The following is a 57,671-nucleotide window of genomic DNA, read 5'->3' on the forward strand; positions in this document are numbered from 1 at the left end:
TCTCGGCAATGATGCCACTCTTGTCTGGCCGCAACAGGTAGCGTTCCAGCGATAGGCAAGGCGTCTCGAAGTATAAACTCTTCTCCAGTAGCTTCACCGGGTATAGCGCCTTGCGGTCTGCAACTTCTTTGTATTTATGGGCGATGATTAGATTGAGTATATTCATGGTTATCGAAATTGAAGTTGTTTAAATAATCAGGCTGTCACCAGCTTTGTATCTTGTATCAGTTTGTTAAACAAGGTATAAGCCTTACCGGATTCTAGTGTTTCTTTAGCTATAGCAACGGCTTCAGGTATAGCCGTTTCGGGGCGGGCGCAGTGGATGGCCATACCAGCGTTGGCGGCGACTACATCATTTTGGGCTGGCGTGCCATCCCCTTTGAGCACCTTCAGGAAAATGTCGGCAGATTCCGCTACACCTCCTCCGCTTTTTATCTGACTGTGCTCCAGACGACCAAGGCCCAGATCATTGGCATCGAGCAATTGCTCTTTATTGTCTGCAATCACTTTAAAAGGACTGGTCAGAGAGATTTCGTCGTAACCGTCCAGGGTATGGAGGATGCTATATCGGATGTCAGGCTGCTGTTGGTAGAGGTAGCCAAACATGCGGGCCAGTTCAAGGCTGAACACACCCACCAACTGTTTCTTCGGGAAAGCCGGGTTCACCATCGGGCCAAGCATATTGAAAAAGGTTTTCACGGCAAGGTCTTTCCGAATGGAGCCGACACTTTTCATGGCCGGATGGAAAAGAGGGGCATGCAGAAAACAGATGTTATACTCGGCGATGCTGCGTTCCAGTTTGTCGGTATCGGTAGTAAACTTTATACCTAGCGCTTCCAGCACGTTCGACGATCCGCAGGAAGAAGACACCCCGTAGTTGCCATGCTTGGCCACCGCAATGCCATTTGTCGCTACCACAAAGGAAGAGAGTGTGGAGATATTAAAGGTATCCTTGCCATCACCGCCTGTACCACAAAGGTCGATCGGGTCATAAGCATCCAGGTCTACCCGATGGCAAAGCTCCAGTAAGGCATTGCGAAAGCCCTCCAGTTCCTCCACCGTGATGCTACGCATCATGTATACAGTCAGGAAGCTAGAAACCTGGTTTTGGTTATACCTGCCAGTAGCAATGTTTTTCAGTACTTCCCGCGCCTGTTCACGGCTCAGAGTTTTATGTTCAAATAAGTGATTCAGTATTTCTTTCATGTTGCTCTTGACAAATGATTATTTGATTAAAGACAAAGGACCTCTTGTTAATCGCTGTTTAGTCCTTTGTCACTTATTCCTATGTCTAATTTTCCAGCCAGTTCTTAATCATCTCCCGCCCATGCTCTGTCAGCACGGACTCTGGGTGGAATTGCACACCACGCACATCATAGTTTTGGTGGCGCAGCGCCATGATATTGCCGGAATTATCAACTGCGGTTGGCACCAGGCAGTCAGGCAGGTTTTGCTCCACCAGCCAGGAGTGGTAGCGGCCGGTGTTGAAGTGCTTCGGCAGGCTTTGGAAAAGCGGTTCTTTCTCACAAATCACTTCAACAGGAGTAGCTATACCGTGCCATACCTTGTTGCTGTTTAATAACTTACCGCCGTATACCTCACCTATTGCCTGATATCCGAGACATACTCCGAAAAGACTTTTGCTCGACCCAAACTCCCGGATGATTTCCTTAAGCATCCCGGCCTCATCAGGTATACCGGGTCCCGGCGAAAGCATTATTTTATCAAATTGCGCCACTTCCTCCAGGCTTGTCTTGTCGTTGCGCCGCACGGTTACTTCAGCTCCCAGTTCCTGTAACAGGTGCACAAGGTTGTAAGTGAACGAATCGTAATTGTCGATTACCAGAACTTTCATATTAGTTGATCTCCTGTGCTAAGGTGAGGGCTTTGCGCAAAGCCATTAGTTTGTTGTCGACTTCCTGCAATTCGCTGTTTTCGTCAGAGGCGGCGACTATACCTGCACCGGCCTGGTAGAAAAGTTTATAGTCTTTGCTCAGAAAAGAGCGGATCATGATGGCGCTGTTGAAATTACCGTTGAAATCCATGAAGCCGATGCAGCCTCCGTAAAAAGAGCGGTTGGTGGTTTCGTACTGATCGATCAGTTGCATGGCCTTGTACTTGGGAGCGCCAGAGAGTGTACCGGCCGGAAAAGTACTGGCCACCATTTGCAGTGAGTCTTCCTGGTTGTGTAGCTGCCCCGATACTTTAGACACCAAGTGAATGACATGCGAGTAAAACTGAATCTCCTGGAACGTCTCCACTTCCACACTGTGCCCGTTGCGACTCAGGTCGTTGCGGGCCAGGTCTACCAGCATCACGTGCTCGGCATTCTCTTTCGGGTCAGCCAGGAGTTTTTCGGCCAGTGCAGCGTCGGCGGCATCATCACCGGTTCTTCGGAAAGTACCTGCTATCGGAAAAATGCTGGCTTTGCCGTCTTTGATCACTAGCTGCGCCTCCGGCGAAGAGCCAAAAATCTTAAAGCTGCCGTAGTCGAAGTAGAACAGGTATGGCGAGGGGTTAACAGAGCGGAGGGCCCGGTACACATTAAAGTCATCTCCCTGAAATGCTTGCTCAAAGCGACGCGATAATACCAGCTGAAACACATCGCCCCGAAAGCAGTGCTCTTTCGCCCGCCTGATATTCTGCAGAAATGCCTCTCTGCTAATGTTGCAAGTTTCCTCGCCTATCGATTTGAAGGTATAGCTCGGAATGTTGCGGCTGTTGAGGAGGGCCTCCAGCTGTGCTATACCTGTCTCCTTTTCCTCTCCATAAGAATGCGAGAAAATAAAAGCCTCATTAGTAAAGTGGTTGATGGCAATGATGTAGCGGTAAACGGCATAGTATAGATCCGGCATCTGCTGGCGATCCGGGCGAAGATTCAACTCCACATCCTCAAAATAACGCACTGCATCGTAGTTCATGTAGCCAAACAAACCATTGCTGATAAAGTTGAAGTTGTTTTGCTCAGGCTCAAATCTGCCGGCAAAAGCAGACAGTCTCGCTGGCACATTCAGCTCTTTTGAGATGGGTGTTTCTACAGAGTTACCATCCGGAAACACTTCGGTCAATACTTCGTTTTCGGCTTTAATGCTTGCCAACGGACTGCAGCAGATATAAGAGAAGCTGTTCTCTGCGCCGTGGTAATCCGAGCTCTCCAGCAGGATGCTGTTTGGGAACCGGTCGCGCAGTTTCAGGTATACACTCACCGGTGTAAGTGTGTCGGCCAAAAGCCGCTTATAAGTTGTTGTGATCTTATACTTTGTCATCTTTCAAATAGAATTAAAAACAAAAAAGCCTGCTGTTCAGGCGAACAGCAGGCTTTTATACCTTTGGCTATAGACTATACTATCTCTTCATAATATACATAGCAGGGCTGTTCACGAGACTTTGCGTAACGTGCCACCACCATGCTGTATGAAGAAAATTTTGGATCATGTGCTTTTTTGAAAACAGAGAATATGGGGTCCCTGTGTTGCAAAGGTAAAGGCTAAACCGGGGAATACAAATTCTCTGGAAAATATTTTTGACCAGATGCCTCCAGATCCCTCCTCAACTTTCAGAAAAAAGCTGTACGCTGCCTGTATAATCGCCTGCACCTTGATTTGGGACAGCAAATTCCTTATTTGGGAATTTTTTGTAAAAGCAACCGCCATGCCCCTTACGGTTAAACTTTATTTGCCAGCAATTTGGAGCATCCTGGCTGGCGGACGCTGTTTGGGTCTGATTTTTGAGTAGAACCAATTCCACTTGTATGTATTTACCCTGGCCAATGGTTTAGAACATAACCCGGGCCGGCAAACTGGGGTAAAGCCGGATATATTGGAGAGGGTGCTATGAAATTGGTTAGAAACGAAATCTTACACAGACAAAGTAATATACTTATTGAATTTAACCACACGGAGGGCTGGCTATATGTAAATTGGCGCGGCTACCAGAACTACGACACCGTGGTAGCTGGCTGCGAGAAAATTCTGGAGCTGCTGCTGGAATCGAACTGCACCAAGGTGCTGAACGACAATACGAACGTGGAAGGGATCTGGTCAGGGGCCTCCAAATGGGTGGGCCAGGACTGGCTCCCGAGGATGCAGGCTGCCGGGCTGGAATGTTTTGCCTGGGTATACTCTCCCAGCACTTTTAGTCGCCTTTCCGCTGACAAGACGCTCAACTGCACAGAAGACCAAAGCTTTATTCAAACTTTTGATGATATAGAAGCAGCCAGCGACTGGTTGCGCGCCTGCTGAAATCCAACCAACCGCTTACAACCAGATAAAAGGCTGACTGTTAACTTACAGTCAGCCTTTTTATTTCCAGTCACTTTACAAAGTCCCTTTCGTGCTAGGTATAGAGTTGTCTTCCGGATTGCGTTTTACCGCCACCTGAATCGCTTTGGCAAATGCCTTGAAGATCGCCTCGATCTTGTGGTGTTCGTTTTGCCCTTCGGCTTTCACATTGAGGTTGCACTTGGCCGCGTCGCTGAACGACTTAAAGAAATGGAAGAACATTTCAGTCGGCATGTCCCCCACTTTCTCGCGCTTGAACTCAGCCTCCCATACGGTCCAGGGTCTTCCGCTAAAGTCAATGGCTACCTGCGCCAGCACGTCATCCATCGGCAATAAAAACCCATAGCGGCTAATACCTTTCTTGTCTCCTAATGCAGCCAGGAAGGCTTCTCCCAGGGCCAGTCCGGTGTCTTCGATGGTATGGTGCTCGTCGATGTGCAGGTCACCTTTTACCTGTATGCTCAGGTCCAGCTTGCCGTGCTTGGCGAGCTGCTCCAGCATATGGTCAAAAAAGCCAAGGCCGGTATGGATGTCCATCTTACCGGTACCATCCAGGTTCAGATCAATGGCAATATCCGTCTCATTCGTTTGGCGCCTGATCGTGGCACGACGGGCCGGCAGCTTCAGGAAGGTATAGATCTCGTCCCAGTCGTTGGTGCTTAATGCAGCTTCTTCTACCGATTTTTCACCGATAAATATCGCCTTGGCACCCAGGTTTTTGGCTAGTTGTACGTCCGTTAGCCTGTCTCCTATCACATATGAGTTCTCCAAGTCATACTCACCGGACAGATACTTTTTCATCATACCTATACCTGGTTTTCTGGTCTCCAGCCCTTCATGTTCAAAGCTTCTGTCGATCAGGATATCAGCGAACGCTATACCTTCGCCTGTTAGGATATCGAGCATTTTATTCTGGTAAGGCCAGAAGGTATGCTCCGGGTAAGAGTCTGTTCCGAGTCCGTCTTGGTTGGTAACCATGACCAATTCATAATCCAGCTCTGTGTAGATCTTGTACAGGTTACGAATCACTTTTGGCAGAAACTCGAATTTCTCGAAAGAGTCCACCTGGAAATCCGTTTTCGGCTCGACTAGTATGGTGCCGTCACGGTCTATAAATAATGCTTTTTTCATTAATGTTAGTCTATCTGGTAGCATGTAGCATGCTGACGGCTACAGTTATTTAAATTTAGCAATGGCCTGAAAGAGTTGCTGGTTTTCGTCTACGTTGCCGATGGATATGCGCAGACAGCCTTCGCAGCCGGGCAGGCTGGAACGATTGCGTACGACAATGCCTTGCTCCAGTAAATAGGTATAGAGACGATTAGCCTCTTTCACCTTCACCAACAGGAAGTTGGCATCCGAGGGGTATACCTTTTCCACGGCATCCAAGGTCGGAAGCGCCTGCACGAGCATTTCCCTTTCCTGCACGATCTCTTCCACCATGTAGGCCAGTTGCTCTGTCTGCTCCAGTGCTTTCAGCGCCAGCTCCTGGGTGGCTTCATTTATATTATAAGGCGGCTTGATCTTGTCGAGTAACGCGATGATCTCTTCCGAGGCAAAGGCCATACCTAACCGCAAACCCGCCATACCCCATGCTTTGGAGAATGTCTGCAAAACGACCAGGTTCGGGTACTCGGCCAAGCGGGTGGTCCAGCTAGGCGCATCGGCAAAGTCAATGTAGGCTTCATCGACCACCACCAGTCCGTCAAAATTATCCAGCAGGGTTTCGATGCTTTCTGCCTCGATCAGGTTGCCGGTCGGGTTGTTGGGTGAGCAGACAAAGATCAGTTTGGTCGTATCCTTTACCTGCCGCAGCACTTCCAGCACGGGGATCTGAAACTCCGGCGTCAGCTGCACAGCGTCCAGTTGCACCTCGTTCAGGTTAGCCGATACCTCGTACATACCGTATGTTGGCGGCAGATGCAGCATGCTGTCCTGTCCCGGCCGGCACACCATCCGGAACAGCAAATCAATGGCCTCGTCAGAGCCGTTGCCCAGGAAAATCTGGGATGCCTTCACGCCTTTTATACCTGCTATCCTCTCTTTCAGCTTTTTCTGATGCGGGTCCGGGTAACGGTTGTATCCTGCTCCAGCCAGGCTACCCAGGTTGTTTTCGTTGGCATCCACAAAGACACTGGCTGCTCCCTTAAACTCGTCACGTGCGGAAGAATAAGCTTTCATTTTCAGCACGTTCGGCCGTACAATTCTCTCCAGGTTAAACATTTTGCACCTCCTTTAATCTGATACTTACTGCATTTTTGTGAGCTTCCAAACCTTCGGCAGCTGCCATTACTTCGATCGTTTTCCCGATGTTCTGCAAGCCTGCCGGCGTGATGTGCTGAAAGGTGATCTTCTTTGTAAAGCTGTCGAGCGACACGCCGCTGTAGGCACGGGCATAGCCATTCGTAGGCAAGGTATGGTTCGTGCCGGAGGCGTAGTCGCCCGCCGATTCCGGACTGTAGTTGCCTAGAAAGACCGAACCGGCGTTTGTGATATCGTCCAGTACCTCTTCAAAATTGTTGATAGACAGGATCAGGTGTTCCGGTGCATATAGGTTTGAAAAACGCAGCATTTCATCTACGCTTCCAAACAGTATACCTAAGCTGTTTTGTAAAGCTTTGGCGGCAAACTCTTTGCGGGGCAAAATTTCCAGTTGTGCCTGTAGCTCTTGCGCTACGCTGCTTAGCAGTTGGGCAGAAGTAGTTAAGAGCACCACTTGCGAGTCAGCACCATGCTCCGCCTGCGAAAGCAGATCAGCCGCCACAAAAGCAGGGTTGGCAGAGTCGTCTGCGATTACCAGCACTTCGGATGGTCCGGCTGGCAAATCGATGGCTACACCGGTTTTGCTGAGCATCTGCTTTGCTACGGTCACGTACTGGTTACCCGGTCCGAAAATCTTGTTCACCGCAGGTATAGACTCCGTACCGAAGGCCATGGCTGCAATAGCCTGTGCGCCACCCACCTTGGCAATTTTATCTATACCTAGCAGAGAGGCTGTGTAGCGTATGGCCGGATGTATGGTTCCGTCTTTGGATGGTGGTGTGCACAAGAGCACCTCCGGACAACCGGCAAGCTTGGCTGGTACCCCCAGCATCAGCAAAGTTGAGAACAAAGGTGCGGTGCCTCCCGGAATGTATAAGCCCACCCGATCGATTGGCACGCTCTTGCGCCAGCAAGTCACGCCCGGCATGGTTTCCACCTGCTTAGGCTGCTCGGCCTGCTGCGCGTGAAAAAGCTGTATGTTGCTATAGGCCTGCAGAATAGCTTCTTTCAGTTCGGCGGACAATTCAGATTCTGCCGTTGCAAACTCCTCCTGCGTAGCAAAGAAGCTTGTCAGTTTTACGCCGTCATACCTTTGCGTCAGCTCCAGCAAAGCGGCATCGCCCTGCTCCCGCACCAGTTGGAAGGTCTGGGCTATACCTGCCTCCAGGTCTTCATAGTTTTGGGTGGGTCGCTTTGCCAGTTCCTGCCAGTCTGCTCGGGCCGGAAATTCTATTTTACGCATCATATGATCATCTTTTCAATGGGTACTACTAATATGCCCTGTGCACCAGCCTCTTTCAGCTTCTCAATGATCTCCCAGAAATCATCCTCATTTACAACGGAGTGCAAAGAGCTCCAGCCCTCTTCAGCCAGTGGCAAGATGGAAGGTGATTTTGCTCCTGGCAGCAGCTCGCTGATTACAGCAATCTTCTCGTTCGGGGCGTTCAGCAGAATATACTTCGCTTTCTGGGCGCGCTGTACGGCGTGGATGCGGAACAACAGTTTATTCAGGATCTCCTGCTTTTCAGCATTCAGGCCGCCGTTCGCAATCAGGACCGCCTGCGACTTGAACACACGTTCTACCTCCCGCAGCCCATTGCTGATCAGGGTACTGCCCGAACTCACGATATCGCAGATGGCTTCTGCCAGCCCGATGCTGGGGGCGATTTCTACAGAACCGCTGATGGTATGGATGTTGGCCTGTACGCCTTTTTCATCCAGGTAGGCCTGCAGCAGTTTAGGATAGGATGTGGCGATGTTTTTCCCCTGCAGGTCGCTGATGTCTTCGTAGGGGTCGCCCTTCGGCACCGCCAGCGACAGGCGGCACTTTGAGAAGCCAAGTTGTTCTACCGCCAGGTGCTGCATGCCTTCCTCGACCAGCACATTCTCTCCCACTATACCTATGTCGGCCACACCATCGGCCACGTAGCCCGGTATATCGTCATCGCGCAGGTATAGTATTTCGAGCGGAAAGTTGGTTGATTCGGTTTTGAGTTTAAGCGAGCTGGTGATAAAAGAGATACCGCACTCACGGATCAGTTTCAGCGAGTCTTCACTCAGTCTGCCGGATTTCTGGATTGCTAAACGTAGCATATATGTTGAATGGATTAAATAGGTACAAATAAGTATAACCTTGCTGCTGGCAAAGTATAATAAGGGTGCAATGACCCTACAGGGGGCTATATGATTGTTTTATTCCTCTTACGAGGAATGATGGAAATGATGGTGATGCGCAGCAGAACCACAGGCAACAGGCGCTGCCGTAGAAGTGAAAGAAATGATATGTAGCGTGGTTTTGCTCATCTGCTGCTGCAAAGGTACAGTTGATTTTGGTTTATACAAACAAGCGTCGATATTGTTTTGCGTGTGACATAATTTAGCCCTTAACTAAAAAGGCACCTGCCCGTTACGACAAGTGCCTTTTTAGTTAAGGGTCAAAAGACCCAGTAAGCGTTAGCTTACTTTTTGAGAATCATTTTAATGGTCTGTGCTTTAGAGCCAGTGATCAGACGGGCAAAGTATACGCCTTCAGCCAGGTGACGGGCATTCAGTTCGTACTCGTATACCTGTCCGGCATCAGCCTTGCCAGTCGCCACTTTCCTGATCATCGAGCCTCTCACATCGTACACTTCCAACGCAAAGTTCTGCTCTGTATCGAAAGCGAAGCGAATCGTCGTTCTGTCAGAGAAAGCGTTTGGATAGTTGTCGAATCGGGCAGAAGACAAGCCTTCGAGTTGGTCAACTGTTCCAAGCTTTTTGCCATTGCTGGCCGTAAGCTCTTTTGCTTCGTGGATCACGATAGAGCCGCCGCCCGTTCCGTTGTTACCTAAGATGGTGGCATCATTGGAGTTTTCATCTTTGCCGATCTGGTTATCATATACTATTTGACCTCTTCCATCGACAATTTTAATTCTGAATTTGTCTGGCCCTGTTGCACCTTTCCAGTCACCATCGATAGCGGTTATAGTAAACTTGTAACCTGATGCACCGTTCACAGTTCCGGTACCCCGGTAGGTAGCTTTGCCAGCGGCTATCACCAGCGAGCCAGACTCGTGTATGGTACTCTTGAAGTTGATGCTGCCCGCACTAAACTGGAACTCGGTGTTACCGTCCACCTGGCTGCTGCCTTTCTTGTACTTTGATACAAATCCAAAGTTCGCTTTACCAATTGCTTCAGGATTTGCAGGCATCGCGCTAGCAGGAGAGTCAATCCAACCGCCGCCAGTTACGAAGCTGCCGCTCGCATCGAATACAGGTATATAAGCTGTTGATGAAGAGCAGCCAGAGCCAGCCACAGCTTCTACCTTGTATACACCCAGCGGTAAAGCTGAACTTGGAATTACTGCACTCGCTACTCCTGATCCATCTGATGTAGCTTCGATACTGAAAACAGGTTTACCAATTTCATCAGTAACAGTGAAAGTCACTGGAACTGCACCAATACCTACAGTACCAGCTGTCACAGTTGCAGACAGACTCGCTGATGAGCCCAATGCTACAGGTTTGCTGCTGGCGCTTGCATCAACAGTTATACCTAGAATATCAAGATTTGCGGGTACATAAGTGACAGTGTAATTACTATTTGCAACTGTACCCTGACCAAGGGCATACGCTCCTACAGTCTCACCTGGCTCTCTGGTTATAGAACCAGAGAAGTTGATTTGTTCACCATTTGCCAACGTAGAACCTACTTCAGGGCTTGACACAAAGTCTAACGCGGGGTCTGCTTGACCGCAATATTTCTGTTTAGCGTTTGCTGTTACAGTAACTTCCAACGGAGTGATATTCAGATCAGCACCATTATAGGTCAGTGAGTAGTTGCTACTCAGGGCAACACTGCCTTGCTCGATCGCAAAAGTACCAACGTTCTCACCGTTTTGTCTGGAAAGCGAACCTGTAAAGGCGTCAGTACCTACGAGAGAGCCTGTCGTGATAACATAGGTCAGCGCTGGGTCTAGATCTCCGTAGGTCTTACTTTTCGCATTAGCCGTGATAGTAATCGCTTTCGGTGTGATAGTAAGATTTGCAGCCTCGTACGTGATCGTGTAGTTAGCACCCGCAGTCAGTGTGTTCTGATTGATGGCATATGAGCCAACGTCCTCACCAACTTCCCTTTTTAGTTCGCCACTAAAGTCTTCGCCATCTACCAGATTGCCTACCTTCAGCACGTAAGTTAATGCTGGATCGCTGTCACCGTATACCTTGCTATTTGCAATTGCAGCAACCGTAACAGCTCTTTGAGAAATAGTGGCGGTAGCCGGTGTTACAGATACTAGCGTGTAGTTTGCCTTATCGTCTCCTGCGAGCGATACTGTAGCTGTAATGGTCCTATCTCCTGCATTTGCATCACTATAAACCGCACCCGTTACTGTAGCTGTAACATCATCAGGCGAGATCACCCCATCCAAGGTGGCCGTAGTACCACCAGCGGTTGTCGTTCCATCATAGACTTTGCCTGCATTTGCCAAGGCTGCAGTCACTTCTTTCGGAGCAATCACCAGCGTGCCTTCACCATCTGTAGCGCTATAATTGCTGTTGTTCAGCACTGCTACTACTGCATAGGAACCTGCTGCTGTTGGCACATCTGATTTTCCATTATACGTTACAGTAACCGCTAAACCTTCAGGAGAAGTCGTCACAGTGGCTGCCTGCTCAGCACGGTTGTAAGTCTTAGACAAACCAGTCACGGCAATGGAAGCTGGTGCCTGATTGATAGTAAGCGTACCAGACGTGTTGCTTACAGTATAGTTGCGTAACTTATTATTTGAATCTACAAGTGAAGCTGTGATAGGGTAAGTTCCTACATTCGAAGCTTCATCAGCCGCTGTGTTGTAGATGGCTGTAATGGCATCGCCGTTCTTAATGCCGGTTAATGTACCGTCCAACACAGGATTTGCCACTCCAAAGATTCTATCCTTATCATGTGCAACTACTGATAGACCAGCTTTTAACACCGTCAAAGTACCATTAGTTGATGTCACAGTGTAGTTCGTAAGTGCATCGCCACTTAGCAAAGGACTGATGTCATACTCCCCTATTTCGCTTGTCTCAGTAGCTACTGTAGTGTATGAGGCTGAAATGTCGTCGTTGTTCCTGATACCTGTAATCATGCCTGTAAAGTTCGGGTTAGCATCACCATACACTTTTTCAGCAGCGTCAGCCGTCACAACCAAATCTGCTTCCGTGATGGTGAATTCGGCCGTGTTGTAGGTGATCTCGTAATTACTCAGAACATTGGCTGGGCTCAGTGTGGCACTAATGGCGTAAGGACCGCCGACAACAGTCTCACCCGCCAGACGGCTGTAAGAAGCAGTCACTTTGTCCGAAGCCAGGAAGCCCTCTAACGCACCGTCCAAGGCAGGGTCTGAAGCACCGTACGTTTTGCTGTTGGCAATAGGCGTTACTAAAGCAGTCTTCCGGGTAATGTTTGCCAGGGCTGTGCTTACAGCAGTTAACGAATAATTGTCCTTATCATCACCTGAGAGCACTGCACCTGAAATAGTAACCACTTTACCATTTCCTGCATTTGCATCAGCAAAAGCGGCCGTGCCGCCAGTTAGTTGAACATCATCTTGTCCGATCACATCTTGCAGATTTCTGCTTGATACGGTTGCAGCATCAGTGCCATCGTATACCTTGTTATTCGCCGCAAATGAACCAGTGATTGGCTGGGCAGTAATGCTTGCAGTTGTTGAAGCTGTATTGTTACTCAAGGTATAGTTGGTGCTCATGATAGACACACCGGCTGTTACAGTCTTGCCGCTACCCACATGTTTATCAGCAAAGCTAGCATTGTTAACGTTCACCTCTACCTGATCGCCTTCTACAAGTCCTTCCACAGTGCCAGCAGCAGTAGCAGTGGCAGTGCCGTCGTATACCTTATCCCTTGCAATAATAGACGCTACCAGCGCTTTCGGAGTGATCTGGAAGGTAATAGTTTCAACCACATCTAAGGTATAGTTATTACTTAGTGAAAGGGTACCAGTAGTAATTGCATAAGGTCCTACATTTTCGCCGCTGTTTCTAGACAAAGCCCCTGTGAAAGCATCCTCACCTACTAGGGCAGTGTTTGTGGTATAACTGAATACGGGATCGTTGCTACCATATACTTTATTCTGACCCTCAGTAGGCGTTACAGTGACAGCCTTTGGCGTAATCATGAACAATGTACCTTCAGTGAGACTCAGGCTATAGTTATCTCCGAGGCTAAGCGTACCTAGCGTAACAGGATAAGTGGTAGCATTTTCACCGGTGACTCTCTGTAATGCACCAGTAAAATTGTCTCCAGCTACTATTGAGCCTGAAGTTGTTGTATATGTCAATTCCGGATCCGCATCGCCGTATACCTTGCTCAAGACATCAGCAGTGACAGTTACAGGTCGTGCATTTACAGTTAAGGTGCCGTTAACAGTAGTGACCTTGTAGTTATCGATGGTTACACCTGTCACAGTTGGTTCAATACTGTAATTACCTACAGGCGAGAGAGCAGTTGCTGAGGAAGAAGCCGTCAGATCAAAAGTCTCTCCCTGCACTGCGCCACTTACGATCGAGGCAGAAAGCGGTGGGTTTGCATCACCATAAGCTCTGGCAGCGTTCTCTGCCTTGATGGTTAATGCAGCTTGATCGATAATCAAGGTGCCAGATACATCTTCCGCCTCATAGTTTGCATTTTGAAGGCTTGCAGTTATAGGATAGCTGTCTGCTTTAATGTGACTATTGTTTGTTACTTGAACACCAGTCAAGCCTTCTGGTGACGTGGTTACACTCACTGACTTTGCAGTGCCGTCATAAGTAAATCTGGAAGCATTTAAGATAAGTTCTGCTTTCGCTTTGCTGATCACCAGCGTGCCGCTTGCAGTTGCTGCATCGTAGTTATTGTCACCGGCAAATGAAGCAAGCACCTCATATACACCCGCATTCACTGGCGTAGTAACACTCACATCTCCCTTCTTATAAGTAACAGTTGCAGCACCCAATTCAGCACCACCCAAACCTGATACAGTTGCACCGCTTACAGATTTGGCAGAGCCGTCATAGGTATAAGGTCCACCCACTGTCAGCAAAACAGTCGGCGTTGCTTTCGCCACATCGATAAGGATGGTAGCTGTAGCAGCCTTGTAGTTGTTTGTCTCGGCTGCTGTCACAGAAAGTATCTGCTCGTTACCAGCACCTAGGATAGCACCCGCTGCAGGCGTATAGGTCAAAGAAGCGTTCTCGAGCACCGAGGCGTTCAGTTGCGTTGCTGAAAGTGCAGTGCCATACGTAATGGAAGCCGGATTATTCCAAGTGATTGTTTGTTCGGCTTTGTTTACAGATAGGTTGGCAGAGTTGCTACTTTCACTGTAAGTAGCATCACCTTCAAACATTGCGGCAACAGCATTAGTGTGTTCTCCTGCGTTGATACCAATTAGGCTAACATTAGTTAAGACAGCAACTCCATTAGCATCTGTTGTAGCAACACCAACCGATGTACCGTTCAAACTAAAGCTAATATCTTTTCCACTAAGGTTAGTGGTTTCTGATTTGAGAGTGGCAGAGAGTAAAGTCGTTCCACCGAAAGTACCTGTAGCCGTACCTACTGAAAGAGCTGTGGGTTTTATAGTATTGATTTCAACTTCAACTGTACCCTCAACACTAGTACAACCATTCACAATCGCAGTTACCGAGTAAGTTCCGTTGGCAGCTGAAGTGACATTTGATATAGTTGGATTTTGTGATGTAGAGATAAACCCGTTAGGTCCTGTCCAATTATATGTTGCATTAGAAATCGTAGAGGCTGATAAATTTAAATTTGCTCCTGTTGTAACAGGGCTATTACTTGAGGCACTAGGAGCGTTTGGTTTTACATTAATAGTAATATCGTTGCTTGCACCTGTACCTATTGTAGCAGGGTTACTTATTATATCAGGGTCGTTACTAGACCTTACCCTAAGTTTATAACCAGTTCCTGCTTCAGTGCTGATAGGTATAACAGCATTGACAGTATAAGTACCTTGCTTATTAGCAACTTGTCCTATTACTGTTGCAGGAGATAAAAATATACCATTCTTATTACTTAATTCAATGGTAAAAATGTTGTCATTTTTAAAAGCACCCTGTCCTGCAGCTACTGCGGTAAAAGTTACAGGTACTGTACTCCCTGCACAAAACGAAGAACCTGGAACTGTTACAGATGAATAACCAGCATCAGTAAAAACAGTAGTTGCTACTTTACCCGTCTGTTTACCTTTGACTTCTACTGTGAAAGTTACTCCCAAATGTCTGTCTTCAATTGGGTACTCAATTCTCCAATAACCCGTTGAGTCTACAGGTGTATCATGGTAGCCATGGTGATGTTCATGTACAGGATCCTCATTTAAATGAATATCTACAAATTGGTCCTGTGTCCATCCGTAACCTTCAATAATAGCTGTTTGACCTGGAGAGTAATCATCTTTATCAGACATTACTGTAGGATTGTAATCATTCAAGGCATTAACGCCTGCAAAAGAAAGCGAAGCCATTAACGTGACTACATACAGTAGTCGCCACTTCACCATGTGTTTTAGTAAAAATTTACCATTCATAAAGTAGTAATAGAGGGTTTAGGGTTAAAAGCTTTTCAATTCATCTCACCTTGATGATTTAAGGTGCAACTGGTAGTAGCATGTGGGTGAAAATTGTGGTGTAGGCATAGAAAAAGAACATGACTCTCCTGACTGATGCATTGCAACACTATAGAAGACATGTTCTGTTAGAACTACACCTAACCTTATAATATTTAAAATAATTAATAGCTTTATACAAAAATACAACTAAAAGGTTATACTCTTCAAATATTTTTTTTGTTTATTTACATATTATATTAAAATTTATATACTTTTCACCTGTTGTTAGCAGGCTTAACATCCAATTATCAGACCCTTAGCAAGGTTTATGCAATGTTATAGCGAATGGAGCTTTGAAAACCAGTGCTATTTTTACTTAACTTTGTATCAAAAATTTTATATATTTTTTTTCTAGCTTTGGCATAGTTTTTTCGGTATGAGCACATACTACCGAAGGCACTACACACGTATATAGATCATGAAGAAGTATTTGCTCAGTTTACTAGCCCTTGTTTTTTGCTTCGCACTTAGTCAGCAAGCGGCCGCCCAGATCAAACTGCCGCAGGCCAGTCCTGCCGCTTTGGTGAAACAAACTATTGGATTGACTGAGATAACGGTGCGCTACCATGCACCTGGTGTTAAGGGGCGTCAGATCTTTGGATCGCTTGTACCTTACGGAAAGCTATGGCGCGCTGGTGCCAACGAGGCTACTTTGATTACCTTCGAAGATGATCTTTTCCTGAACCACGAACGTGTCCCGGCTGGTACTTACTCTTTCTTCATCCTGCCGGAAAATGAGACGGAATGGAACATTGTACTAAACAAAGACACCACGCTTTGGGGTTTGGAAGGCTACAGTGAGCTCAATGATGTGGCATACCTGCGGGTAACACCGACAAAGATTCCTTTCCAGGAAACATTGCAGTTCGCTTTCAGTGATATCAGTACCAATACCGGCACGCTGAACCTGACTTGGGAGAACTCAAAAGTGACGATCCTTATCGAAACCGAAATTGAGAAGAAGGCGCTTGCCAACATCAACAAAGCGCTGAAGGAAGCAGCTCCCGACGACTGGTATACCTGGGCGCAGGCTGCCGATTACCTGACCTCCCGCAAAGACCAACACGAGAAAGCCTTAGAATATATTAACAAGTCGATCGCCATTAAAGAGACTTTTTTCAATAATTGGGTGAAAGCCAGACTGTATGCGTTGAACAGAGAATATCAGGTAGCCGCTAACTTGAGCGCCAAGGCCATTCAATTGGGACCTAAAGAGCCGGAAAGCTATCAGACCTATGCGCGGGAAATTGAATCGGCGTATAACGAATGGAAAAAGCGCAGGTAACAGCGCTTTAGACGGATGCAAAGCAGGGTTTCGGTGACAATCGGAGCCCCGCTTTTTTTGCTTAAAAACGGGCGATGAAGCGAAGGTTTACCCGGCGGCCAGTCAGAAAATTTGGTATAGCGTAGGTCAGGTTGTTTACGTCCGTGACGTAGCTGTAAGAAATGCGGTTCTGCGCATCGATGATGTTGAGTATCTCCAATCCTATCCAAAGACTCTCCAACGATACTTTCTTTCGCTCTGTCAGGTCATCTCCTAAGGCTATAAGCTTCGAGAACCCGATGTCCACCCGCTTGTAAGACTTGCCTGAAAAAGCATTGCGGAAATCCGGACGATTTGGCGGACCAAATGGCAGTCCACTACCATACACTGCGTTTAGGTACATCCGGATGGTTGGGTTATCGGGCAGGTGGTCCTGGAAGAACACGCCTATGTTCAACAGTTGATCTGTCGGCCGGCGCAAATACCCCCGATCCTTGCTTCCGGTTATTTCGCCGGAACTGTTGTATATGAGGCTGGAGTCACCCTGCACGTTCTCACGCGTCTGCATCATTCCTAAGCTCAGCCAGGACTCCGCTCCTTTTATAAACTCCCCGTTCACCCGCACATCAAAGCCGGCTGCATAAGCTTTTGCATTGTTCTGTCCGTAATAGCGCAGCCGCACATTGTCCAGATCATAGGGCACGACGTTGGTCATGTGCTTGTAATAGACCTCAGTAGTCAGCTTAAAGTCACGGTCCCAGGCCTTGAAAAGATAGTCGCTACCCACCACGGCATGCAAAGAGCGCTGCGCTTTCAGGTCCGGGTTTAGCTCGCCCTGGAAATTCCGCAGCTCCCGGTAAAAGGGCGGCTGGTAGTAGAGCCCGACAGCTGCTTTAAATGAAAGGTCAGGATTCTGGCGGGTGATAAAAGAATACTGCACCCGTGGCGTAATGGTTAGTTCATTGTTGTAGCTCCAGTAGTTGGCCCGGATACCATAGGTGATCGTCCTGAGCGAATCCAACTCATAGGTATGCTGCACATAGCCGTTATAACGCTGAGTATGCAGGTTGAGCTCGGAATCGAGCTGATAAGCCATGTTCACATAATCTGAGGAATCCACAAAGCCGTACTCAACCAGGCGATCGTTGATGCGCTCCAGGCTGGCTTTGGCTCCGGCCAGCACGGTGCTGCGGGCACTCAGGCGCCATGTATTGCGACTCTCTGCGGCCAGTACCAGCGCTTTCAAGGCGTTGCGGGCATGGTCAAACTGACTGCCGATGCCCCGGTCACGCAGGCATTCGCCCTTGTCGTTGCGCCCAAGCGTATTCACGTCGCAGAGTCGATACAAGGCCTCTATATCCCGAAGCTCGCGCTCGAGCGAGTGTACGCCCGAAATGATAAATTCTGTCAATAACTCTTCCGACACCTGATGACTGAGATTGGCTCCCACCTGATAGGTATCGTACTCCATGTTTTCCTGTCCCTCATAAGCCACCAGCAACCGAAGGGGCGCCTGGCGGGTACCGAAAGTGGTGGTGCGGTTTTCAGGCTCCACCCTGAAATTGTTACTCGCATAACTGCCCAGCAATCCCAGTTTAGTGCGCTCTGGCTCTTTGCCCAGATCGAAACTCAGGTATACCTGCCCATCTGTAAAAGTGGGCCGGTACTCACCGTCTACCTGCAGCCCCTGCAACATGTACCTACTGTTCTTGTGGCGCAGGCCCATCAGGAATGAGACCCGCTTATTCTTGGAGGCTTCCTCCAGGTGTATGGCGCCCCCGGTGAGGCTACCGGTCACAGATCCAGAAAAAGAAGTGGGGCGTTTGTACTCGATGTTGAGCACTGAGGACAGCTTATCGCCATACTTTGGCTGCCAGCCTCCGGAGGAGAACTCCACGTTTGCCACCAGGTCGGGGTTTATGAAGCTCAGCCCCTCCTGCTGGGCCGCCGATATCAGAAATGGACGGTAAATCTCGATTCCGTTGACGTATACCAGGTTTTCGTCGTAGTTGCCACCCCGCACCGAATAGGTTGAGGAAAGTTCGTTGTTGCTGGTCACTCCGGGTAGCGTGGCCAAAATCATGTTAAAATCCCCGAAAGCGGAAGGAAGGGTTTTCGTGAGTGTCGGATCCAGCTTGGTCACGCTGACCTGCTCGCGGGTATCGTCTTCACGTTTCCCCCGCACATCCACCTGCCGTAGTTGCTGCGGGTCGGCTTCCAATACAAAGTCGAGCACCAGCTCCTGCCCTGCCTCAAGGCGAACGCTTTGCTCCTGCTGCTTATAACCGAGGAAACGCACTACCAGAACGAGTTCCTCAACACCAGGCACTTTGAGACTATACCTGCCCTGGGCATCAGTTTGAACGCCAAGGGTACGGCCCTGCACACTTACCGTGGCCATTTCGAGTGGCTGGCGGTTATGGTCCAGAACCGTACCCTTTATGATCCCCTGCTGTGCATAGACACCTGCTGGCAGCAGCATTAAGAGCCATACCGCAAGATATCGGAGCATAGGGGTGCTTAGGTTTTTAAAATTAGGCCTGATTTTTCAGATTAGCGATGGTCTGCAACGGATCTGCTGAGTTAAACACGAAGCTGCCGGCTACCAAAGCATCTGCCCCTTTCTCTAATAGCAAAGGTGCATTCTGCTGATTCACGCCACCGTCAATCTCAATCAGTGCCTTGGAATTGCGGGCGATGATCAGGTTTTTCAGGGCTTCGATCTTACGGTAGGTGTTTTCTATAAACTTCTGTCCGCCGAAACCCGGGTTAACCGACATCAAACAAACCAGATCCACGTCCCCGATCACATCGTCGAGCAGTTGTACGGAAGTATGGGGGTTTAGGGCTATACCTGCCTTGGCTCCCGTTGCTTTTATCTGCTGGATGGTACGGTGCAGGTGGTTGCATGCTTCCAGGTGGACGGAAATGATCTCGGCTCCTGCCTCTCTGAACTGCTCAATGTAAAGCTCCGGCTTTACGATCATCAGGTGCACATCAAGCGGCTTCTTGGCATGGCGCTGAATGGCCTGCAGTACCGGAAATCCGAATGAAATGTTGGGCACAAAACGGCCATCCATGATGTCGATGTGCAGCCAGTCGGCCTGGCTTTCGTTCAGCATTTCTACTTCAGACTGCAGATTGGCAAAATCAGAAGCTAGTACAGAGGGGGCAATAATTGGTTTCATGAAACAAATATAGAAATTAAGATAGAATCCATCGTGTGAAAAACAAACACAGCGGCATTAGAGCCTGACAAAGCGCAGGGTGACGTTTCTGCTGTTGGAGCTCACCTGACAAAGGTATATGCCTTTTTTGAGCCGGGAAGGTCTGATGCTGAGCGTATGCACCGCCTGATGTGCAAACAGCATCTGACTATGTACCAGCTTACCAGATGCATCATAGAGCCGCGCTAGGGCGTTTTCCTGCTGCCAGGTTTCATCCATCCGCAGCACAATAGGCTCTTCCGAAACCGGGTTGGTGATGCTGATACCAGCCGCCAGTTCGTCCGCCATACCTGTTACAAGCCGGCTATAAGTCGGAATACCGTAACCGATAGTATTGTTGGGGTTGTTGTAATTATTACCTAACTGGCGCATCAATTCCAGCAACTCCATATTGGTGAGCTTCGGGCGTGCCTGCCAGATGCAGGCGACCATACCTGCCATGATCGGTCCTGAGAAAGAGGTGCCACTGGAGCGGCCTAAGTTACCTGAAGAAGACAGCACGTATACCTGCTGCCCCATCGCCACTACATCCGGTTTTAGCCTTTGATCTGCCGTAGGTCCAACGGAGCTGAAGAGTGCATGCACCGCGAGCGAATCCACAGCTCCTACGGTGAGGACAGAGTCGGCATCGGCAGGTGCTGAAATATAGCGCCAAGCTTTGTTGCCCTCGTTGCCAGCACTCGTCACCACCAGCATACCGGTGGCAGCAGCCAAGTCGGCGGCGCGGGTAATGATAGTGGTGTTGCCATTAAGTTCGCTGTAGGTATAGCTGTAAGAAGGTGCATCGAACAAGGTATAGCCGAGCGAAGAGTTAATTACATCCACCCCGGCACTGTCAGCAAACTCGGCGGCTAGCAGCCAGTTCACCTCCTCAATGTTATGCTCGGTAGCCGCATCTTCTGTCCGGAACAGGTAATAGTCGGCTTTAGGGGCCGTGCCTACGATGCGGCCCGGTTCATAGGCGGCCATCGTCGACAGCACCGAAGTGCCGTGCTGACTGTGTCCGTAAACATCTGTCTTTTTGCCAACAAAATCATAGGTTCCTTTTAACTGCCCATTCTGGAAAAGGTGTGAGAAAGCATTAATACTGTTCACCCCTGGAAAGCCCGCATCGAACACGGCGATGGTAATGCCTTCGCCCTGGTAGCCAGCCGCGTGCAGCTCAGGTATACCCAGCATGTTGGATTGGTGGAAGGAAGGGCCGAAATAAGAAGCATCAAAAGAAGTGCTGGCAAGCTTCAGACTGTCGTTGGATTGGGTGCCTTTTTTGCCAGATGCTGAAGTTGGTAAGCGGTTAAGCTGCTGTGCTCCTTTTACAAAAGCGAGTGTTTGCAACTCGGCCAGTTTTTCAGGAGAGCACTGCACGACCGCCGCATTGAACCAGCGTGAGGTATAGAGCACCTTCGCACCCTTGGCCTTCAGGCCGCTCACATATGTGGGATTAACCGGCAGGTCACGAACAGAAAGCGCTATACCCTGCTTGCTCCGGCGTTCGATGGCCTTGGCAGAAAGGTATAGCGCTGGTTGTGCTACCGAAAAAGGAGAGTTGTTCTTGTCTGTAAAATAGATCAGGTGCTTCTGCTCTGCGCCGCCGCTACCCTGCGCCTTTGCAAAAGGAGCTAGTAACAGGAGCCAGACAAACAGTGCCAGAAAACGCATAAGCCTTAGAGTTTACCGTGTTCGATTAAGATTTCCTCTCGTTCGTGGCCATCCTGTTTATAATTATCCCCGTTGGGACAATTGTCTGACGAGCAGGGTGATAAATTTACGCGATTAAATATTCTATAGACTAATCCAATTCCTTGAGCATATTTTTCACTCCTCTCATCTATTTTTATCGAGCTTTCAGAAATGACTGGTTTAACTGTGATAGTTTTAACATATTCATTTCCATTTAACTGGAAAGATTCTCCGACATTACTATAGATGTAAGTTTCTTTCAATTCATAAAATTTGTTAGCCGAATCGACTACAACTTTATTATTGTAGGCATCCATCTCCCATTTGAAATTCTCTTTAACAGGAAAAACAAGTTTTACGTACTTTGTATTATCTTTTGTAGTCAACACCATGCGCTCTGTCTTAGCAACGGTCATCACAGAGTCATCTAACCAAGCAGAATGCTCGTTATTCCTTTTTGAGCGAACAACCTTATAAACAAGCTGACCTGTTTGGTCATAAAAACTTGTATCTACCCTCTCTCGCAATTGAAAACGCGTCGTATCTCCTACATTATCAGAAAACCATATATTAGTAACATTATACACCCGGTACTGCCCTATCTCCAGCGGATAATAGTCGTAGCCCATCGCCTGCGGGTCGGGGTCCTTGTATTTACTTTCGCAGCCAGCCACAAAAGCGGTCAGCACAACCAGGAGCAAAAGGGCTCTTCTCATTATTGCAACACGTTCAGGTTATAGTCTGTGTTAAAGTTCGTCTCGATCCAGCCACCACCAATTACGTCGTTGCCTTCGTAAAACACGGCAGCCTGACCAGGAGCGATTGCATGCACCCCTCTCAGGAAATGCACCTTCATTTTATCGCCTTCCTGCTCAATAATGGCCTCTGTACCTGGGTCGTTATACCTCACCTTTGTAATCGTAGGTATAGGCTGACCGATCAGATTCTCGTACTTCACCATGTTGAGCTTGCCCACGGTCATGGCGTTCTTGGCCAGATCTTCGTAGTTACCCAGCACCACACGGTTTTCATCTTTTTCAATACGGGTTACATAGGCCGGGAAACCAAGCGCTATACCCAAGCCCTTGCGCTGCCCAATGGTATAGAACGGATATCCTTCGTGCTTACCCACAACAGTGCCATCCTCTAGTACAAACTCTCCGCCTGCTACACGTTCTTCCAAACCTTCTACACGACGCTTCAGGAAGCTGCGGTAGTCGTTGTCAGGTATGAAGCAGATCTCATAAGACTCCGGTTTGTTCACCAGTTCGGTGAAGCCACGGTCCATCGCCATCTGGCGAATTACGGTCTTGCGCAGGCCTCCCAGCGGGAATATCGTGCGGGCCAAGCTCTTCTGAGAAATGCCCCACAGAGCATAAGACTGATCCTTGCTCTCGTCCAGACCTTTGGAGATCACATAACGTCCGTTTTCTTCACGGATATTGGCATAGTGCCCGGTAGCTATAAAATCACAACCCAGCTGGTCAGCGCGACGCAGCAAGGCATCCCATTTAATGTGTGTGTTACACAGTACGCATGGGTTGGGCGTACGACCAGCTATGTATTCGTCTGTGAAGTGGTTAATCACAAAATCACCAAACTCTTCGCGTATGTCTATGATATAGTGCGGGAAGCCAAGCTGCACCGCGATGTTGCGGGCATCATTAATCGAGTCAAGGCTGCAGCAACCGGTTTCCTTCTTGCTGGCACCGCTCGATGCGTAGTCCCATGTCTTCATGGTCATCCCCACCACTTCATAGCCCTGCTCATGCAACATCACAGCCGCGACGGAGCTGTCAATGCCGCCGCTCATGGCTACCAATACCCTTCCTAACTTACTCATTTATCTTCAGAATTGTAATTCGAAATGCTATAATTTTACTACAAAGATAGTAACATCGGGGCACTAATAAAGATTCAGCCGGGCAAATATTGTAGCGACAACAATTTGGAAAGAAACGGTGCGTTAAAAAAAACATTGAAAAATATGGCATCATACCCGATTTGGGACTTACTTTGGAATAAAATAAGATAAACAGAACCGAAACGGTTCTAAAAAGATAGACTGCTATGGGCTTACGGACCTCTGTTATAGTAAATGGTATAAACAATCTGAGTGATGCTCGTTATTGCGCCGGCATGGGCGTTGATGTTATCAGCTTTAACCTGAAACTGGATGATAAGGAGCGAATGACTTCTGAAACGCTGAAGGAAATTGTAGGCTGGGTATCTGGTGTGAAACTGGCCGGCGAGTTCGAACGTGCCAAGCCCGACATTATCAACCAGTACGCCGATGACTTCGGTCTGGATTACATTCAATTGGATACCCCCTACCTGATCGACGAAATCGAAGAGATCAACCGTCCGGTTATTCAGAAGGTGTTTATCAATAAAGATACGGTAGAAAGTGAGCTATTAGAAATGATGGAGCTCTACAGTCCGTCTGTTGACAGCTTCCTGATCTATTCATCGGATTTTGATAACATAGACGATACTAACATCAAATTCCTTAAGAACCTGGCCAAGCGCTTCCAAGTATACCTGGGTTTCGGAGTTCACCGCCATAACATCAACACCGTCCTGAAAGAGATCAAACCTGCCGGCATCGGGTTGCGCGGTGGTCACGAGATCAAGCCCGGACTTAAGGATTTCGACGAATTGCAGGAGATCTTCGAAGAAATAGAGGAAAACTAAGGAGTTAGAGAGTTAAGATGTAGAGACTTTCGTGCAGGTATAGGTTGCAGTTTAATCATTCATACGAAACTGAACTTTCAACTTCTTAGATCAGATCTGCTATATCTTGAACCGAGCCCGAATATTCATTCTTATATAATGAAGACGGCCCGCTATACACAGGTATAGCGGGCCGTTCAGTTTTGCATCAGGTATGTTTATACCTGAAGGCTATACCTTGAACTGTAGGTATTTAATAGTAACTCCCTCAGCCAGGTAGCGTTTCTCGTAAGTGGTGTAGATGCCCATGGTATGCTCTTGCAAGTCGGACAGGTATAGGTTGTCGGTAAAGAGAAGGTCTTTCGGATTACGCTCCTGCAATAATTCCAAGGTATAGTCAAAGAGCATCTGATTGTCGGTCTTCAAGTGCAGGATCCCGCCAGGCTTTAGAATTTTTGCATAAAGATCGAGGAACCGAGGCGATGTGAGACGACGCTTGATGTCGCGGTCCTTCGGACGTGGATCCGGGAAGGTAACCCAAATCTCGTCCACCTCACCTTCAGCAAAGTTATCCTCCAGATTCTCGATAAAAGTGCGCAGAAAAGCGACATTATCCAGATCCTCCTCCTCCGCCAGCGAACTGCCCTTCCAGATGCGCGCCCCTTTGATGTCGAGCCCCAGGAAGTTTTTGTCAGGATAAAGACGGGCCATCCCCACGGTATACTCCCCGCGTCCGCAGCCAATCTCCAGGATCAAGGGATTATCATTCTCAAAAAACTCGTCCCGCCACTTGCCCTTCAACTGACCATACAGTTCTCCTTCCGGTTCAATTACATTTTCACGCTCCGCTATGGCGGCAAACTTTGCTAATTTACTTCTTCCCATTTCTTATAATTCGTCAATCTCTGCGACCACAAAGGTACTACCTCCAATAAATATTACCTCATCCGGTTTCGCATTTTGCCTGGCCGCCGCGATGGCTTCGCTAACAGTCGTATAGGCATCGCCTTTTAGTCCAACCCTGTCAGCTTTCTCTTTCAGTTCTCCCACAGGCAACGCACGCGGAATTTGCGCCTGACAGAAGTAATAGGTATAATCTTTCGGCAGGAGCTGAAGAATGGTGGTCATATCTTTGTCATTCACAGCTCCGAATACCAGGTGCACGTGTTTCGGCTTTAGAGTATCTAACTGAGCAAGTATTTGTTTAACACCATCCACATTATGACCTGTATCACAAATAGTTAATGGATTATAACCTAGCACCTGCCAACGACCTTTAAGGCCAGTTATGGATTTTGCTTGCGCTATACCTTGGCGAATAGCTTCGTCAGGTATAGCAAAGCCACGGTCCCGGAGCAGCAACAGGGATTTGAGCACACCGGGCAGGTTATACTGCTGGTATACCCCTGCCAGATCAGACTGGAGTGAAGGCAGCCACAAGTTATCATCCAGGTATACATCGTATACCTGTCCCTCCAGATGCTGTTCCAGCACGTGCACGCGAATGCTTTCAGTAGCGAAGTAAAGCGGAGCCTGTTCAGTAGTGGCCTTTTGCTCGAATACCTGCACGATGTCAGCTTGTTTGGTACTGATCACGGCAGGCGTGTGGGGCTTGATGATACCGGCCTTCTCCCCTGCTATTTCGGGCAGCGTATCGCCCAGCAGCGCCTGGTGGTCAAAACCGATGTTCGTGATAAGCGAAAGCTCCGGCTCAATGATATTTGTGGAGTCAAGTCGGCCACCCAGGCCCACTTCGATCACGGCTACATCTACCTGCTCATCTGCAAAATACTGAAAACCAAGGGCCACGGTCATTTCAAAAAAGGAAGGCTTCACCTGCTCAAACAGGTCCTTGTGCTGCTCTACAAAACGGATCAGGTAGTCCTGCGGCAGTTCAGTACCGTTTACACGCCCCCTTTCAGTGAAAGATTTTAGATGCGGCGAGGTATAAAGGCCTGTCTTATACCCAGCGCTCTGAAGCACAGCAGCCAGCATATGCGAGCTGCTGCCCTTGCCATTGGTGCCAGCCACATGCACCGTCTTAAACTTATGCTGAGGCTGATCAAGCGCATCGCAAAGGGCTAGAATGTTATCGAGGCTCTTCTTAAAAGCAACATTGCCGATGCGTTGAAACATCGGCAATTGCTGGTATAAGTAATCAAGACATTCTTGATAAGTCATGAAATCAATAGAAATTAGCGTGATCTTATCACAAAGGTTACCGTACCAGTAGCGCCAGTTGTGGCTCTGCTTCCTCCTATACGGCTGAAGGTTGTTTTCTGTAGCTGTTCGCGGTACCACTTCTCTACGTGAGGCGACACCGTGCTTTCCAGTCGGTCAATGCCAATCAGGTTGCCGTCAGCATCGATGCGTATGCGGAACTTCACAAAACCTGTTTCATTTTCGTAAGGGTCGCGCTTCGGAGAAATGTCATAACGCCAGCCGGCCATATCCAGACCGTCGCCACCACCACCACCACCTGGCGTGCCTTCGTAGTTCTTGGCCCCCATGATGCCTCTTGGGTCACCTTTATCACCTACTTTGTTGGCGTCGTCGCCATTGTTGTTACCAGTTGCTTCATTTGAAGTGCCGCTTTTGCCGGTGCCAGTGCTTTCAGTTGGCTTACCAGGGTATAGCGCACGTGGCTTTTCAGGCTCTGGCTTCTTCACTTCCTCCTTTGGTTTCTCCACCGGCTTCTTCACTTCCTCTTTCGGTTGTGGCTTTGGCTGGGGCTTTGCTTCTTCTTTCACGACCACAGGTGCATCAGCAGTCGTAGTCACTACTTTTGGCGTTTCAACCGGAGTTGGAGGGGTTGGCGTAGCAGCTGCAACAGGCTTCGGATCAGGTAAGGGTTCCGGCTGTGTTGGAGCAGGCTTGCTGTCCTGCACGTTCTTCGACTCATTCGGAGTGGCCTTCGACTGCACATCGCCACTGCCTACGGCATCCATGCCGAAGTCTATCTCAATGCCCATCTCCTTGTCCGGCTTACCCGGCGCCCCACTCCAAGCCAGCAGGTAGAATAAAAGCAACAGGATAATCACGTGCAAGGTTATACTTATACCTGCCGCAATTTTCCTGTTTTTCTCTTCTTCCTTATTTAATGCTATCTCCATCTCAATACTTATTATTCTGTCGGCGTTGTGGCCAGCGTTACCTTCGCGTTTAGACCTGCCGCCACACTGGCAACATTTACCAGGTACTCCACCGGAACACTCTTATCGACATGTAGTACAACCACGCCTTCTTCTGCCTTCTGCAAAAGTGCTGCCAATTGCGGCTCAAGATCTGAAAGATTGATCTCTTTGCCGTTTAAGAAATACTTTAAGTCCGGCGTGATGGTAACGTTTATTTTTTGGATGACAATGGTAGATGACTTACTTGTAGGCAAACTAACCGGTAGGCCGGTAGGCGCTACGAAGTTTGAGGTAAGCATGAAAAATATGAGCAACAGAAATATGATGTCGGTCATCGACGACATATTGAACTCTGGATTGATCTTATTTTTAGAGCGTAAATTCATGCTTAAAGTTGTGGTTCTTGTAGAAGATCAATAAACTCAATCGAAGTGTACTCCATACCGTGCACAATATTGTCGATCTTGGACACCAGGTAGTTGTACCCTACATAGGCAGGCAAACCGATAATCAAACCGGTAGCGGTTGTTACCATCGCCTGGTAAATACCAGCCGAAAGCAGCTGCGGGCTAATGGTACCCTCCGCCTGCGCAATAGCAATGAAGGCCTGAATCATACCTGTTACCGTTCCAAGAAAGCCCAGCATAGGCGCTGCACCTGCAATAGTAGCGAGGGAAGCCAGGTTTCGCTCCAGCTTGCTAATTTCGATCTTGCCTACGTTCTCGATAGAAGTCTCAATGTTTTTAAGCGGGTTACCAATGCGGCTAATGCCCTTGCCCAGCATTCTGGCTACTGGCGTGTTCGTTTGGGCGCACAGCATGCGGGCACCATTAATGTCGCCTGCCAGTACCATGCTCTTGATGCGATCGCTGAAACCATCGGGGTTTTTAGCGGCCTTCATGAGGGTGAGGTAACGCTCGAAGAAAATGTAAACAGCAGCCAGCGACAAAAGTAGCAGCGGGATCATGGCCCAACCACCCGCCATCGCCAGGTCCATCAACGAAACTGAGTTTTCCGCTGCTTCTGCACCGTCCATCAACATAGAAGTCGTATCAGCAGGAGTCGTTGTAATTTGTAAGAAGAGAGATGTCATGTTAATTATTATAAACCCAAATATTTTCTCCGAATGATTTTCTGTAGGTATTCATAGCAGCCTGCGCCTCCTCCGCCGAAGCAAAGTCCGCTACAGATACTTTAAAGAGCCTGCTGCCTTTGCCAGGCTCCAGAACTTTGGCCTCATGGCCGAACTCCGCTATCTCCTGACGGCTGAACTCCGCGTTCAGCATGCGGGCATAACCGCCCGTAATAATATAAAAACGACCATCTTTATCGCTTACCGTGGTCACTACGGGTGCCGGTGCTACTTCTTCTATAGTTGATTCAGCCTTCTCATTAACGAATTCATCTGCAGCATATTGAGCATCCTGTTCAGAAGTATTACTTGAAGTTTTGCCCCAGGCATCTGCTCCTCCCTCTATACCTGCTCCCGATGCATCCAATACATCAGTAGTAACTGGCTGTCCTAAAGTAGCTTCGTTTTGAAGAGGTATAGAAACAGTGGAAGTCTTTTCGCCCGCCAGCTCCTCGTCATTTACAAGCGAAGTCGGGTACAGGCTGCTCAGGTTATAATCCGTTTGAAGGGATAGCATGTATAAGGCCGTTCCTACCAAACCTGTCAGGGCCAGACCGGCAGCCACGTGGTAGGCGCGCTTCAGTCGGGCTTTAAAAGGTTTACTGGCCGGTGCGGGATCTGCTGCCTGGCGCTCCTTAATGAGGGTTCGCAGCACAGCCGGCTCCTCATGACGGATCGGTCTGGCGACGATCTCGGGCAGGCCGAAGCTTGCTTCCAGCAGGTTATCGCCTTCTGTGTATTCAAATACCAGCCGCTGCTCGTGGTTGTATTTGAACACGCCAATGTCCGTGAGCTCAAACCGCTGCTCACTTTCCAGACGGGTTCGTACCTCATGCACAAAAGAGACGACCAGCTGCCTGGCCTCTTCTTTTGAGCTGTTGTTGGCATAGGCGATGGTGCTGATGAGCAAACCATCGTTCAGAACCAGCTTTTCGTTGAAAGCAATTTTTTTGGACGGCGGCACCAGCGTATGCTTCACCGGATTGATCCGGGCAGGCACATAGCGCGTAATCAACCCGCCAAAATCAGGTATGATCACGCAGTCGTGATTATAGAGCAGGTGCTTGATGTGCTTTTCTACCATAGGCACTTAGAATGAATAAGAGACTCCTCCTATCAGGTTGATACTTTTGTTGGGGTAATTTACAAACCTTTCGTACTTCTGCGCAAACAAATTATTCACCATCAGGAAAGTTGTGAATCTGTTGGAGAATCTGTAGTCGGCCTTTAGGTTCAGGTCCACGATCGTATCCGTTTCCCGCAGCCCGAATGTGCCATCAGGTCGGTGAATGCGCCCGAAAGAACTCCCAATATAGTAAAGTTCTGAATTAAAGAGAATCTTATCATAGAAGTTGTAAGTGGCAAAAACGCTTGCCATCAGCTCCGGACGGTGAAATGCCTGCTCTAAGGAGGCTGTGCTATACTTGTTATAATCAGCCTTTAATCCAATGCGCAGTTCGTCTGAATAATTGAAAGTTGCCTCTCCATAAATATTCAAAACATTTGTTACGCCGTCGTCATACAACAGGTCAAACTTAGAAGAATCGCTTGCCGAGTTGTTGTAGAAGTACATGTTGCGGAAGTTCTGGTAGGCCACACGACCCGTCAGGTGTACAAAGTTAGCAATGTTGGCCTGCATACCGCCGTATACCTCCAGCCCTTTGTTCTGATCAGCCACTCGTACATTTGGCGCCAGGTATGGGTTTTCCTGCGTCAGCTGATATAAAGTAACCCTTTGAAGATCACCCCCTATACCTGCGTAAATCAACAGGTTACCCTTAACAGGCTCTACTCCTACGCGTACCGTTGGGTATACATTGAATTTGCGGGCGTCATTCACGGTATCGCCTGTGTAGGCGATGTTAGCACCGATCGAAAGCCGAATGGCATTCAATTGGCGCTCGTACTGCGGATGCACTTTGAATAAGGTACGGCTAACCGAAGCAGAGTCCTTGTGCGATACCAATGAGAGGTCAGCATCAACCTTAAAAGCAGACACATCATCCAGACCATACTCGGTATTGAGCTTAGCAGCGATGTTCGTCTCCCGCATGTCGTAGCGGTCATTCAGATAGTTCACGTTCAAACCTGCTTTGAACAGCAGCGGCATACCGGCACCATGATTGTGCATATACCCTTCGGCATTCACGCGGTTGAACACCTGGCTACCAGTTACGCGATCTTCGTTCTCCGGCATGGTATAACCGTAAAAGTGGTACTTGTCGCGACCATAGCCTAGTTTACCACCCAGGGTAAGGCCCTGCATGTACGCTTCGCCATTCAGGTTGATCGCCGAATTGGTCACAGCGGAATTCTTCCCGTCCACCGGTCCTCTGGCAGAGGTAATATGGCTGATATCCGCTCCGTAAGAAGCCGTATTGCTACGCTTGTTATGGAAGTAGCCTTTCAGGTATAGCGTACCGTAGTTGCCTATACCTGCCTTTACATAGTTACCGTACAGCTTGGTCAGTTCGTCCTGCTTGATGGTGAGCACACGCATCTGGAGGTCAACATCCTGCCCTTCTAGGCGGTAGTCATTGAAACGGTAACGCACATTGCGCTCACCCGGCTCCGGAGCAACCACGGCAAATTTCTGGTAGTTACGCGAAGCCCGCGGCAGTTCGATCTTGCGATCCTTCTCCACCACTACTTCAGAATCCTGTAGCTTAGCACCTTCGCCCCAGCCTGTTGTCTGCGCCTGGGCACTGTTCAGAAAGCTATACCCGGCACACAGTACAATCGCTGCTATGGAAGCTTTTTTCAATCTATTCTTCATGTTGCTATTTCTCTTCATGATGCATTATCGCTTTCTTCCCTTCACTGAGTCAGCCGGGGCTGTGCTGGGTGCGCCACCCAGTTTGGCCAGCTTCTGTTTTGCCTCTGCCACGATCTCCGGCACCGGTGAGTGCTCAATAACGGAGTTAAGTGTTGACGTGGCCTGGAAGGTTTCGTTCTGCGCCACATAGTTGTCAGCGATGATAAGGAAAGACTTACCCAGCCAGAAATCATAGCTGGAGAACTTCGTGTTGAAGTCAAAGGCTACATCGATCGACTCTGCATATTTTTTCTGCTTGTACAGGATCTCCGCCACTAGGTAGTGCGCTTCCGCACCATTTTCATCTGTCGCGGACGCGGATGCTTCACGCAGTTCTTTCAGGGCCTGGTCCAGATTGCCTTCGGCATAGGTCGCTTTGCCTTTGTACAGCTGCGCTGTGTTGAAGACATAGAGGGCGGAATTACCCTGGCTGATCAGCTCGTTGGCGATGCGCTTCGACGCGGCATAGTCGTTTGACAGGAAGTGGCTCTTCATCAAGCCAGTCAGAGCAGTTTGCTGCTCCCGACGGTTTGTGGCCGTGTCGCGCAGTCGGCTGTAATACTTGATCGCCTCTTCGTAGTTCTTGTTCTCAAACTCGGCGTCAGCCACTTTCTGAATCGCACGGTTCACGTACTCACTCTTGTTTTCCTCCACAACGGCTTTCATGAGCGGCAAGCCCTTGTCCGGCTGGTTCACCCGAATGTAAGAATCCGCCAGGAAGTAGTTGGCTTCGCTCACATAAGGGCTGTTCGGATAGGTCTTTAGGTAATTTTCGAGTTTAGCGACTGCCTGATCGTATTTCTCATTGAAGTAAAGTGTCTTTGAGGCTTCAAACTCAATGCTTTCAAGGGCATTGCTCTCCGGGTTCGCTGTTCTGAATTTCTCTGCATAGGTATCAAATTCTGCGCTTTGGTTCTGGGTGGCCAGCACTTCCTGCAGACTATAAAGAGAACCACTGGCAGAACGGGAGTTCGGGAATTCGTCGAGCACGCGCTTATAATCTGCCGCGGCCTCTGCATTACGGCCCAGGTTAGCATAAGCTATACCTCTCTTTTCCAAGGCATTCGGTAGCAGTCGGCTCTGCGGTCTTCCCTGGATCAGGGCCGTGAAACCAGAAACAGCTGACTGGTAGTTGCCTCCTTCAAAATCGATGATGGCACGCTGGTACATGGCCGGCTCCACGTAGCGCGACTTCTGGTACTGGCTGTACACGGTCTGCAGGCTTTGCTTGGCTGCTTCTTTGTTCCCCATCAGACTCTGTACTATACCTTTCTGGAAGTATACATAGTCTTTGTCGTTGGAATTAGAGGCCAATACTTTGTCGTAGAGCGTCAGGGCAGGTGCATACTGCTTTTTCACATAATGCAGGTCAGCCAGGCGCATCATGGCATCGTAGTGGTTCGGGTCGCTGGTGCTGGTACCGTCCACGTAGGCCTTGAAGTGCGGCATGGCTTTGTCGTACTCCTTGCTGTTGTAATAGGCATAGGCTATACCATAGCGCGACTTCATATAGTACTCAGACTTGCGGGCTTCGCTGTTTCGGAATACGGCAGCGTAGCTGTTGATAGCATCCACATAACGCTGCCCCATCGAGTAGGCCTCCCCTTTCACAAAGTGGCTGGCCGCCGTGATCTCCTTGTCATAAGGATACTGCAGTGATTTATCCAGCAAGGTAACTGCCGTCGGGAATTTACCTTCGTTGTAAAGGTTCACGCCGTACAAGTGCGTCATACGCTGATAAGTCTCCAGCATACGGTAGCTCTTGTCTGGCATATTCTCTATGTGACGGATTGCTTCTGAGTAATTATTGGAGTTGAAGTAGGCCTCTGTCAGCAGGGCGTCCACGTCTGCGGTATGCTCAGACTTAGGAAATTCCTGGTTGAAATTCTGCAGTGAATTGAATACGTCGCGGAAGTTACCCAGCTCGTAGCTTACCTGTGCAAATTTCACGGTAGCCGCTTCTGTGATCGTTTTATCCTTGTCATTCTTGCGGGCCTGGTCAAAGGCGGTGAGAGCATATTGTTTATTATCCTCGCGCAAATAGCTCAAACCTAGATAGTAAGCCGCGTTCTGTCCAAGTGCGTCCTTTTTGCTAGCTACCTCCTTGAAATTGGCAATCGCGTTTTTATAGTTACCGTTCTTGTAGTCGGTGTAGGCAATCTTGTATTGGATCACCGGGTCCAGCTTGCGCTTGCCCTGGGCATACTGGCTAAAATACTCCTCAGCTTTTTTGTATTCGGCACGCTGGTAATAAGCGTCCCCTACCAAAAGCGCGATTTCTTCTGCCTGCTGCACTTTCGGGGTTTTGGCCAATGCTGCCTCCCCGTATTTGATCACTTCGAAAATATCCTGCTCCTTATACAGTATCTCCGTGATCATATAAGGCACGATCTGCGCATAGGCCTCGTTCTTCTCAGCAATCAGAAGATCAGCCTTCGCTGCGTCGTAGTCGCCCTCGCGGTAGGAAATATAGCCGGCGTAGTAGTTAGAGGCATAAGCAAAACGGTTCTCGTCTTCTCTGAAGCCGGTCGTCTTGTTTTTGTCGAACCAGGTCTTGGCGTTTTTGAAGTCCTTAGTGGCGAAATAAGAATAGCCTAGCTTAAACTCTAGCTCTTTATTCTGCTTGATACTCAGAAGATGCGTCGGGGCGCTCTCCAGCTTCTCCACCGCCTTTTTATAGTCCTTGTTCTCGAAATAGAAAAGACCTAGTTCGTAGTTCGCCAGGGTCGTCTTTGGGTGAGCCGGGAACTTGCGGGTAAAGTTCAGGATCAGCTGCTCAGCGTCGGGGTGCAGCAGGTATAGGCCACTCAGCGCATAATAATATTGCGCGTCTGCGGTCTTGGCGTCATCTCCAATCAGGTTGATGTACTTGCGGAAGGCCTCCTGAGCTGCTCCGTATTTGGCGCGGTCAAACAACTCCACGCCTTCATGGTAGTGCTTGTCTTTTGTGGTGAACACCTGGGTGTGCTGGGCCACCGCCATGTGGCTTCCCCCAGCCAAAACCGATGCCAGCGCTACTTTATAGGCTATCTTCATATGTATCTTACTGCCCGATTACGAGCTATTCTTATGGCTTATTCTTAGAAAACAGGTATAGACGCCCGCAAGCGCCATGCCCGACAGGCAAACTCAAAGTTAATTAAAAATCGATAACCGCACGAACCACAAGCGTTAAACATCCGGCAACTAAGCACCGGAAAACACCTCACACCTCTATACAATGCCGCAGCAGCAGCAAATATTGTGCTGATCGCAGGAAATTGTGCTTAATGGGAGGTCAAAGTTCTCGGAACCGGATGCAATATCTTGAAAACCAGTTCCTTTAAAATCTCTGATTCGCTCATATCGCCGCCACTTATGCCCTTCACCTGCAGGTCGGCTACCCGGATATGGTGAATGATATCCACCACGCGCATGAGCGGAAAAACCCGCAGCGCCAGCATGTACTCTTTTACCAGGAAGCCCCGGTTGCCCAGGCTCTTCCGCACCCCAGACTCTGACTTATCAGCGGACTGGTGCAGGGTCAAAAGCTTGGTGAAAAACGTAAAGAGCAGACTCAGGTTAGGTATGAGGGGGTTATTTTTAGGATTCGCTTCAAAATACTGCACGATCCGGTTGGCCTTGAGCGCATCCTGTGCGATGAGTGCCGACTGCAGCTCAAAAATATTGTACTCCTTGCTGATGCCTACATTCTCCTGCACCACCCGCTCGTCGATCATCTGCCCGGGCTGCAAGTTGATCAACAGCTTGTCTATCTCGTTAGCCTGACGAGACAGGTCGGCGCCTATAAACTCGCTGAGGAGCAGCACTGCTTTGGGGCTGATCTGCAGGCCTTTACTCTTCACATAACCGGTAATCCAGGCAGGCACCTGGTTATCGTACAGCTTTTTGGTGGTCAGCAGCACAGCGTGTTTCTGCACCACCTTGCCCAGCGACTTACGACCATCCAGTGTTTTGTGCTTATGGCAGAATACCAGGATGGTTGAAGGCAGTGGGTTTTGCAGGTATGCCTCCAGTTGTCTGATCCCTTCTTCCCGCTCCAGGTCCACAATACTCTGCGCCTCCTTCACGATCACCACCTGCCGCTCCGACATCATCGGAAAGCGCTTGGCCTGCAACAGCACTGTGGCTACGTCTACGTCCTTGCCATATACCACCACCTGGTTGAAGCCCTTTTCGTGCTCTTGCAGCGCGTGCTTTTCTATAAAGTCAGCGATCTGGTCAATATAAAAAGGCTCCTCCCCTTGCAGAAAATACACAGGCGCAAACTGCCTTTTCTTTAATTGCTCCAAGATGCCCTCCGGGGTGTGCGACATTGTGTTAGTCAGGTATAAGGTGGTGACGGATCAGGTATACTGACACCAAATATACAGGTATCTGCGCTGCAAATGAAAGGCTCAACGACCAAAAAGGAATAAACCTCCGATATGTTCTCCTCTTCCTGCCTATTGTATAATTAAGACAGTGTATATGGGGCTCCTCTACTTGTAGCTTCAATCTTTAGGTATAGCCAGGCGCTTTAACTGGATGCAAGTGAAAAGCTTATATTAGCAGTCAAGAGAAATTCCCTGTTGCAATTTCAAAATGAAACAACAGGTATAGCTTCAGCTGTACATGGCAAGCGCTATACCTTGAGGTTGTTTTCGGAATGACTCGGTCCTAAGGGAATTACAGACCGCGAATCTGCCAACTCTTTCCTATATTTGCTCCAAACTGACGATTTTTAAGCTTACATGAATCTGATAGAAGAATTAAGATGGAGAGGCATGCTCCACGATTTCATGCCCGGTACACAAGAACAATTGGCTTCCGGTTTAACCACCGGTTATATCGGATTCGACCCGACCGCTTCCTCATTACATATTGGCAACCTGGCTACTATTATGTTGCTGGTGCACCTGCAGCGTGCCGGTCATAAGCCGATCGCGCTGGTAGGCGGTGCCACCGGCATGATCGGCGACCCATCCGGCAAATCAGCCGAGCGAAATCTGCTCGACGAAGCGACCCTGCAGGCCAACCAGGCAGGTATACGAAAGCAGCTAGAGAAATTCCTCGACTTCAACTGCGGTGAGAACGCGGCAGAGATCGTGAACAACTACGATTGGTTTAAGGAATTTAGCTTCCTGGGTTTTCTGCGTGAGGTGGGCAAGCACCTGACCGTAAACTACATGATGGCCAAAGACTCGGTGAAGAAACGCATCAGCACAGATGAAGAAGGCAACCGTGCCGAAGGCCTCTCCTTTACGGAGTTCTCTTACCAGCTTATTCAGGGCTACGACTTTTACCATCTGTACAAGAACAAGAACGTGCGTTTGCAGATGGGTGCCTCTGACCAGTGGGGAAATATCACGACGGGAACCGAACTGATACGTCGTATGGACGACGGCAAAGCCTTCGCCCTGGTAGGCAAACTGGTGACCAAATCAGATGGTACTAAATTCGGCAAGTCCGAGGGTGGTAACGTATGGCTCGACCCCACCTATACCTCCCCTTACAAGTTTTACCAGTTCTGGCTGAACCTGTCGGATGAAGAGGCTGAAAAGCTGATTAAGGTATACACGCTGCTACCTCAGGACGAGATTGAGCGCTTGACCGAAGAGCACAAACAGGCCCCTCATTTGCGTGTATTGCAAAAAGCGCTGGCTAAAGATGTTACAATTCGCGTGCATTCAGAAGAAGATTACAAATCAGCTGTCGATGCCTCTGAAATTTTATTTGGAAAAGGCGATTTAGAGACCCTTAAAGGCCTAAAAGAGGATGTTTTACTATCTGTATTCGAAGGCGTGCCGCAGATAGAGGTAAGCAGAAATAACTACGAGAGAGCGGCCACAGTAAGTGATCTGCTTTCTGACGTGACAGGAGGCCATATTTTCGAATCGAAGGGTGAGGCCAAGCGCATGATTAAGAACGGGGGCGTGAGTATCAACCGCCAGAAGATCCAGGGAACGGAAGAACCTGTAAATTACGAGCTGCTGCAGGAAAAATACCTGGTAGTGCAAAAAGGAAAGAAAAACTATTTCTTGATTTACATTAACTAATTGATAAACAGTCATTTAAAAACAAGAAAGGTGATCTTTGCAGATCACCTTTCTTGTTTTTTGGTGCTTTAAGAAGCTTATTTCTTCTCTGGAGTGCTGTTTTTCATGTCCTGAACTTCCTTACGGATGTCCTGCGCCATGTTTTTCAGGTCCTGCATGCCTTTGCGTACTCGTGTACCAGCAGCTGCATTGTTTTTGTCATAGAATTTTTCGAAGTCAGCTTCCAACGACATTACAAGGTCCTTGAGTTTGCTAAAGTTGTTGTTCATTTGAGGTGTTAATTATAGTGAAACATTTGTTTTTACTGCTCCAATATACACATTAAATGATAACATGCAAAGATTAGCAAACTTTAATATAGGCCTCCAGAGCAAATTAAACAGATACTGCTGACTTAGAGTATAGGCCTTTATCTAGTTTTTGTGCAATCTTTTCAAAAGCGTCGATTGTCTCTTTCACGTCGTCCAGGGTATGCACAGCCGTCGGGATCAGGCGAAGCATAATCACGTCTTTTGGCACAACCGGATAAACCACGATAGAGCAGAAGATGTTGTAGTTCTCACGTAGATCGAGTGTCAGCTGGGTGGCATCCGGAATCTGACCGTTCAGGAATACAGGCGTAACCGGTGACTCTGTTGTACCGATATTGAAGCCTTTTTCTCGAAGACCAGACTGCAGGGCGTGTACTACTTCCCAAAGCTTGTCCTTCAGCTCCGGCTGGGTACGCAGCAGCTCCAAACGCTTGATGGCTCCAATAGTCAATGGCATTGGCAGCGACTTAGCGAAGATCTGAGAGCGCATGTTGTAGCGCAGGTACTCTACCACTTGTTCGTTAGAAGCAACAAATGCACCTATGCTGGCCATTGATTTGGCGAATGTAGAGAAGTAAACGTCTATACCATCCTGGCAGCCTAAATGCTCACCTGTGCCGGCACCGGTCTTACCCATAGTACCAAACCCGTGCGCATCATCCACAAACAAACGGAAGTTGAATTTCTCCTTCAGCTTCACCACTTCGTCCAGCTTGCCCAGGTTACCGGACATACCGAACACACCTTCAGTGATCACCAGAATGGCACCACCTGTGTTCTCAGCCCAGCGCGTGGCACGCTCCAGTTGCTTCTCCAGGCTGGCCATATCGTTGTGCGAATACACAAAGCGCTTGCCCTGATGCAGACGAACGCCGTCAATGATACAGGCATGCGATTCGGCATCGTATACAATCACATCGTGGCGGTCAACCAGCGCATCGATAATAGACACCACTCCCTGGTAACCGAAATTCAGCAAAAGGGCATCCGGCTTCTGCACAAAATCCGCCAATTCCGACTCTAGTTGCTCATGATAATTGGTGTTGCCAGACATGATGCGGGCACCCATCGGCGTCGCCATACCCCAGGCCGCAGCGGCTTCGGCATCGGCTTTGCGCACTTCCGGGTGGTTTGCCAGGCCCAGGTAGTTGTTAAGGCTCCAGGTAAGCACCTCTTTGCCCCTGAACTTCATACGCGGGGCAATTTCCCCTTCAAGCTTTGGAAACGTGAAATAGCCATGCGCATAATGTGAGTGGCTGCCTAACGGACCTCTGTTGGTCAACAACTTTTCAAATAAATCCACCTTGTGTTTAATTAAGTTACGGGATAATTTAAGGATTTTATGTAGTAGGTTATACTATATATTCAGTTTATATTATACTGCTTGCAAATTTATGATTTTATAGATTCATAAACAATTTCTAATACAGCTCCCTCCCCTTTTTCGGCAGTTCATTTTTAAGTTTGCCTGTTATACCGTTTCTTTGAAGTAAAAATAAAGCTAAGCTGCAGCATGAGAAAAATCAACAAGATACTGGTAGCCAACCGTGGTAAAATCGCCCTGCGCGTGATGCGTTCTGCCAAAGAAATGGGTATCAGCACAGTAGCCGTCTACAGCGAGGCCGACCGTAACGCCCTGCATGTGCGATACGCTGACGAAGCTGTTTGCGTCGGTGGTCCCAAGTCAAATGAGTCCTACCTGCGGGGTGATGTGATCATCGAGGTCTGTAAACGTATGCAGGTTGATGCGATTCACCCGGGCTACGGTTTCCTTTCAGAAAACGCTAATTTTGCTCGTCAGGTGCAGGAAGCCGGTCTGATCTTTATCGGCCCTTCCCCGGAAGCCATTGAATTGATGGGAAGCAAACTGGCCGCCAAAGCTGCCGTGGCAAGGTATAAGATCCCCATGGTGCCGGGCACGGAGGAAGCCATAACCGATGTTGAAGAGGCCAAAGTGATCGCCTCAAACGTTGGATTCCCCATCCTGATCAAAGCCAGCGCCGGTGGTGGTGGCAAAGGGATGCGCGTGGTGGAAAGCGTAGAGGTGTTCGAAGAACAGATGAAACTGGCTGTCAGCGAAGCGACTTCTGCTTTTGGCGATGGTTCGGTCTTTATTGAAAAATACATTGGTTCTCCGCGCCATATCGAAATACAGGTGCTGGGCGATACGCACGGCAACATTGTGCATCTGTTTGAGCGCGAATGCTCCATCCAGCGCCGTCACCAGAAAGTGATCGAGGAAGCGCCTTCTGCAGTCCTCACGCCCGAGCTTCGAGATGAAATGGGCCGCTGCGCCGTGGACGTGGCCAGAGCCTGCGACTATGTAGGAGCTGGCACGGTAGAGTTCCTGGTGGATGAGAACCTGAACTTCTATTTCCTGGAGATGAACACCCGTCTGCAAGTAGAGCACCCGGTTACCGAGCAGATCACGGGCCTGGACCTGGTGAAAGAGCAGATTCTGATCGCCGAGGGCAAACCGCTCCACTTCCGCCAGGAGGATCTGCAAATAAACGGACATGCGCTGGAACTGCGGGTATACGCGGAAGACCCGGCCAACAACTTCCTGCCAGACATCGGTCGCCTGGAAACCTACGTGCGCCCACAGGGCCTTGGCGTACGCGTGGACGATGGCTTTGAGCAAGGGATGGATATCCCGATCTACTATGACCCGATGATAGCGAAACTGGTGACTTTTGGTAAAGATCGTCAGGAAGCGATCGAGAAAATGCTGCGGGCGATTGACGAGTATAAGATCACAGGTATAGAGACCACGCTTCCTTTTGGCAAATTTGTGCTGCAGCATGAGGCCTTCGTTTCTGGTAACTTCGACACCAAATTCATTGAGCGCTATTTTACCCCTAGCGTACTGGAGGCTAAGCCAACTGAGGATGCGGAAGAGATTTCGGCTGTATTGGCGGCAATGCTATTGGGTAATAACAAATCTAAAGTGAGCACGACAAGCAGCGGCACACAGAGCGGAACTGTTTCTAACTGGCGAAAAAACAGGGTATAAGCAGGTATAGCTTGGTCATAAAATACCAGAAGGGGCCGGTCATTAGACCGGCCCCTTCTGTTTATGTTCTATTCAAAAAATTAAACCAGATCAAAAAGGCTGCGAACCCCTACCTGTTTGGCTGAGGAAAAGCCCTCGCCAAAGGTTACGCCAATGGCATGACCATACTCCCGGGCGCGGGCTTCTATGAAATCCAGAAACTCAGGTGAGGAAATATAAGTGTTAGGTGAACTGTCGTCAGGGTTGTAAAACTGCGTTCGGAATGCCCGGATGGTTTCAAGTTTTTTCTCCCAGTAAGGCGTTACATCCATCACAAAGTCAGGCTTGATGTACCGGTCCTGTATGAAATTGTAAGTTGCCTTCGGGCGCCAAGCCTGCTGCTCCAATCCATCGTCCCCCAAGGTTTTAATCATTTTGAGTCCGGCCAGAAAACAGGCCTCCGCCACTACTGCCGCACCGCGTCCGTGGTCCGGATGACGGTCGTGCAGGGCATTCATCAGCACAATATCAGGTTGGTACTGGCGTACTTTGCGCACGATCTGCAACTGGTGCTCTTTGTCATTTGCGAAAAAACCGTCTGCAAAGTTCAGGTTGTCACGCACGGAAAGTCCCATGATCCGGGCGGCGTCCTCTGCTTCTGCCAGGCGCTCTTCCGGTGTGCCGCGCGTGCCAAGTTCTCCACGTGTCAGGTCTACCACCCCGGCGCTTTTACCGGCGGCGATATGGGCAATGAGAGTACCGGCACAGCCAAGCTCTACATCATCCGGGTGTGCGGCAAAGGCAAGTATATCTAACTTCATTAACAATTGCTTTCTTATTTGATTCGGAGCGAACGTCCCACCTTCAGAGTCGTACGCGTGCTGATCCCGTTCAGTTTAGTGATTTGGCTGACAGAAACGCCATACCGCTTGGCTATACCTGACAGCGTATCGCCGCTTCGCACCTTATGGTAGCTTGATTTACGCGAGCCGCCGCTGCTGCTCTTCGACTTGTTGTAATAGTTGAATAAGGCTGACGTGATGACGAAGCTTTGCCCCTTAAGCAGATAGTCAGGAAAATCGTACATCAACTCCGGGTCCAGGGGATTGCCCTGATAGCGCACCTCGTAGTGCAGGTGCGGACCCGAGCTACGGCCGGTGCTGCCGCCTAGTCCTATTACTTCCCCCGCCTTCACAAACTGGCCGGTCTCCGCAATGGTCCTGCTCATGTGGCCATAAAGCGTTTCCAAGCCATTGTAATGGCGCAACACGATGTAGTTGCCATATCCACCGCCGTCCCACTTGTTGATACGTACCACCCCGTCAAAAGCAGCGTAAATAGAGTCACCGGTGTCAAGGTCGATGTCTGTGCCATAGTGCCAGCGATACCCTCTGTGACCGAAACGACTGGTCACAGGCGTTTTCTCCAAGGGCATTTTGTAATCGCGCTTGACTCTTGGGTCATACAGGGTAATATCCACTGTGTCTTTCAACTGGCGGCCATCCATGCGGTAGGGATTGATGTTTCGGGTATCCCATATGGCATAGTAACCTGCAATCTTGATCCAGGTAGAGTCGATCAGCACTTCCTCTGATACCTCTACAATATGCTGCTCCCCTAAGTCAAGTTCAGACGTGTCTTCACTGACGATGGACAGCTGTTTCTTTGGGTTGAAGAAAATAGACTTGCCAGCATCCGAATCATCCTCCGGAAACTCTTCATACTTGATCAAAATGGTGGTGTCAGGTCGTACATAATCTATTTTAGGCGACTTTACCTTAAAAAGATCTTTGACCTTACCCTGAGCAAAGGCACTGCCCGTCCCGGAAACGAGACAGAGCAAAAAGAGTGCAATCGTAAGGGGTGCTTTATACTTTAGCATTGTATTGAATATTAGGCGGAGCAGATTTATTAAGCTTAATGTCGCAAAACTAACTACCGCCTCGCCATTTTATTGTGGTCATCTCCCGCCACGTCTGAACAAATTATGCCTGACAGGTATAACCTACTGGTAAATTTAGTGCAAATCCTGCGCAGACAGATAGCGTTCTGCGTCAAGAGCGGCCATGCAACCTGAGCCGGCTGCCGTTACGGCTTGTCGGTAAGTAAAGTCCTGCACATCGCCGCAGGCAAACACACCGTCTATATTGGTTTTGCTCGTGCCCGGTATCGTACGGATATACCCATTCTCATCCAGGTTCAGGTAGTCAGCAAAAATACCGGAGTTTGGCTGATGCCCAATCGCCACGAAAAATCCCTTCACCGGAATCTCGCGCAGTTCATCTGTGAGCACATTGCGCACACGTACTCCTTCTACTGCGTCTTCACCCAGAATGTCGTCCGTTACTGAATTCCAAAGGATCTCAATGTTTTTGGTTTTCTTTACGCGTTCCTGCATGATGGTAGAGGCACGCATTTCGTCACGGCGAACGATCATGTATACCTTGCTGCAGATGTTGGCAAGGTAAGTTGCTTCTTCAGCGGCCGTGTCGCCGGCGCCCACAATCGCCACATCCTGTCCGCGGTAGAAGAAACCATCACAAACAGCACAGGCACTTACCCCGCTGCCATTCAGACGGGCTTCTGACTCCATACCCAGCCATTTGGCCGATGCACCGGTAGAAATGATCACGGTATGCGCTTCGATCACTTTCTGGTCGTCGATGGTTACCTTATGCGGCTGAGAAGAAAAATTCACGGCTGTCGCGATGCCATACCTGACATCAGTTCCAAAACGCTCTGACTGACGCTTGAAGTCCTCCATCATCTGGGGGCCGTTGATGCCATCAGGGTAACCAGGGTAATTCTCTACGTCATTGGTAATGGTGAGCTGGCCGCCAGGCTGCAATCCCTGGTAGAGCACAGGGTTAAGTCCGGCACGGGAAGCATAGATAGCTGCTGTATAACCAGCGGGGCCTGATCCAATGATCAGGCATTTTACTTTTTCTATTTCCATGTTATGTGAGGCTTATTCGAAATTGGTTGCAAGTATACAAAAAATATGATGCTCTGCCTGCATACTTCCTGTGTTAATTAGCACAAACCCGGCAGACAGCAGGCTTCTTCCGCTAGAAATGCAAAGAGCCCTGGACCTTACGGACAGGGCTCTTTGCAATGATTTTATGGGCTTAACCGAGGTAAGGCTTCAGTGCTTTGCTTCTGGAAGTATGACGCAGTCTGCGGATAGCTTTCTCCTTGATCTGGCGAACACGCTCGCGGGTCAGGTTGAACTTCTCACCTATCTCCTCCAGCGTCAGTGAATGCTCACCGTTCAGACCAAAGTATAGCGTGATTACGTCGGCCTCCCGTTTGGTAAGGGTAGACAGGGCGCGCTGTACTTCTTTGCGAAGCGAGTCGTTCATCAGACCTGTATCAGGTGATTCTTCGTCTTCGTTCTCCAGCACATCCAGCAGGCGGTTTTCCTCACCCTGTACAAATGGCGCGTCCACTGATACGTGGCGACCAGAGATTTTGAGTGTGTCAACCACCTCAGCGGTCGTCAGTTCAAGCACCTCAGCGATCTCCTCCGGAGAAGGCTCACGCTCGAACTTCTGCTCCAGTTCAGAGAATGACTTAGAAATTTTGTTAAGAGAACCAACACGGTTCAGCGGCAGACGCACAATACGAGACTGCTCGGCCAATGCCTGCAGAATAGACTGACGGATCCACCAAACTGCATATGAGATAAATTTAAAACCCCTTGTTTCATCGAAACGCTTGGCAGCTTTGATCAGACCCAGGTTCCCTTCGTTGATAAGGTCGCCTAGTGACAGACCCTGGTTCTGGTACTGCTTGGCCACCGACACAACGAAACGCAGGTTGGCTTTGGTTAACTTCTCAAGTGCAAACTGATCTCCCTCTTTGATTCTCTGAGCAAGCGATACCTCCTCATCCGGTGTAAGCAAATCGACTTTACCAATCTCCTGAAGGTACTTGTCCAGCGACTGGCTTTCGCGGTTGGTGATCTGTTTGCTTATCTTGAGTTGTCTCATCAGAGTATATTGTTATAACAAAAAAATGTGAAAATCTTAATTCCGGGCTCGGAGTGGTAACATCAGAAAATCGCGCAAAGTTCTTACATTTTAAGAATAAAATCAAGAAGCATTTACGCCACGACAAAACGTAATACTCCTGATGCTACTCCGCCTTATACGGAACGGGCATCAGGAGTATAAAAATTATAGGATTACTGTTGCGCTTCGGCGCCTGGCTTAGGTAGAATAGCCTTGCGTGACAGTTTAAACTTACCGGTTTTCTTATCTACGTCGATCAGTTTCACTTTCACTTCTTCGCCAATTTCCAACACGCCATCCATAGTCTCGAGGCGCTCGTGTTTGATCTCCGAAATGTGCAGCAAACCGTCTTTGCCCGCCATGAACTCTACAAAGGCGCCGTAAGGCTGAATAGATTTCACTTTACCAATGTAAACCTCTCCTATCTCAGGCTGTGCCACGATGCCTTTGATCTTGCTCACGGCACTATTCATAGAATCCTGGTCGCTTGCGAAGATGTTCACATGGCCTTTATCGTTCTTCTCCTCGATGATAATCGTAGCACCTGTGTCCTTCTGGATCTGCTGGATAACTTTACCACCTGGTCCGATTACAGCGCCGATGAACTCCTTGTCAATCACGATATTGAATGAGCGTGGGGTGTGCGGCTTGTAGTCAGCGTTAGGCGATGAAATGGTCTTGTTCATCTCGTTGAGGATGTGCAGACGACCTTCTCTTGCCTGAGCAAGTGCCTGGCTCAACACATCGTGTGACAAGCCCTGTACTTTGATGTCCATCTGGCAGGCCGTGATACCTTTGCTGGTACCAGCCACCTTAAAGTCCATGTCACCCAGGTGGTCTTCGTCGCCCAGGATGTCAGATAGAACGGCAAAATTGCCTGTACTCTCGTCTGTGATCAAGCCCATGGCTATACCTGAAACGCCATCCTTCACAGGAACACCAGCATCCATCAGGGCCAGTGAACCGGCACATACGGTCGCCATGGAAGAAGAGCCGTTAGACTCCAGAATGTCCGACACGATACGGATGGTGTATGGGTTCTCAGAATCAGCAGGAAGCACTTTCTTGAGCGCTCTGAGTGCCAGGTTACCATGACCGATCTCACGACGGCCAGGACCTCTGTTTGGCTTCACCTCACCTGTTGAAAAAGCAGGGAAGTTGTAGTGCAAAAGGAACTTGTTATATCCGGATACCATCGCACTGTCGATCATCTGCTCATCCAGTTTGGTACCCAATGTCACTGTCGTCAGGGATTGTGTCTCACCGCGTGTGAAAACGGCAGAACCGTGCGTAGCTGGCAGGTAGTTGATCTCTGACCAGATAGGGCGGATCTCGTTCAGCTGACGGCCATCCAGGCGCACACGGTCGTTCAGGATCATCTTGCGAACGGCGTCTTTCTCTACGTCGTGGTAGTAAGTTTTGATCAGGCCCATGTCATAGCCATGCTCCTCGCCCAGTGACTCAACAAACTCGTTCAGCACAGAAGCAAATCCTTCCTTGCGCTCAGACTTGTTGGCACGGCCACGCTTGGCTACTTCATAAGCCTTGTCGTAAGTGGCAGCGTATACCTTCTGACGCAGCTCGTCATTGTGTGTTTCGTGTGAGTACTCGCGCTTCTGCAGTTTGCCAACCATTTCAGCTAGCTCCATCTGCGCCTGGCACTGTACCTTAATTGCTTCATGTGCGAAAGCGATTGCTTCGAGCATCTCTTCTTCAGAAACCTCGTTCATTTCGCCTTCAACCATCGCCACGCTGTCGATTGAGCCACCCACAATCATGTCGATGTCTGCGCTCTTCAGGTCAGAAGCTTTTGGGTTGATCACGAACTGACCGTCGATACGCGCTACGCGTACTTCAGAAATAGGTCCGTTGAAAGGAATATCAGAAACTGCAAGCGCTGCAGAAGCTGCCAGGGCGGCTAGCGCATCCGGCAAAATCTCAGCATCAGCAGAGATCATATTTATCGTCATTTGTGTTTCAGCATGGTAGTCACCCGGGAACATAGGGCGCAGTATGCGGTCAACCAAACGGGAAATCAGAATTTCGTAGTCAGAAAGGCGCGCCTCTCTTTTGAGGAAGCCACCGGGGATTTTGCCAGAAGAAGCAAACTTCTCCTGATAGTCTACAGAAAGGGGCAGAAAGTCAACTCCCTCACGGGCTTCTTTGTTAGAAACAACAGCTGCCAGTAGCATGGTGTTACCCATTTTCACTACGACAGATCCGTCGGCCTGCTTGGCTAATTTACCAGTTTCAATAATGATCTCCCGGCCATCCGGAAGAAAGATTGTTTTTGTGATCGCGTTTTGTGACATCTTCAATTATTATTTTTTAGCATCAAATAGAACAGGGCTACCGTTTGCAGCCGCTGCTGGGGTACTGGCAAAGAGGAAGGGGAATATAAAGAGGAATAGAAAAAAATAGGGAATCCCTGTCAGAAATTCCCTATTTTTCTATAAGCTTATTTACGGATACCAAGCTCGGCGATGATCGCTCTGTATCTTTCAATGTCATTTTTCTGCAGGTAGTTCAGAAGTCTTCTTCTTTTACCTACCAGCTTAAGAAGACCAAGACGCGTGCCGAAGTCTTTCTTATGAACCTTCAGGTGCTCTGTCAGATCAGCAATGCGCGTAGTGAACAGCGCGATCTGGCCTTCTGCAGAACCCGTGTCTGTCTTAGACTTGCTCAGGCTGTGCTTTTCAAAAATTTCTTGTTTCGCTTCAGTAGTTAATTTCATTGCGTATAAAAAATATCAATCTGTTATAATCAGTGGATAGTTTCCCGTATAAGCCGCAAAGTTAAATAAAATATCTATATTAAAAAACTTTTTGCAGGCAGTTATTTTAGCGCAGCGCTATATTTTACTGCGCTTTAAACGAGTCATCAGCTTACGCCAGAAGTCGATTTCGAGCAGACTGGAGTCGTTCTGCGCCTGGTAGAGGAAGAACAGGCCAATCGGCAACAGGATGGCATTCGCACCCCACATCCCTGCCTCTACTGAGATCAGCCCCTCTCTGGCCCATTTCTCTCCCAATATGCCCAGCACATACATCACGATGAAGAACATGATGGAGATGATCACGGGCACACCCAAACCTCCCTTTTTGATGATGGCTCCCAGCGGTGCCCCGATCAGAAACATGATCACGATAGCGAATGACTGGGTATACTTGCGCAAAATCTCGATTTCGTAATTGTTTGCATCCCGGTTCAGCGTCGTCACACGTTCTCTGTAGCTATCGGTAAAGCTTTTCACATTACGGGCTTTATTGGCTGCTGTCAGCATGACGTCAGCCGTAATGGGTGGCAATGCCTTCTTCTCGTGCACCGAGTCAGGGAGCACTTTTGTAAGTGGCAGGCCATTCTTCACCTGTCCCGTATCCGCTTTGAAATACATGTAGAACGGATCCACATTCGGGGCATACAGCCGACGCTCCCGCGCACCAGAGTTTCGCAGCGAGTCTGTTACCGCTGCCAGCTGCCCGATGTTCTTCATCATCTTGTTGTCCGAGAAAAGTTCTTCGCGGGTGCGGCCCAGTTCAAAAGAAGCCAGACTGAATATGATCTTAGTCGCATCAAACTTTTCGCGCACAAACTGCTCCGATGAATTTCGGAATCCTCCGTTATTCTGATCGACGTAGGTATTGCCGCGAAATAATTCCAGGATAAGATAATTGTCATTGTATTCGGTATACATCTGTCCTGAATCGGCCAGTATCACCGTGGTGTTGTTGCCACCTTTGGAGTGGTCGTAGATCATGATGTCGCGCAGGGAGCGGCCATCATCCAGTTTCTCGTTTATTTTAATGCTGTAGCCGGGCAGGCCATTGTAAAAAGCACCTTCCTTGAAGTTCATGGCAGGCTTTTTCTGTCTGATGTCCCACAGCAAACTGTACGCTTTCAGGTTCGCCTTCGGAACCACGTAATTGTTGAAAAAGAAAGCCCCGATGGAAAGCGCAATCACAAAAAAAGCGACGGGGCGCAGAATACGCGGTAGAGCCACACCTGACGTTTTGATGGCGGTGAGTTCGTGGTGCTCCCCTAGCGTGCCGAAGGTCATCAGGGCCGAGAGCAGTACCGCCAACGGCAGTGCGACAGGCGCCATGTTGATGCTGAAATAAAACAGCAACTCTGCAAAAACGTCGTACCCAAGGTCCTTTCCTACCAGTTCATCGAGGTATTTGAGCATATACTGCGTGAGCAGAATAAACTCCACGATGGCAAACGTGAGAAAGAAAGGGCCGGCAAATGATTTAAGTATTAGCTTATCTAGTTTCTTCATGTGGGCCAGTTGGCATGCGGGCGTCTGAAACCCCGGTTATTTTCTCTAACACCGGACTTTCAAAAATCGTGCAAAGATAAGCCTTTGGTGCTAAGATGTGCTACCCTCCTACTATTTCGCGCAATTTCTGCAACAAATGCTCCCATAGTTCTTCCAACTCCTCTTCGTCATCCTCCTCCGAGTAGTCGACCACTTTGAGATACTGTTCCTGTGTCAGTTCACTTGATTCAATAGAGAAATCGATATAGGATGGGTCCGAAGGGTGTGATTTGTCCTCGTTAAGAAAAATGAAGCGAACAGAGCGGTTTGTACGGTGGCTCGTCATCTCAGCCCAATGGTTGCTGCCGTCCCAGAAGAAGTTGAACAGCTTGTCCTCGTTTATGGAAACATCATCACAGAACCACTGCGAAAGGCCACTCGGGGTGCTCAGGTATGGGTACAGTAAACGGGCAGATGCATTTATAGGGTACTCACGCACAAATTTCGTCTTGGTAGCTCTCATTATCTGTAGTTGTAAGTGACTGAGTAAGTATAGTATTAATTTCCGATTGGCTAAATATACAGAAATTAAAATATTTTTTTGTGCATCAATTGTTGCTTTTTTTAAAACTTACCCCTTATATTTGCACCACAATTCGGCGGGGTAGCTCAGATGGTTAGAGCGCAGGATTCATAACCCTGAGGTCGGCAGTTCGATTCTGCTCCCCGCTACAAAGCCCTGGACTTACATCCAGGGCTTTTTTATGCCCAGTCCTTACTCCTTCTCAAAGGACTTCAACAGAATGCGCGGCTGAATGTTGACCATCACCCACCCCCAGTCGGCGTAAGCTGATGCATCGCCCGGCTTGATCGCGGCCATCGAGCTGCCTGCAAACAAAGTGCTATACCCCACGGAGAACTGGATCTGGTCGGAGTGCTTGTACTGGAGTACTGCATCCAGTTCAGAGCCAAGGTACCTATTGCTTGTACCTGCCTGCGTTTCTGAAGCCCGTAGGTTTTTAGCCAGCGCAAAGTAGTGGTAGTCGAGTGAAAGGCTATACCTGGGCTCTGGGCTAAAGGTGGCCTTGAGGTAGTTATTGAGTAGTCCGCCTTGTCGTGTGTCAGTCGGCACATTAATAAAGTAGTCCATGAAGCCATAGTACTTATGGTTTGTGGCATACAGCGTGTTAAAGGAATGCACCTTGCGCTCGTCACCGGCCATACCTGACAAATAGGTCGTCCCTAATATGATCCGGAAAGGCTGCAAGGTATAGGCGACTTCTGCAACTGCCAGGTAGGCCGCTATCTTTTTCCCGCTACCGTGTTCGCCTGACTGCCGGTATAGCGAGCCATTGAATTGCGCACGTTCCCGCTGGTAATTCAGGTCGAGGCCATACGTATGCCGGAAGTACACGCCCCCCACGGTGTCTGACCGCTGGAAGCCGTCGCTGATGTGCATAGCTGTAACCGACAACTGTTCGCTCAGCTGTTTCTGCGCCCACAGGAACCCCAGTACCTTGTAGTTGTTCACGCCATAATGGGTGTCAAACAAGGCCTCTTTCTCCTGATTGAAAGCGCCACCGGCATCCACGCTTATACCTTGCCATCTTGCTTTAAGCAGTAGCCCATCGTGGCTGCGTGCCTGCTGCACCCAGTCCACATTGCCCAGCAGGCGGTCGTTGTTGTAGATAAACTCCTGCCGGCCAAGCCTGACGGCAAACCTATCTGATAAAGCAAACTCACCCCAGGCCTCGTGCATGGCCATAGACGGGATATCTTTTGAGTGTGCTTCATCGCCCCATACCCGTACATCCTGCAGGCTAAACCGTGTCTGCACTTTGTCCTGCTTGTAGTCGAGCGTAATTCTGGAGCGCTGGCTCACAAAGAATGCCCCGCCCTGGCCGTTAGGCAGGCTCTGGTAGCCATTGCGCCATTCCGCCCTGGGCCTAACTTGCGGTGTCAGGTATAGCTGCGCCCGGGCCGCCTCCAAGGGCAGCCACACTAAAACCGATAGCAGCAGCATTTTCCGTGTAAAACTTATTTTCATAATCGCATCGCTTTATATGGTGAATGATGCCGGATGACGTGCGCTGCGCAGAGATGATTTGACTGCTGATGCGCCCGAAGCCGTAACGATGCGAAATAGAACAAATAACTATACCTAAGCGATGACTGCTATCATGCGCAAAAATGACATTGCTTAGTTTACCAACAGGTATAAACGCAAAAAGGGCCTGACTTGCGTCAGGCCCTTTTTGGTCATATAGCGAAAGTAAATTACTTTACTTTGTCAACGATGCTCTTGAAAGCTTCCGGATGGTTCATCGCCAGGTCAGCAAGTACTTTGCGGTTCAGGTCAATGTTCGCTTTTTTCAGAGCGCCCATAAGCTGAGAGTAAGACATGCCATGCTCACGTGCACCTGCGTTGATACGCTGGATCCAAAGGGAACGGAAATCTCTCTTTTTCGCTTTTCTGTCGCGGTAAGCATAAAGCAAACCTTTTTCAATTGCGTTTTTCGCAACTGTCCAGACATTCTTGCGACGGCCAAAGTAACCTTTGGCCATTTTCATCATTTTTTTTCTTCTGTGTCGCGCTGCGACAACGTTTACCGATCTAGGCATTTCTAAAAAGTTTTGGCGGCTGGTGATTAAGTTGTAATCTTCAAAAGACCAGGCACCGGGTTCGTACTAAAAAATTAACCTTTCTAACTCCGGGTAATTAGATTTGAAGCATCAGCTTCACTCTGTCCATATCAGCTGTGCTAACAAGGCCAGTGTGTGTCAAATTACGCTTCTGCTTAGTCGTCTTCTTGGTCAGGATGTGGCTTTTGTAAGCGTGCTTACGCTTAATTTTGCCAGTACCTGTCAAAGAAAAACGCTTCTTTGCACCAGATTTTGTTTTAACTTTTGGCATGTGTATATAATTAATTAAACAAATTACTTTTTAACAGGAGGAGCCACTTTAGGAGAAAGGATCAGAAACATTCGCTTTCCTTCCAGTTTGGGCAGCTGCTCCACTTTCGCGATGTCCTCCAGCGCCTGGGCGAACTTAAGCAACAGGATCTCACCTCTTTCCTTAAACACGATCGTACGGCCAACAAAGTGTACATAAGACTTAATCTTATAGCCACTCTCGAGGAAAGCCTTCGCATGCTTCAGCTTAAACTCAAAATCGTGGTCATCTGTGTTAGGGCCGAAACGGATCTCCTTGATGACTACCTTCTGAGCTTTGGCCTTCATCTCACGGGTTTTCTTCTTCTGCTCGTACTTGAATTTCGAGTAGTCGATGATACGGCATACCGGCGGATTAGCTGTTGGCGAAATCTCAACCAGGTCAAGATTCTGCTCGTTCGCTATTTTCTGAGCATCTCTGGTTGAGAATACCCCCTGCTCTACATTGTCACCAACTAACCTGACTTCTCTGGCAGTTATTTTATCATTGACTTTGTATGGCTCCTCCACTTTTCCGCGTGGGATGTAGCGCTTATTTGGCGTAGCTATAGTTTTACCTCCTTAAATTTAGTTCTAAATCAGGGTGCGAATATCGCACATTTTATATCAAGAAAAAAATATCTCTTCTTAATTGTTCAGTATCTCAGCAATTTTTGACTGAAAGGTAGCGATGAACTCATCCACTGTCATGGTGCCCAGATCGCCTTCACCGTGCTTGCGCACCGACACGGCTCCGTTCTCCTGCTCCTTCTCCCCCACAATCAGCATGTAAGGTACTTTGCTCACCTCTGCATCACGGATCTTGCGCCCGATCTTCTCGTCGCGGTTGTCCACAAAACCCCGGATGTCATCTTGCTGCAGGCGGTCGTATACCTGCTGCGCAAAATCCTGGTATTTCTCTGAGATAGGCAGAATGGCAAACTGCTCGGGGCTTAGCCACAGCGGGAAGTTGCCGCCGCAGTGCTCAATCAGCACAGCCACAAAGCGCTCCAACGAGCCAAAAGGCGCACGGTGAATCATCACCGGGCGATGCTTGGCATTGTCAGCACCGATGTATTCGAGCTGGAATCTTTCTGGTAAGTTATAATCTACCTGAATAGTTCCCAACTGCCACTTGCGGCCCAGCGCATCGCGCACCATAAAGTCGAGCTTAGGTCCGTAAAACGCGGCTTCGCCCAGTTCGGTTACAGTAGTAAGTCCTTTCTCCGCGGCAGCCTCGATAATGGCGCTTTCGGCTTTTTCCCAGTTCTCGTCTGAGCCGATGTATTTGGCTTTGTTCTCCGGATCACGAAGGGAAACTTGGGCGGTATAGTCTTCAAAACCGAGTGCCTTGAACACATACAGCACTAAGTCAATTACCTTGATAAATTCTTCCTTTACCTGGTCCGGGCGGCAGAAAATGTGTGCATCGTCCTGTGTAAAGCCACGCACGCGGGTCAGGCCGTGCAGTTCGCCGCTTTGCTCATAGCGGTACACAGTACCAAACTCGGCAAAACGCACGGGCAGCTCTTTGTAAGAGCGCGGACGGGTTTTATAGATCTCACAGTGATGCGGACAGTTCATTGGCTTGAGCAGGAACTCCTCGTTCTCGTTCGGCGTCTTGATCGGCTGGAAGGAGTCAGCGCCATACTTCTCGTAGTGACCGGAAGTAACGTATAATTCCTTGCTGCCGATATGCGGCGTTACGACAGGCTGGTAGCCTGCTTTCACCTGGGCCTTGCGCATAAACTGCTCGAGTCGCTCGCGCAGCATTGTACCTTTTGGCAACCAAAGCGGCAAGCCCATACCTACCTTCTCAGAAAAAGCGAACAGTTCCAGTTCTTTGCCCAGTTTGCGGTGGTCGCGTTTCTTGGCTTCTTCCAGGCGCTCCAGGTATTCTGTCAGCTCCTTCTGTTTCGGGAAGGTGATGCCGTAGATACGTGTCAGCTGCTTGCTCTTTTCGTCGCCTCTCCAATAGGCACCGGCCACGTTCATCAGCTTGGCTGCCTTAATGAAGCCTGTGTTCGGGATGTGTGGTCCGCGGCAAAGATCTACAAAGTTGCCTTGGGTATAGAAGGTGATCGTACCGTCTTCCAGATCCTGGAGCAGGTCAAGTTTATACTGGTCGCCTTTTTCGGTGAAGTACTTAATGGCATCGGCTTTTGGAACTTCCTGACGCACATACTCATTCTTGGCACGTGCCAGTTCCAGCATTTTCTGCTCTACTTTGGCAAAGTCATCCTGCGAAAAGGTTTTGCCCTCTCCCAGGTCCACGTCATAGTAAAAGCCGTTCTCAACTGGCGGTCCGATACCGAACTTTATACCTGGGTATAGCTCTTCCAGAGCTTCAGCCAATAAGTGAGCCGAAGAGTGCCAAAACGTATTTTTGCCCAGATCGTCGTTCCAGGTGAGCAGTTGCACGCTGGCATCTTCTTCTATGGGGCGAGACAGATCCCAAACGGAACCGTTCACCTTTACGGCCAAAACATTGCGGGCAAGTCCCTCGCTAATGCTGGTTGCGATCTCGAGGCCTGTTACACCTTTCGGATACTGGCGTACAGAGCCGTCTGGCAAAGTGATGTTGATCATGTTTTTTTCTTAGTATCGTGTTAAAAGCCCCGCTGCCTGACAGCCATACTGTCCAGCTGGGGTCTGGGTCTTTCTAATCTGTACCGGAGCCGGGCAACACTCTGCCGGGCATAGGTATGTTTCGGTTCTATGGCCAGCATACGCTCGAAAGTTCGCAATGCTGCCAGATTCTCTCCAGTTCGCTCCAGGCTACTTGCCCGCACGGACAGGTACTTTAGCTCTTTGCTATACCTTGGCGCATTCTCCAGGTGCTGCAAGGCCAGTTCATTCTCTCCCAAGCCATGCCGCAGCTGTGCCAACTGAAAGTGGGCCGCTTGCAACGTATCTGCAAGAGCGAGCGCCTTTTCGAAGCTAACCAGGGCACTATCTTTGCGCGATGACTGCAGTTGAAGCATCCCTTTGTAATGCCACAACTGTGGATCTTCCGGCGACAGCCGCAACCCTTGCTCTGTATGCTTTCTGGCCTGGGTCAGGTCCGGTTGTGCCAGGTATAGCCCCGCCAAAGATCGATGCGTTTGCACAAAGTCAGGCTTGTACTCCAGTGCCCGGTGGTAATGGTTGATGGCAACCGTCGTATCGCCTGTCACTTCCGATACCCTGCCTTTGTAATAGACCGCATACGGATCGTCAGGGGAAAGCTCGAGCGCCTGCCGCGCAAAATGAGCCGCTTTCGCATACTCTCTCCTGTCCAGGTATAGCTCCGTCAAAAGCACGTACAGGGAAGAACTCTCAAACGAGTTTCGTTCTGCCTGCAATGCCAGTGGCAACGCTTCTTCACGCCGGCCCAACAGGTATAGTACCTGTGCTTTCACGAAGTAATTGGCAGGCTCCTTAGACAGCCTGATGGCTTCGTTTACATCGTTTAAGGCTTTGTCCAGCTCATTCTGCCGCAGCAGTACCATGGCTCTCCTGGCGAACAGACTGCCGTCACGTTTCGACCGTTCAATGGCTTCGCTTAGACTGATCAGCTGTTTCGCGGGATCCTCCACAGCTACGGCCGCCAGGTCTACCATCTGTTCCCGTGTACCTTCTTCTTTACCGCAACTGGCAAGCATCAATACCACCACTACCCAACTAAAGGCCCAACGAGACATCATGTACTGTCTTTTCTTACTGTCTAGATTGGCGCTAAATTATAGATAATTTGCCTAAATATCGACAAACACACAACCATATAGTTTTGAAAGAACACAAAGGGCCTGCTCCTAGACAGAAGCAGGCCCTTTGTGTTGCAAATGTATCCAGTTACTTCTGATATGCTTGCAACATCATTTTGCAGCGCCTGCTCAACTCCAGCTCCTCCTTCGTTTGTAACTCGAGGTTCTGGGCCATCGCACGCTGCAACGTAGACATACAAGCTTCTTTGTTTTTCATTTCCTGATAAATATTGGCCAGGTCAAAATAATAGCGCAGGTTGTTCGGATTATGCAGAATAGCCATTTCCATAGCATAAATCGCATCCTTGTTTGTAGCAGGTTTATCTGCCATCCCACCCAGCATGACTTTATAGGTTGTGACTTCAGCAAAATTGAGATTGGCCATTTTAAAATACCAGCGACCGAGTAAATGCCAGGCATCAGCGTAACGCTCATCGGCAGCCAGCGCCCCATCCAGGTATGACTTGGTTTCGCTGATCATCGCCAATCGCTGCTTCGGGCCTGACACCATAGCTAGTGAAGCCAGCGAGAGTGCCATAGCATAGTTAGAACGGGCATCAGTAGAGTCCAGCAGGAAGGCGCGTTGTGCGTACGCTTTGGCGGTGCTGAAATGATTAATCTTGCGAGTATCGTCTGAAAATCGGTTTCCCATCAGGCTGTGCAGGAGACTGGCTTGGCAAAGCGCCTCAAAATTTGATTCGTCAGCGCCGATAATCTGCTCATAAACGGCCAAGGCCTCTGTTTCCTTGTACTGCTCTTTCAGCTCATAGGCTTTCTTTAAAAGCACATCATGCCCGGAATCTCCTAATGCGTCCAGTGGACGAATCAGAAAACCGAGCATGATGAGTAAAACAGGTATAGCTTTGATAAGTAATCGCATAATTCGTAATCAGCAACCTAATATATTGCTTTGAAACGACTTATGCAAAAAAGGACTTAATTTAGAATAAATCCAGCTGCTTCTTTTTCTTCAAAGCCTTTATTGCACTGCCGTCATCTGATAGTTCTTCTACGGCTTCCAGCGTATCAAGTTGAGCCCCACTGACTTTGGCTGCTTCTTCTGCCAGCTCTTTCAATTCGGAAGGCAAGGTAACAGGTTCTCGCTTTGTGGTAACTTTCTTAGCCTTAGGCTTTTCCTCATGCTCCATTTCCTCCAGCTTCGGCACTTTCACGTCGTAGATTTTGAAGTAGCTGAGCTTGTTGCCCATGGCTTTCCAGCCTTTCACGTCGATGAATTCGCTAAGCAACAGTTTCTCTGTTTCTTTCTCTCCTCGCAGCGAACGCTTGAAACTGATGGTCGCCATCGGAACCGAGTGCGTAGATACGGCTTCGAGTCTGGAATTCTTGGTCTCGGGTATAAAGCTGAATTTCTTACCTACTGTAGAAGTCTCAATCTTGAAACGCTTCACATAGTAAGTTTTATTCTCCCCTTCGTAATAAATAGTGGATACCACCAACTCCGGATCAAACTTCTGCAGCACTTTGATCTTCTCGACGGTATAGTGGTTGGCCAGATCAAACGTGGTCTGCTCGTAAGTACCGTCTTCGTATACCACTAAGATTGTATCCTCAGTATTGAAGGAACCCAGATAGCGTCCACGGCCTTCCGTGTTCAGGCGTCCAATCACTTCGTCATAGAAAATCTCGCGTCCACCCAAAGTTGACTCGCCCAGACTCTTCTGTACCACCTTCTTGATCGGGTACTTGGTCACGATATTACCGTTTGATCCTTTGCCTTTTATCATCAGTTCAGCAAAGTCATAGTCGAACTGTTTGATACGAGCCGTAGATTGTGGCGCAAGAGTAATATTCACCACCTCCGACTCCGAGTTCGGGTTAGCTGTCAGGTAGTGCACCTTGGAGTTTTTATTGCCCTTGGTCAGGTCGTACTCTTTGTCGCGGGTAATCGATTTTACAGAAAAACGTTTCGCAAAAGATACACCTGTCTTGCCGTCAACATAAATCATGTTATAGACCATGTGCTCGTCGTTTTTATTATAAACGCCGGCCATGATGATGTCTTTGCCCACAAAGGTTTTCTCGGCTACTTTAGACACGGTGAACTTGCCATCCTTGCGGAATACAATGATATCGTCCATGTCGGAGCAATCGCAAACGAACTCGTCTTTGCGCAGCCCTGTACCAATGAAGCCATCCTTGGCATTCATGTAAAGCTTCTGGTTAGCGATCGCAACTTTCTGTGCAGTAATCACATCAAAGGTTTTCACCTGCGTTTTACGGTCACGTCCCTGTCCGTACTTTTTCAG

General features: G+C 48.9%; 46 protein-coding genes and 1 tRNA gene (2 of these 47 only partly in view). 6 read left to right on the forward strand and 41 right to left on the reverse strand.

Annotated features, from left to right (window positions below):
• The 4 genes from trpC to AC4QZR_RS08500 all read right to left on the reverse strand — a co-directional run.
• Nucleotides 1-166, reverse strand: partial view of an indole-3-glycerol phosphate synthase TrpC gene (trpC, locus tag AC4QZR_RS08485; RefSeq protein ID WP_494480524.1) — the beginning only. The gene continues 659 nt to the left of window position 1, outside the view; the window shows 166 of its 825 coding nt (coding positions 1-166); the start codon lies at nt 164-166; its stop codon lies off the left edge, out of view.
• A gap of 29 nt (nt 167-195) precedes the next feature.
• A complete protein-coding gene (gene trpD, locus AC4QZR_RS08490; RefSeq protein ID WP_494480525.1) occupies nt 196-1,206 on the reverse strand; it encodes an anthranilate phosphoribosyltransferase in 1,011 nt (336 codons plus the stop codon).
• An 85-nt stretch (nt 1,207-1,291) separates the two neighbouring features.
• Nucleotides 1,292-1,855 carry an anthranilate synthase component II gene (locus tag AC4QZR_RS08495; RefSeq protein ID WP_494480526.1) on the reverse strand — a complete coding sequence of 188 codons (564 nt, stop codon included), beginning with the start codon at nt 1,853-1,855 and terminating at the stop codon, nt 1,292-1,294.
• Nucleotide 1,856: 1 nt separating this feature from the next.
• Complete coding sequence (locus AC4QZR_RS08500) at nt 1,857-3,266, reverse strand: anthranilate synthase component I family protein (RefSeq protein ID WP_494480527.1); 1,410 nt, start codon at nt 3,264-3,266, stop codon at nt 1,857-1,859.
• Nucleotides 3,267-3,833: 567 nt separating this feature from the next.
• Between AC4QZR_RS08500 and AC4QZR_RS08505 the strand changes: the two genes are divergently transcribed.
• Nucleotides 3,834-4,241 carry a hypothetical protein gene (locus AC4QZR_RS08505; protein WP_253405832.1) on the forward strand — a complete coding sequence of 136 codons (408 nt, stop codon included), beginning with the start codon at nt 3,834-3,836 and terminating at the stop codon, nt 4,239-4,241.
• A gap of 75 nt (nt 4,242-4,316) precedes the next feature.
• Here AC4QZR_RS08505 and hisB read toward each other — a convergent pair whose 3' ends face one another.
• From hisB to AC4QZR_RS08530, 5 genes are all read right to left on the reverse strand, one after another.
• Nucleotides 4,317-5,411 (reverse strand): bifunctional histidinol-phosphatase/imidazoleglycerol-phosphate dehydratase HisB, encoded by a 1,095-nt coding sequence (hisB, locus tag AC4QZR_RS08510; RefSeq protein ID WP_494480528.1) that lies wholly within the window; start codon nt 5,409-5,411, stop codon nt 4,317-4,319.
• Nucleotides 5,412-5,456: 45 nt separating this feature from the next.
• A complete protein-coding gene (hisC, locus tag AC4QZR_RS08515; RefSeq protein ID WP_494480529.1) occupies nt 5,457-6,503 on the reverse strand; it encodes a histidinol-phosphate transaminase in 1,047 nt (348 codons plus the stop codon).
• Nucleotides 6,496-7,785 (reverse strand): histidinol dehydrogenase, encoded by a 1,290-nt coding sequence (hisD, locus tag AC4QZR_RS08520; protein WP_494480886.1) that lies wholly within the window; start codon nt 7,783-7,785, stop codon nt 6,496-6,498. The genes hisC and hisD overlap by 8 nt, the downstream gene beginning before the upstream one ends.
• Nucleotides 7,785-8,636, reverse strand: a complete 852-nt coding sequence (gene hisG, locus AC4QZR_RS08525) for an ATP phosphoribosyltransferase (RefSeq protein WP_494480530.1) — start codon at nt 8,634-8,636, stop codon at nt 7,785-7,787. The genes hisD and hisG overlap by 1 nt, the downstream gene beginning before the upstream one ends.
• Before the next feature lie 365 nt (nt 8,637-9,001).
• Entirely contained in the window at nt 9,002-15,109 is a 6,108-nt protein-coding gene (locus AC4QZR_RS08530) for an MBG domain-containing protein (RefSeq protein WP_494480531.1), read from the reverse strand.
• 499 nt (nt 15,110-15,608) lie between these two features.
• Here AC4QZR_RS08530 and AC4QZR_RS08535 point away from each other — a divergent pair, with 499 nt between their 5' ends.
• The gene (locus AC4QZR_RS08535; protein ID WP_494480532.1) at nt 15,609-16,475 is read left to right on the forward strand and encodes a DUF2911 domain-containing protein; all 867 of its coding nucleotides are present in this window, start codon (nt 15,609-15,611) and stop codon (nt 16,473-16,475) included.
• Between the two features lie 61 nt (nt 16,476-16,536).
• Here the strand turns inward: AC4QZR_RS08535 and AC4QZR_RS08540 are convergent, their stop codons facing one another.
• Genes AC4QZR_RS08540 through mnmA form a run of 5 tightly spaced genes read right to left on the reverse strand, consistent with a single transcriptional unit; the run spans nt 16,537 to nt 23,204 of the window.
• Complete coding sequence (locus AC4QZR_RS08540) at nt 16,537-18,966, reverse strand: TonB-dependent receptor (RefSeq protein WP_494480533.1); 2,430 nt, start codon at nt 18,964-18,966, stop codon at nt 16,537-16,539.
• Between the two features lie 22 nt (nt 18,967-18,988).
• The gene (rpe, locus tag AC4QZR_RS08545) at nt 18,989-19,642 is read right to left on the reverse strand and encodes a ribulose-phosphate 3-epimerase (RefSeq protein ID WP_494480534.1); all 654 of its coding nucleotides are present in this window, start codon (nt 19,640-19,642) and stop codon (nt 18,989-18,991) included.
• Nucleotides 19,643-19,699: 57 nt separating this feature from the next.
• The gene (locus tag AC4QZR_RS08550) at nt 19,700-21,340 is read right to left on the reverse strand and encodes a S8 family serine peptidase (protein ID WP_494480535.1); all 1,641 of its coding nucleotides are present in this window, start codon (nt 21,338-21,340) and stop codon (nt 19,700-19,702) included.
• A gap of 5 nt (nt 21,341-21,345) precedes the next feature.
• The gene (locus AC4QZR_RS08555; RefSeq protein WP_494480536.1) at nt 21,346-22,077 is read right to left on the reverse strand and encodes a hypothetical protein; all 732 of its coding nucleotides are present in this window, start codon (nt 22,075-22,077) and stop codon (nt 21,346-21,348) included.
• Nucleotides 22,077-23,204: a tRNA 2-thiouridine(34) synthase MnmA gene (mnmA, locus tag AC4QZR_RS08560; RefSeq protein ID WP_494480537.1), complete on the reverse strand. Its 1,128-nt coding sequence runs from the start codon at nt 23,202-23,204 to the stop codon at nt 22,077-22,079. The genes AC4QZR_RS08555 and mnmA overlap by 1 nt, the downstream gene beginning before the upstream one ends.
• Nucleotides 23,205-23,431: 227 nt before the next feature.
• On the opposite strand from mnmA, the gene trpF reads away from it, so the two are divergent.
• A complete protein-coding gene (gene trpF, locus AC4QZR_RS08565) occupies nt 23,432-24,055 on the forward strand; it encodes a phosphoribosylanthranilate isomerase (RefSeq protein WP_494480538.1) in 624 nt (207 codons plus the stop codon).
• A 210-nt stretch (nt 24,056-24,265) separates the two neighbouring features.
• On the opposite strand, the gene trmB is transcribed toward trpF, so the two are convergent.
• The 9 genes from trmB to holA form a co-directional block, all read right to left on the reverse strand.
• On the reverse strand, nt 24,266-24,919 hold the full coding sequence (gene trmB / locus AC4QZR_RS08570) for a tRNA (guanosine(46)-N7)-methyltransferase TrmB (RefSeq protein WP_494480539.1): 654 nt from the start codon (nt 24,917-24,919) through the stop codon (nt 24,266-24,268).
• 3 nt (nt 24,920-24,922) lie between these two features.
• A complete protein-coding gene (locus AC4QZR_RS08575) occupies nt 24,923-26,170 on the reverse strand; it encodes a bifunctional folylpolyglutamate synthase/dihydrofolate synthase (RefSeq protein ID WP_494480540.1) in 1,248 nt (415 codons plus the stop codon).
• A gap of 59 nt (nt 26,171-26,229) precedes the next feature.
• Complete coding sequence (locus AC4QZR_RS08580) at nt 26,230-27,147, reverse strand: hypothetical protein (protein WP_494480541.1); 918 nt, start codon at nt 27,145-27,147, stop codon at nt 26,230-26,232.
• An 11-nt stretch (nt 27,148-27,158) separates the two neighbouring features.
• A complete protein-coding gene (locus AC4QZR_RS08585) occupies nt 27,159-27,554 on the reverse strand; it encodes an ExbD/TolR family protein (RefSeq protein WP_253405859.1) in 396 nt (131 codons plus the stop codon).
• Nucleotides 27,555-27,556: 2 nt separating this feature from the next.
• The gene (locus tag AC4QZR_RS08590; RefSeq protein WP_494480887.1) at nt 27,557-28,210 is read right to left on the reverse strand and encodes a MotA/TolQ/ExbB proton channel family protein; all 654 of its coding nucleotides are present in this window, start codon (nt 28,208-28,210) and stop codon (nt 27,557-27,559) included.
• Between the two features lie 52 nt (nt 28,211-28,262).
• The gene (locus AC4QZR_RS08595) at nt 28,263-29,384 is read right to left on the reverse strand and encodes an HU domain-containing protein (RefSeq protein WP_494480542.1); all 1,122 of its coding nucleotides are present in this window, start codon (nt 29,382-29,384) and stop codon (nt 28,263-28,265) included.
• 6 nt (nt 29,385-29,390) lie between these two features.
• A complete protein-coding gene (locus tag AC4QZR_RS08600) occupies nt 29,391-31,076 on the reverse strand; it encodes a TonB-dependent receptor (protein WP_494480543.1) in 1,686 nt (561 codons plus the stop codon).
• A 24-nt stretch (nt 31,077-31,100) separates the two neighbouring features.
• The gene (locus AC4QZR_RS08605; protein WP_494480544.1) at nt 31,101-34,151 is read right to left on the reverse strand and encodes a tetratricopeptide repeat protein; all 3,051 of its coding nucleotides are present in this window, start codon (nt 34,149-34,151) and stop codon (nt 31,101-31,103) included.
• 230 nt (nt 34,152-34,381) lie between these two features.
• The gene (gene holA / locus AC4QZR_RS08610; RefSeq protein WP_494480545.1) at nt 34,382-35,431 is read right to left on the reverse strand and encodes a DNA polymerase III subunit delta; all 1,050 of its coding nucleotides are present in this window, start codon (nt 35,429-35,431) and stop codon (nt 34,382-34,384) included.
• A gap of 417 nt (nt 35,432-35,848) precedes the next feature.
• Between holA and tyrS the strand changes: the two genes are divergently transcribed.
• On the forward strand, nt 35,849-37,153 hold the full coding sequence (tyrS, locus tag AC4QZR_RS08615) for a tyrosine--tRNA ligase (RefSeq protein WP_494480546.1): 1,305 nt from the start codon (nt 35,849-35,851) through the stop codon (nt 37,151-37,153).
• A gap of 77 nt (nt 37,154-37,230) precedes the next feature.
• On the opposite strand, the gene AC4QZR_RS08620 is transcribed toward tyrS, so the two are convergent.
• Together AC4QZR_RS08620 and AC4QZR_RS08625 are read right to left on the reverse strand one after the other, a co-directional pair.
• Entirely contained in the window at nt 37,231-37,422 is a 192-nt protein-coding gene (locus tag AC4QZR_RS08620) for a BF3379 family histone-like protein (protein WP_116543523.1), read from the reverse strand.
• A 106-nt stretch (nt 37,423-37,528) separates the two neighbouring features.
• Nucleotides 37,529-38,767, reverse strand: a complete 1,239-nt coding sequence (locus AC4QZR_RS08625; protein ID WP_188499620.1) for an aminotransferase class I/II-fold pyridoxal phosphate-dependent enzyme — start codon at nt 38,765-38,767, stop codon at nt 37,529-37,531.
• 210 nt (nt 38,768-38,977) lie between these two features.
• On the opposite strand from AC4QZR_RS08625, the gene accC reads away from it, so the two are divergent.
• A complete protein-coding gene (accC, locus tag AC4QZR_RS08630; protein ID WP_494480547.1) occupies nt 38,978-40,477 on the forward strand; it encodes an acetyl-CoA carboxylase biotin carboxylase subunit in 1,500 nt (499 codons plus the stop codon).
• An 80-nt stretch (nt 40,478-40,557) separates the two neighbouring features.
• Here the strand turns inward: accC and bshB1 are convergent, their stop codons facing one another.
• The 8 genes from bshB1 to AC4QZR_RS08670 form a co-directional block, all read right to left on the reverse strand.
• Nucleotides 40,558-41,277 (reverse strand): bacillithiol biosynthesis deacetylase BshB1, encoded by a 720-nt coding sequence (gene bshB1 / locus AC4QZR_RS08635; protein ID WP_494480548.1) that lies wholly within the window; start codon nt 41,275-41,277, stop codon nt 40,558-40,560.
• Nucleotides 41,278-41,291: 14 nt separating this feature from the next.
• Entirely contained in the window at nt 41,292-42,338 is a 1,047-nt protein-coding gene (locus tag AC4QZR_RS08640) for a peptidoglycan DD-metalloendopeptidase family protein (RefSeq protein WP_494480549.1), read from the reverse strand.
• A gap of 135 nt (nt 42,339-42,473) precedes the next feature.
• The gene (gene trxB, locus AC4QZR_RS08645) at nt 42,474-43,412 is read right to left on the reverse strand and encodes a thioredoxin-disulfide reductase (RefSeq protein WP_494480550.1); all 939 of its coding nucleotides are present in this window, start codon (nt 43,410-43,412) and stop codon (nt 42,474-42,476) included.
• Nucleotides 43,413-43,584: 172 nt separating this feature from the next.
• Entirely contained in the window at nt 43,585-44,448 is an 864-nt protein-coding gene (locus AC4QZR_RS08650) for a sigma-70 family RNA polymerase sigma factor (protein WP_007656436.1), read from the reverse strand.
• Between the two features lie 194 nt (nt 44,449-44,642).
• On the reverse strand, nt 44,643-46,781 hold the full coding sequence (pnp, locus tag AC4QZR_RS08655) for a polyribonucleotide nucleotidyltransferase (RefSeq protein ID WP_494480551.1): 2,139 nt from the start codon (nt 46,779-46,781) through the stop codon (nt 44,643-44,645).
• A gap of 146 nt (nt 46,782-46,927) precedes the next feature.
• Nucleotides 46,928-47,203, reverse strand: coding sequence for a 30S ribosomal protein S15 (rpsO, locus tag AC4QZR_RS08660; protein ID WP_116543530.1), 276 nt, complete (start codon nt 47,201-47,203; stop codon nt 46,928-46,930).
• Nucleotides 47,204-47,320: 117 nt separating this feature from the next.
• Nucleotides 47,321-48,748: an LptF/LptG family permease gene (locus AC4QZR_RS08665; protein ID WP_494480552.1), complete on the reverse strand. Its 1,428-nt coding sequence runs from the start codon at nt 48,746-48,748 to the stop codon at nt 47,321-47,323.
• A 100-nt stretch (nt 48,749-48,848) separates the two neighbouring features.
• Nucleotides 48,849-49,250, reverse strand: a complete 402-nt coding sequence (locus AC4QZR_RS08670) for an START-like domain-containing protein (protein WP_494480553.1) — start codon at nt 49,248-49,250, stop codon at nt 48,849-48,851.
• A 135-nt stretch (nt 49,251-49,385) separates the two neighbouring features.
• On the opposite strand from AC4QZR_RS08670, the gene AC4QZR_RS08675 reads away from it, so the two are divergent.
• Nucleotides 49,386-49,459 (forward strand) — tRNA-Met (locus AC4QZR_RS08675).
• Nucleotides 49,460-49,502: 43 nt separating this feature from the next.
• Here the strand turns inward: AC4QZR_RS08675 and AC4QZR_RS08680 are convergent.
• The 8 genes from AC4QZR_RS08680 to AC4QZR_RS08715 form a co-directional block, all read right to left on the reverse strand.
• Nucleotides 49,503-50,774 (reverse strand): alginate export family protein, encoded by a 1,272-nt coding sequence (locus AC4QZR_RS08680; RefSeq protein ID WP_494480554.1) that lies wholly within the window; start codon nt 50,772-50,774, stop codon nt 49,503-49,505.
• A 230-nt stretch (nt 50,775-51,004) separates the two neighbouring features.
• Nucleotides 51,005-51,349, reverse strand: a complete 345-nt coding sequence (rplT, locus tag AC4QZR_RS08685; RefSeq protein WP_220627401.1) for a 50S ribosomal protein L20 — start codon at nt 51,347-51,349, stop codon at nt 51,005-51,007.
• A 97-nt stretch (nt 51,350-51,446) separates the two neighbouring features.
• Nucleotides 51,447-51,641, reverse strand: coding sequence for a 50S ribosomal protein L35 (rpmI, locus tag AC4QZR_RS08690; RefSeq protein WP_076666337.1), 195 nt, complete (start codon nt 51,639-51,641; stop codon nt 51,447-51,449).
• 23 nt (nt 51,642-51,664) lie between these two features.
• On the reverse strand, nt 51,665-52,189 hold the full coding sequence (infC, locus tag AC4QZR_RS08695) for a translation initiation factor IF-3 (RefSeq protein WP_188499629.1): 525 nt from the start codon (nt 52,187-52,189) through the stop codon (nt 51,665-51,667).
• Between the two features lie 117 nt (nt 52,190-52,306).
• Complete coding sequence (thrS, locus tag AC4QZR_RS08700) at nt 52,307-54,247, reverse strand: threonine--tRNA ligase (protein WP_494480555.1); 1,941 nt, start codon at nt 54,245-54,247, stop codon at nt 52,307-52,309.
• A 20-nt stretch (nt 54,248-54,267) separates the two neighbouring features.
• A complete protein-coding gene (locus AC4QZR_RS08705; protein WP_494480556.1) occupies nt 54,268-55,344 on the reverse strand; it encodes a tetratricopeptide repeat protein in 1,077 nt (358 codons plus the stop codon).
• A gap of 148 nt (nt 55,345-55,492) precedes the next feature.
• Nucleotides 55,493-56,284 carry a hypothetical protein gene (locus tag AC4QZR_RS08710; protein ID WP_494480557.1) on the reverse strand — a complete coding sequence of 264 codons (792 nt, stop codon included), beginning with the start codon at nt 56,282-56,284 and terminating at the stop codon, nt 55,493-55,495.
• A gap of 61 nt (nt 56,285-56,345) precedes the next feature.
• On the reverse strand, nt 56,346-57,671 hold the final stretch of the coding sequence (locus tag AC4QZR_RS08715; protein ID WP_494480558.1) for a DNA gyrase/topoisomerase IV subunit A. The gene runs 1,422 nt beyond the window's last position; the window shows 1,326 of its 2,748 coding nt (coding positions 1,423-2,748); its start codon lies beyond the right edge, outside the window; it ends in the stop codon at nt 56,346-56,348.

The sequence above is a fragment of the Pontibacter sp. YIM B11418 genome (assembly GCF_059278805.1).

What these genes read in the sequence shown, in the direction of transcription:
- tyrS (WP_494480546.1), top strand. Translation starts at nt 35,849, where the DNA reads ATGAATCTGATAGAAGAATTAAGATGGAGAGGCATGCTCCACGATTTC.
- trpD (WP_494480525.1), bottom strand. Translation starts at nt 1,206, where the DNA reads ATGAAAGAAATACTGAATCACTTATTTGAACATAAAACTCTGAGCCGT.
- AC4QZR_RS08580 (WP_494480541.1), bottom strand. Translation starts at nt 27,147, where the DNA reads ATGGAGATAGCATTAAATAAGGAAGAAGAGAAAAACAGGAAAATTGCG.
- AC4QZR_RS08680 (WP_494480554.1), bottom strand. Translation starts at nt 50,774, where the DNA reads ATGAAAATAAGTTTTACACGGAAAATGCTGCTGCTATCGGTTTTAGTG.
- AC4QZR_RS08495 (WP_494480526.1), bottom strand. Translation starts at nt 1,855, where the DNA reads ATGAAAGTTCTGGTAATCGACAATTACGATTCGTTCACTTACAACCTT.
- AC4QZR_RS08605 (WP_494480544.1), bottom strand. Translation starts at nt 34,151, where the DNA reads ATGAAGATAGCCTATAAAGTAGCGCTGGCATCGGTTTTGGCTGGGGGA.
- AC4QZR_RS08670 (WP_494480553.1), bottom strand. Translation starts at nt 49,250, where the DNA reads ATGAGAGCTACCAAGACGAAATTTGTGCGTGAGTACCCTATAAATGCA.
- AC4QZR_RS08710 (WP_494480557.1), bottom strand. Translation starts at nt 56,284, where the DNA reads ATGCGATTACTTATCAAAGCTATACCTGTTTTACTCATCATGCTCGGT.
- AC4QZR_RS08705 (WP_494480556.1), bottom strand. Translation starts at nt 55,344, where the DNA reads ATGATGTCTCGTTGGGCCTTTAGTTGGGTAGTGGTGGTATTGATGCTT.
- AC4QZR_RS08575 (WP_494480540.1), bottom strand. Translation starts at nt 26,170, where the DNA reads ATGTTTCAACGCATCGGCAATGTTGCTTTTAAGAAGAGCCTCGATAAC.
- AC4QZR_RS08650 (WP_007656436.1), bottom strand. Translation starts at nt 44,448, where the DNA reads ATGAGACAACTCAAGATAAGCAAACAGATCACCAACCGCGAAAGCCAG.
- AC4QZR_RS08620 (WP_116543523.1), bottom strand. Translation starts at nt 37,422, where the DNA reads ATGAACAACAACTTTAGCAAACTCAAGGACCTTGTAATGTCGTTGGAA.
- hisD (WP_494480886.1), bottom strand. Translation starts at nt 7,785, where the DNA reads ATGCGTAAAATAGAATTTCCGGCCCGAGCAGACTGGCAGGAACTGGCA.
- AC4QZR_RS08640 (WP_494480549.1), bottom strand. Translation starts at nt 42,338, where the DNA reads ATGCTAAAGTATAAAGCACCCCTTACGATTGCACTCTTTTTGCTCTGT.
- bshB1 (WP_494480548.1), bottom strand. Translation starts at nt 41,277, where the DNA reads ATGAAGTTAGATATACTTGCCTTTGCCGCACACCCGGATGATGTAGAG.
- AC4QZR_RS08505 (WP_253405832.1), top strand. Translation starts at nt 3,834, where the DNA reads ATGAAATTGGTTAGAAACGAAATCTTACACAGACAAAGTAATATACTT.
- pnp (WP_494480551.1), bottom strand. Translation starts at nt 46,781, where the DNA reads ATGTCACAAAACGCGATCACAAAAACAATCTTTCTTCCGGATGGCCGG.
- AC4QZR_RS08555 (WP_494480536.1), bottom strand. Translation starts at nt 22,077, where the DNA reads ATGAGAAGAGCCCTTTTGCTCCTGGTTGTGCTGACCGCTTTTGTGGCT.
- hisC (WP_494480529.1), bottom strand. Translation starts at nt 6,503, where the DNA reads ATGTTTAACCTGGAGAGAATTGTACGGCCGAACGTGCTGAAAATGAAA.
- AC4QZR_RS08550 (WP_494480535.1), bottom strand. Translation starts at nt 21,340, where the DNA reads ATGCGTTTTCTGGCACTGTTTGTCTGGCTCCTGTTACTAGCTCCTTTT.
- accC (WP_494480547.1), top strand. Translation starts at nt 38,978, where the DNA reads ATGAGAAAAATCAACAAGATACTGGTAGCCAACCGTGGTAAAATCGCC.
- AC4QZR_RS08530 (WP_494480531.1), bottom strand. Translation starts at nt 15,109, where the DNA reads ATGAATGGTAAATTTTTACTAAAACACATGGTGAAGTGGCGACTACTG.
- rpsO (WP_116543530.1), bottom strand. Translation starts at nt 47,203, where the DNA reads ATGAAATTAACTACTGAAGCGAAACAAGAAATTTTTGAAAAGCACAGC.
- AC4QZR_RS08590 (WP_494480887.1), bottom strand. Translation starts at nt 28,210, where the DNA reads ATGTTGATGGACGGTGCAGAAGCAGCGGAAAACTCAGTTTCGTTGATG.
- AC4QZR_RS08535 (WP_494480532.1), top strand. Translation starts at nt 15,609, where the DNA reads ATGAAGAAGTATTTGCTCAGTTTACTAGCCCTTGTTTTTTGCTTCGCA.
- mnmA (WP_494480537.1), bottom strand. Translation starts at nt 23,204, where the DNA reads ATGAGTAAGTTAGGAAGGGTATTGGTAGCCATGAGCGGCGGCATTGAC.
- AC4QZR_RS08540 (WP_494480533.1), bottom strand. Translation starts at nt 18,966, where the DNA reads ATGCTCCGATATCTTGCGGTATGGCTCTTAATGCTGCTGCCAGCAGGT.
- hisG (WP_494480530.1), bottom strand. Translation starts at nt 8,636, where the DNA reads ATGCTACGTTTAGCAATCCAGAAATCCGGCAGACTGAGTGAAGACTCG.
- trxB (WP_494480550.1), bottom strand. Translation starts at nt 43,412, where the DNA reads ATGGAAATAGAAAAAGTAAAATGCCTGATCATTGGATCAGGCCCCGCT.
- thrS (WP_494480555.1), bottom strand. Translation starts at nt 54,247, where the DNA reads ATGATCAACATCACTTTGCCAGACGGCTCTGTACGCCAGTATCCGAAA.
- AC4QZR_RS08585 (WP_253405859.1), bottom strand. Translation starts at nt 27,554, where the DNA reads ATGAATTTACGCTCTAAAAATAAGATCAATCCAGAGTTCAATATGTCG.
- rplT (WP_220627401.1), bottom strand. Translation starts at nt 51,349, where the DNA reads ATGCCTAGATCGGTAAACGTTGTCGCAGCGCGACACAGAAGAAAAAAA.
- AC4QZR_RS08600 (WP_494480543.1), bottom strand. Translation starts at nt 31,076, where the DNA reads ATGAAGAATAGATTGAAAAAAGCTTCCATAGCAGCGATTGTACTGTGT.
- trmB (WP_494480539.1), bottom strand. Translation starts at nt 24,919, where the DNA reads ATGGGAAGAAGTAAATTAGCAAAGTTTGCCGCCATAGCGGAGCGTGAA.
- AC4QZR_RS08595 (WP_494480542.1), bottom strand. Translation starts at nt 29,384, where the DNA reads ATGGTAGAAAAGCACATCAAGCACCTGCTCTATAATCACGACTGCGTG.
- AC4QZR_RS08665 (WP_494480552.1), bottom strand. Translation starts at nt 48,748, where the DNA reads ATGAAGAAACTAGATAAGCTAATACTTAAATCATTTGCCGGCCCTTTC.
- rpe (WP_494480534.1), bottom strand. Translation starts at nt 19,642, where the DNA reads ATGAAACCAATTATTGCCCCCTCTGTACTAGCTTCTGATTTTGCCAAT.
- rpmI (WP_076666337.1), bottom strand. Translation starts at nt 51,641, where the DNA reads ATGCCAAAAGTTAAAACAAAATCTGGTGCAAAGAAGCGTTTTTCTTTG.
- holA (WP_494480545.1), bottom strand. Translation starts at nt 35,431, where the DNA reads ATGTCGCACACCCCGGAGGGCATCTTGGAGCAATTAAAGAAAAGGCAG.
- AC4QZR_RS08500 (WP_494480527.1), bottom strand. Translation starts at nt 3,266, where the DNA reads ATGACAAAGTATAAGATCACAACAACTTATAAGCGGCTTTTGGCCGAC.
- trpF (WP_494480538.1), top strand. Translation starts at nt 23,432, where the DNA reads ATGGGCTTACGGACCTCTGTTATAGTAAATGGTATAAACAATCTGAGT.
- hisB (WP_494480528.1), bottom strand. Translation starts at nt 5,411, where the DNA reads ATGAAAAAAGCATTATTTATAGACCGTGACGGCACCATACTAGTCGAG.